Annotated in this window: 46 protein-coding genes (1 of these 46 running past the window's edge); 14 read left to right on the top strand and 32 right to left on the bottom strand. The window is 64.1% G+C overall.

Features of this window, described 5'->3' with window-relative positions:
* The first annotated feature begins 658 nt into the window (after positions 1-658).
* From rng to HV753_RS29975, 3 genes are all read left to right on the top strand, one after another.
* Positions 659-2,140, top strand: a complete 1,482-nt coding sequence (gene rng / locus HV753_RS29965) for a ribonuclease G (RefSeq protein ID WP_175178207.1) — start codon at positions 659-661, stop codon at positions 2,138-2,140.
* A 31-nt stretch (positions 2,141-2,171) separates the two neighbouring features.
* The gene (locus tag HV753_RS29970; protein ID WP_175178208.1) at positions 2,172-2,750 is read left to right on the top strand and encodes a hypothetical protein; all 579 of its coding nucleotides are present in this window, start codon (positions 2,172-2,174) and stop codon (positions 2,748-2,750) included.
* A 213-nt stretch (positions 2,751-2,963) separates the two neighbouring features.
* Complete coding sequence (locus HV753_RS29975; RefSeq protein ID WP_175178209.1) at positions 2,964-3,665, top strand: DUF3053 domain-containing protein; 702 nt, start codon at positions 2,964-2,966, stop codon at positions 3,663-3,665.
* On the opposite strand, the gene HV753_RS29980 is transcribed toward HV753_RS29975, so the two are convergent.
* On the bottom strand, positions 3,662-5,128 hold the full coding sequence (locus tag HV753_RS29980; RefSeq protein WP_175178282.1) for a sensor domain-containing diguanylate cyclase: 1,467 nt from the start codon (positions 5,126-5,128) through the stop codon (positions 3,662-3,664). The genes HV753_RS29975 and HV753_RS29980 overlap by 4 nt on opposite strands.
* Before the next feature lie 164 nt (positions 5,129-5,292).
* On the opposite strand from HV753_RS29980, the gene HV753_RS29985 reads away from it, so the two are divergent.
* On the top strand, positions 5,293-6,438 hold the full coding sequence (locus tag HV753_RS29985) for a GGDEF domain-containing protein (RefSeq protein ID WP_175178210.1): 1,146 nt from the start codon (positions 5,293-5,295) through the stop codon (positions 6,436-6,438).
* Positions 6,439-6,468: 30 nt separating this feature from the next.
* Here the strand turns inward: HV753_RS29985 and HV753_RS29990 are convergent, their stop codons facing one another.
* From HV753_RS29990 to msbA, 3 genes are all read right to left on the bottom strand, one after another.
* Entirely contained in the window at positions 6,469-6,699 is a 231-nt protein-coding gene (locus tag HV753_RS29990; protein WP_175178211.1) for a hypothetical protein, read from the bottom strand.
* A gap of 136 nt (positions 6,700-6,835) precedes the next feature.
* Entirely contained in the window at positions 6,836-8,641 is a 1,806-nt protein-coding gene (locus tag HV753_RS29995; RefSeq protein ID WP_175178212.1) for a monovalent cation:proton antiporter-2 (CPA2) family protein, read from the bottom strand.
* A gap of 138 nt (positions 8,642-8,779) precedes the next feature.
* The gene (msbA, locus tag HV753_RS30000; protein WP_175178213.1) at positions 8,780-10,555 is read right to left on the bottom strand and encodes a lipid A export permease/ATP-binding protein MsbA; all 1,776 of its coding nucleotides are present in this window, start codon (positions 10,553-10,555) and stop codon (positions 8,780-8,782) included.
* A gap of 107 nt (positions 10,556-10,662) precedes the next feature.
* Here msbA and HV753_RS30005 point away from each other — a divergent pair, with 107 nt between their 5' ends.
* Genes HV753_RS30005 through HV753_RS31275 form a run of 3 tightly spaced genes read left to right on the top strand, consistent with a single transcriptional unit; the run spans position 10,663 to position 12,696 of the window.
* The gene (locus HV753_RS30005) at positions 10,663-11,634 is read left to right on the top strand and encodes a glycosyltransferase family 9 protein (RefSeq protein ID WP_175178214.1); all 972 of its coding nucleotides are present in this window, start codon (positions 10,663-10,665) and stop codon (positions 11,632-11,634) included.
* 16 nt (positions 11,635-11,650) lie between these two features.
* On the top strand, positions 11,651-12,415 hold the full coding sequence (locus HV753_RS30010) for a YdcF family protein (RefSeq protein ID WP_175178215.1): 765 nt from the start codon (positions 11,651-11,653) through the stop codon (positions 12,413-12,415).
* A 2-nt stretch (positions 12,416-12,417) separates the two neighbouring features.
* Entirely contained in the window at positions 12,418-12,696 is a 279-nt protein-coding gene (locus HV753_RS31275) for a YkgJ family cysteine cluster protein (RefSeq protein WP_425485951.1), read from the top strand.
* A gap of 27 nt (positions 12,697-12,723) precedes the next feature.
* On the opposite strand, the gene HV753_RS30015 is transcribed toward HV753_RS31275, so the two are convergent.
* Genes HV753_RS30015 through dnaE form a run of 7 tightly spaced genes read right to left on the bottom strand, consistent with a single transcriptional unit; the run spans position 12,724 to position 21,888 of the window.
* Complete coding sequence (locus HV753_RS30015; protein WP_175178216.1) at positions 12,724-13,872, bottom strand: glycosyltransferase family 4 protein; 1,149 nt, start codon at positions 13,870-13,872, stop codon at positions 12,724-12,726.
* Entirely contained in the window at positions 13,847-14,572 is a 726-nt protein-coding gene (locus HV753_RS30020; protein WP_175178217.1) for a polysaccharide deacetylase family protein, read from the bottom strand. The genes HV753_RS30015 and HV753_RS30020 overlap by 26 nt, the downstream gene beginning before the upstream one ends.
* A 9-nt stretch (positions 14,573-14,581) precedes the next feature.
* A complete protein-coding gene (locus HV753_RS30025; protein ID WP_175178218.1) occupies positions 14,582-15,706 on the bottom strand; it encodes a glycosyltransferase family 4 protein in 1,125 nt (374 codons plus the stop codon).
* Positions 15,703-16,455 carry a glycosyltransferase family 2 protein gene (locus HV753_RS30030; protein WP_175178219.1) on the bottom strand — a complete coding sequence of 251 codons (753 nt, stop codon included), beginning with the start codon at positions 16,453-16,455 and terminating at the stop codon, positions 15,703-15,705. The genes HV753_RS30025 and HV753_RS30030 overlap by 4 nt, the downstream gene beginning before the upstream one ends.
* Positions 16,452-17,300, bottom strand: coding sequence for a polysaccharide deacetylase family protein (locus tag HV753_RS30035; RefSeq protein ID WP_175178220.1), 849 nt, complete (start codon positions 17,298-17,300; stop codon positions 16,452-16,454). Before HV753_RS30035 ends, HV753_RS30030 begins: the two co-directional genes overlap by 4 nt.
* Positions 17,297-18,397: a glycosyltransferase family 4 protein gene (locus HV753_RS30040; RefSeq protein WP_175178221.1), complete on the bottom strand. Its 1,101-nt coding sequence runs from the start codon at positions 18,395-18,397 to the stop codon at positions 17,297-17,299. Before HV753_RS30040 ends, HV753_RS30035 begins: the two co-directional genes overlap by 4 nt.
* On the bottom strand, positions 18,397-21,888 hold the full coding sequence (gene dnaE / locus HV753_RS30045; protein ID WP_175178222.1) for a DNA polymerase III subunit alpha: 3,492 nt from the start codon (positions 21,886-21,888) through the stop codon (positions 18,397-18,399). The genes HV753_RS30040 and dnaE overlap by 1 nt, the downstream gene beginning before the upstream one ends.
* A 128-nt stretch (positions 21,889-22,016) precedes the next feature.
* Here dnaE and lpxO point away from each other — a divergent pair, with 128 nt between their 5' ends.
* On the top strand, positions 22,017-22,916 hold the full coding sequence (gene lpxO, locus HV753_RS30050; protein ID WP_175178223.1) for a lipid A hydroxylase LpxO: 900 nt from the start codon (positions 22,017-22,019) through the stop codon (positions 22,914-22,916).
* Positions 22,917-22,985: 69 nt separating this feature from the next.
* Here the strand turns inward: lpxO and HV753_RS30055 are convergent, their stop codons facing one another.
* The 3 genes from HV753_RS30055 to hrpA all read right to left on the bottom strand — a co-directional run bounded on the left by HV753_RS30055 (position 22,986) and on the right by hrpA (position 30,921).
* The gene (locus HV753_RS30055) at positions 22,986-24,281 is read right to left on the bottom strand and encodes an ABC transporter ATP-binding protein (RefSeq protein ID WP_175178224.1); all 1,296 of its coding nucleotides are present in this window, start codon (positions 24,279-24,281) and stop codon (positions 22,986-22,988) included.
* Between the two features lie 8 nt (positions 24,282-24,289).
* Positions 24,290-26,023: an ABC transporter permease gene (locus tag HV753_RS30060; RefSeq protein WP_175178225.1), complete on the bottom strand. Its 1,734-nt coding sequence runs from the start codon at positions 26,021-26,023 to the stop codon at positions 24,290-24,292.
* Positions 26,024-26,949: 926 nt separating this feature from the next.
* The gene (gene hrpA / locus HV753_RS30065; protein ID WP_175178226.1) at positions 26,950-30,921 is read right to left on the bottom strand and encodes an ATP-dependent RNA helicase HrpA; all 3,972 of its coding nucleotides are present in this window, start codon (positions 30,919-30,921) and stop codon (positions 26,950-26,952) included.
* A gap of 217 nt (positions 30,922-31,138) precedes the next feature.
* On the opposite strand from hrpA, the gene argA reads away from it, so the two are divergent.
* The 3 genes from argA (at position 31,139) to HV753_RS30080 (ending at position 34,985) form a co-directional block, all read left to right on the top strand.
* Positions 31,139-32,497, top strand: coding sequence for an amino-acid N-acetyltransferase (argA, locus tag HV753_RS30070; protein ID WP_175178227.1), 1,359 nt, complete (start codon positions 31,139-31,141; stop codon positions 32,495-32,497).
* A gap of 103 nt (positions 32,498-32,600) precedes the next feature.
* Positions 32,601-32,873: an oxidative damage protection protein gene (locus tag HV753_RS30075; protein WP_175178228.1), complete on the top strand. Its 273-nt coding sequence runs from the start codon at positions 32,601-32,603 to the stop codon at positions 32,871-32,873.
* A 159-nt stretch (positions 32,874-33,032) separates the two neighbouring features.
* On the top strand, positions 33,033-34,985 hold the full coding sequence (locus HV753_RS30080) for a phosphocholine-specific phospholipase C (protein WP_175178229.1): 1,953 nt from the start codon (positions 33,033-33,035) through the stop codon (positions 34,983-34,985).
* A gap of 121 nt (positions 34,986-35,106) precedes the next feature.
* Here HV753_RS30080 and phoU read toward each other — a convergent pair whose 3' ends face one another.
* The 14 genes from phoU to HV753_RS30150 form a co-directional block, all read right to left on the bottom strand.
* The gene (gene phoU, locus HV753_RS30085; RefSeq protein ID WP_175178230.1) at positions 35,107-35,841 is read right to left on the bottom strand and encodes a phosphate signaling complex protein PhoU; all 735 of its coding nucleotides are present in this window, start codon (positions 35,839-35,841) and stop codon (positions 35,107-35,109) included.
* A gap of 185 nt (positions 35,842-36,026) precedes the next feature.
* Positions 36,027-36,707, bottom strand: coding sequence for a ribose-5-phosphate isomerase RpiA (gene rpiA / locus HV753_RS30090; protein ID WP_175178231.1), 681 nt, complete (start codon positions 36,705-36,707; stop codon positions 36,027-36,029).
* Positions 36,708-36,747: 40 nt separating this feature from the next.
* Positions 36,748-38,409, bottom strand: a complete 1,662-nt coding sequence (locus HV753_RS30095) for an isovaleryl-CoA dehydrogenase (RefSeq protein WP_175178232.1) — start codon at positions 38,407-38,409, stop codon at positions 36,748-36,750.
* Between the two features lie 22 nt (positions 38,410-38,431).
* On the bottom strand, positions 38,432-39,961 hold the full coding sequence (locus HV753_RS30100) for an amidase (RefSeq protein WP_175178233.1): 1,530 nt from the start codon (positions 39,959-39,961) through the stop codon (positions 38,432-38,434).
* A gap of 127 nt (positions 39,962-40,088) precedes the next feature.
* Positions 40,089-41,537 (bottom strand): DNA recombination protein RmuC, encoded by a 1,449-nt coding sequence (locus HV753_RS30105; RefSeq protein ID WP_425485952.1) that lies wholly within the window; start codon positions 41,535-41,537, stop codon positions 40,089-40,091.
* A gap of 26 nt (positions 41,538-41,563) precedes the next feature.
* Positions 41,564-42,301, bottom strand: coding sequence for a DNA-3-methyladenine glycosylase (locus HV753_RS30110; RefSeq protein ID WP_175178235.1), 738 nt, complete (start codon positions 42,299-42,301; stop codon positions 41,564-41,566).
* A gap of 16 nt (positions 42,302-42,317) precedes the next feature.
* Entirely contained in the window at positions 42,318-42,674 is a 357-nt protein-coding gene (locus HV753_RS30115; protein ID WP_175178236.1) for a Spx/MgsR family RNA polymerase-binding regulatory protein, read from the bottom strand.
* Entirely contained in the window at positions 42,671-43,480 is an 810-nt protein-coding gene (locus tag HV753_RS30120) for an ABC transporter permease subunit (RefSeq protein ID WP_175178237.1), read from the bottom strand. Before HV753_RS30120 ends, HV753_RS30115 begins: the two co-directional genes overlap by 4 nt.
* Positions 43,477-44,397: an ABC transporter permease subunit gene (locus HV753_RS30125; protein ID WP_175178238.1), complete on the bottom strand. Its 921-nt coding sequence runs from the start codon at positions 44,395-44,397 to the stop codon at positions 43,477-43,479. The genes HV753_RS30120 and HV753_RS30125 overlap by 4 nt, the downstream gene beginning before the upstream one ends.
* Complete coding sequence (locus HV753_RS30130) at positions 44,394-45,521, bottom strand: ABC transporter ATP-binding protein (RefSeq protein ID WP_175178239.1); 1,128 nt, start codon at positions 45,519-45,521, stop codon at positions 44,394-44,396. The genes HV753_RS30125 and HV753_RS30130 overlap by 4 nt, the downstream gene beginning before the upstream one ends.
* 6 nt (positions 45,522-45,527) lie before the next feature.
* Positions 45,528-46,631 carry a polyamine ABC transporter substrate-binding protein gene (locus HV753_RS30135; protein ID WP_175178240.1) on the bottom strand — a complete coding sequence of 368 codons (1,104 nt, stop codon included), beginning with the start codon at positions 46,629-46,631 and terminating at the stop codon, positions 45,528-45,530.
* A gap of 146 nt (positions 46,632-46,777) precedes the next feature.
* Entirely contained in the window at positions 46,778-47,512 is a 735-nt protein-coding gene (locus HV753_RS30140) for a 3-deoxy-D-manno-octulosonic acid kinase (protein ID WP_175178241.1), read from the bottom strand.
* Positions 47,502-47,924: a group II truncated hemoglobin gene (locus tag HV753_RS30145; protein WP_175178242.1), complete on the bottom strand. Its 423-nt coding sequence runs from the start codon at positions 47,922-47,924 to the stop codon at positions 47,502-47,504. The genes HV753_RS30140 and HV753_RS30145 overlap by 11 nt, the downstream gene beginning before the upstream one ends.
* Positions 47,924-50,455, bottom strand: coding sequence for an ABC transporter permease (locus HV753_RS30150; protein WP_175178243.1), 2,532 nt, complete (start codon positions 50,453-50,455; stop codon positions 47,924-47,926). Before HV753_RS30150 ends, HV753_RS30145 begins: the two co-directional genes overlap by 1 nt.
* Before the next feature lie 102 nt (positions 50,456-50,557).
* Between HV753_RS30150 and HV753_RS30155 the strand changes: the two genes are divergently transcribed.
* The 3 genes from HV753_RS30155 (at position 50,558) to HV753_RS30165 (ending at position 53,446) form a co-directional block, all read left to right on the top strand.
* Complete coding sequence (locus HV753_RS30155; protein WP_175178244.1) at positions 50,558-51,532, top strand: TRAP transporter substrate-binding protein; 975 nt, start codon at positions 50,558-50,560, stop codon at positions 51,530-51,532.
* Positions 51,533-51,632: 100 nt separating this feature from the next.
* Positions 51,633-52,133 carry a TRAP transporter small permease gene (locus tag HV753_RS30160; protein WP_175178245.1) on the top strand — a complete coding sequence of 167 codons (501 nt, stop codon included), beginning with the start codon at positions 51,633-51,635 and terminating at the stop codon, positions 52,131-52,133.
* A gap of 35 nt (positions 52,134-52,168) precedes the next feature.
* Positions 52,169-53,446, top strand: coding sequence for a TRAP transporter large permease (locus HV753_RS30165; protein ID WP_175178246.1), 1,278 nt, complete (start codon positions 52,169-52,171; stop codon positions 53,444-53,446).
* Between the two features lie 80 nt (positions 53,447-53,526).
* Here HV753_RS30165 and HV753_RS30170 read toward each other — a convergent pair whose 3' ends face one another.
* The 4 genes in view from HV753_RS30170 to HV753_RS30185 are tightly spaced (each overlapping or abutting the next) and all read right to left on the bottom strand, a layout consistent with a single transcriptional unit that may run on beyond the window.
* Complete coding sequence (locus HV753_RS30170; protein WP_175178247.1) at positions 53,527-54,513, bottom strand: ABC transporter ATP-binding protein; 987 nt, start codon at positions 54,511-54,513, stop codon at positions 53,527-53,529.
* Positions 54,503-55,543 carry an ABC transporter ATP-binding protein gene (locus HV753_RS30175; RefSeq protein ID WP_175178248.1) on the bottom strand — a complete coding sequence of 347 codons (1,041 nt, stop codon included), beginning with the start codon at positions 55,541-55,543 and terminating at the stop codon, positions 54,503-54,505. Before HV753_RS30175 ends, HV753_RS30170 begins: the two co-directional genes overlap by 11 nt.
* Positions 55,540-57,027, bottom strand: coding sequence for an amidohydrolase family protein (locus HV753_RS30180; RefSeq protein ID WP_175178249.1), 1,488 nt, complete (start codon positions 57,025-57,027; stop codon positions 55,540-55,542). The genes HV753_RS30175 and HV753_RS30180 overlap by 4 nt, the downstream gene beginning before the upstream one ends.
* On the bottom strand, positions 57,027-57,671 hold the 3' portion of the coding sequence (locus HV753_RS30185; RefSeq protein WP_175178250.1) for an amidohydrolase family protein. It continues 549 nt past the right edge of the window; the window shows 645 of its 1,194 coding nt (coding positions 550-1,194); its start codon lies off the right edge, out of view — the gene reads right to left on this strand; it ends in the stop codon at positions 57,027-57,029. The genes HV753_RS30180 and HV753_RS30185 overlap by 1 nt, the downstream gene beginning before the upstream one ends.

Here is a 57,671-nt window from a genome sequence, read left to right on the forward strand (position 1 = left end):
TTCGGCAACTGCCAAGCCTGAAACTATAACACAACTTTTGCAGATTATGCAACCGGCTTCTGCCTGATTTGCACCCTATCTTGCAACCCCGGCGCTTTCGCGCTGGCTCTGGAATCCAGAGGTTGGTTACCGCTCAGGTGGCTAGCAACTAGATCCGGGAAAACCCTTAATCGTCATCACCAGCCAAGCCCAAGACTATAGCACGATTTTTGCGGATTGTGCAACTGGCTTTTGCCTGATTTGCTGCAATCCTTGCAATAACCGCTTGGCGTTCATTCCTGAACCCTTTGCGGCAGACTGGCGGGGTTGCCCCGGGGTTACCCCCTGCCTAGCCTGTTGTGCTTGCTTGGCTTCGCGGTTCAAAAAACTGCTTGAACTGCGAAGGAGCGAGACTATAGCACAAGTTTTCGGCTTGTCATGCTGGAGCGGAAGAAAAACGCTTAGTGAAGCCAAGAGAGCGTGTCCGTCAGGGCAAGCCGCACGTTCCCTTCCCTGGCACCGCCACCGACGCCTCCTGTGCGCCCCCCTTGTTCTCTCTATATATAGAAGAGGCATTTGCGGCACCCTCTATATATATAGTTGCCATGCCGGCTTGCCTCCCCTTGGCGTACGTTTACTATTCGCCTGTGCGCCGCACCTAATTGGAGACGAACACGCTATGCCCCCAGCCATCGCCCTAAGCGAAGATATCCTGATCAATGTGACCCCATTTGAAACCCGCGTCGCGCTGGTGGAATTGGGGTCAGTGCAGGAGCTGCATGTGGAACGCAGTATCCAGCGGGGCCATGTCGGCAATATCTATCTGGGACGGGTGGTTCGTGTGCTGCCGGGCATGCAGAGCGCGTTTATCGATATCGGGTTGGAGCGCGCCGCGTTCATCCATATCGCCGATCTGCGCGAAAACCGTGGCGAACGCAGCCAGGGCCTGACTCCTACCCCCATCGAAAAACTGCTATTCGAGGGACAGACCATCATGGTTCAGGTGGTCAAGGATCCCCTGGGCACCAAAGGCGCTCGCCTGTCTACCCAGATCAGCATGGCCGGACGGATGCTGGTCTATCTGCCTCATGACCCGCACATCGGCATTTCCCAGAAGATCGACTCGGAATCCGAACGCATCCAGCTGCGCGAGCGTCTGCAAGCATTGATGCCGGCAGACGAAAAAGGCGGCTTCATCGTCCGCACTCAGGCAGAAGGCGCCAACGACGAAGAACTGACGGCGGACCTGGAGTATCTGCGCAAGCTTTGGGCCAGCGTCCAGGCGGCCGCCCGTACTCAGGCGTCGCCAGCCTTGCTGCACCAGGACTTGACGCTGGCTCAGCGCGTGCTGCGCGACATGGTGGGACCGGGCACCGGCACCATTCTGGTGGATTCACGTACCACCAGCGCAGCCATGCTGGAGTGGGCACGCATCTACACACCGTCAGTAGTGGACCGCATTCAGCATTACAGCGGCGAACGACCGCTGTTCGATACCGCCAACGTGGACGATGAAATTGCACGCGCGCTATCGCGCCGCGTGGACCTGAAGTCCGGTGGCTATCTGATCATCGATCAAACCGAGGCGCTGACGACGGTGGACGTCAATACCGGCGGCTTTGTGGGTGGGCGCAATTTCGACGACACGATCTTCAAGACCAATCTGGAAGCCGCGCAGGCCATCGCCCGCCAACTTCGGCTGCGCAATCTGGGCGGGATCGTCATCCTGGACTTCATTGACATGGAAGACCAGGAGCATCGCGATACCGTTTTGGCCGAGTTGAAGAAAGCCCTGTCACGGGACCGTACCCGCATGACGGTCAATGGCTTTACCCAGTTGGGCCTGGTGGAGATGACGCGCAAACGTACACGTGATTCGCTGGCGCATCAGCTATGCGAGCCCTGCCCCATGTGCGAATCGCGCGGCAATGTCCGCACGCCGCGCACGGTCTGCTATGAGATCCTGCGCGAGATCCTGCGCGAGGCACGCCAGTTCAATCCCAAGGAATTCCGCATTCTTGCTTCGCAAGACGTGGTTGATCTGTTCCTGGAAGAAGAAAGCCAGCACCTGGCGATGCTGGGTGACTTTGTAGGCAAGCGCGTGTCGCTGGAAGTGGAAAGCACCTACTCGCAGGAAAAGTACGACATCATCCTTGTCTAGCCAGGACGCCTGCACGGTACTTCCCTAGGAAATGGACCTGACGCTTACCCGGGTTTTACTGTTCGGCCTTAGCTTGGCAGGCGTACCGCTTCTGGTGTTCGCGGTGCGCCTGATCACTGGTGCGTTTGCCGAGAAGATTCTGGCCGAAGTGCCCTACACGAAAAAAGAGGCGTCATTTTCGATCGTGACGCCGGGTATCTACGCGATCTGGCAAAAAGCGCCGCTGTTCAATAAGACGCCCATCGGCGAATTTCGTCCAGAAGTACGATCCAGCCAATCAGACCAGCCCTTGACGCTGCGCCCCTCCTTGATGCGGCAGAGCGTCAATAACGGGCTTACCGGCAGGATGGAGCTCTTCAAGTTCTTCGCCCCCGCCGGAGACTACAGAATCGCTCTGGTAGAAGGCTCCAGCGTTTCCAAAATTGAACTCGCACTTTCCAAGCTTTTGCCGATCGGGAAGACGGCAGCCCCGGCAGACTATTTCCTACAGGTCACGAAGGCGCGTTCGCCGTTCGTTCTCTTGTCCGGAATTTTTCTTACGCTCATCGCCGCAGGCTGCATCCTTGGTGGCCTTGTTTTGGGGTTTTTGGCGCACCAATTCGTCGGATGAGCACGCTGGGCATCCCTGCCCGCGTGTCGCGCGATAACAGGTCCACAAACTCTTTTCAAGTCGATCTGTGTGGATTGTGTGACTTAAAGATTCGATTGAAATGAAGTTTGAAAGCGATGGCAGCCATCAGGGGTAGCCGATAAGCTGCGGGCGCTTTCGTAGGGTCAAGTCCTGCGAAAGCGCCCTTTTCTTTTGCTTTCGGAGATCAATGCAATGAAGTCCCTATTCCGTCCGTTCCTGGTGCTGGTCGCGGCATTGCCGCTGGTGCTGGCAGCCTGCGGCAACAAGGAACCCGAACAGCGGGCCGCTTTCACGCAGTTCCTGCAAACCCGCATCGTGGACAAGCCCGGCGTGCGCGTGCCCAAACTGACGGATGAAGAAAAGAAGTCCTTCGGCGACTACGCGGCACACTATGCAGTGATCACCGACTTCAATTCCGGCATGGACGCATCGGTCAAGCCGTTGTCCGCCATCATGCAGAAAGGCGCCATGCGCTCGCTGAACGATATCGTGACGCGGCGCGATGACCTGAAAACCGTGCAAACGTCGTTGAACGACATGGGCGTGGCATTGAAGGAACAGCAAGCCAAGGCCGACGCCGCACATGCGCAACTGAAGCAACCCGACGACCTGAAGGCCGTTTACGACAAGGCGTATGACAAAACAGTCAGCCTGCCGGCCGATACGTTCCGCGATGTGCTGCCGCAATTGAATGCCACGTTCGACAGCGGCTTGAAGATCGCCGATTACGTCGAGGCGCACAAGGCACAGATCGAAATATCGGGCGCAGTGGTCAAGGTGCAAGATCCCGCCGTGCAAGCCGAGCTGAACCAGCTGCTGCAAGACCTGAACACCCAGGCGAAGAATGTGCAGCAAGCACATACTCGCTTGCAGGCCGTGATGCTGGGCCGTTAAGCCGCGACCACTCGATTGCGGCCGGCTTTCTTAGCTTGATAGACCGCCGCGTCGGCGGCTTCGACAAGGCTTGACGCATCGCCGTCGGCCGCCGGATTCACGGTGGCGACGCCGATGCTGATGGTGACGATGCCGCCGTCGTTGTCCTGATGCGGAACATGCAGCTCGACCACGGCACGCCGGATGGTTTCGGCAATGCCCATCGCGCGCCTGCGACTCGTGTTCGGCAACAAGACCACGAATTCTTCACCGCCGTAGCGTGCCGCCAAGTCTCGGGGACGGCGGGCGTTCTTCTTGAGGATCAGGGCCAGCGCCTTCAAGAGCTCGTCGCCTTCCTGGTGTCCATAGCGATCGTTGTAGAGTTTGAACCGGTCGGCGTCCAAGAACAATAACGAAAGCGGCTGCTCATCGCGCCGGGCAGACTGCCATTCTCGAGCCAGTGCCTCATCGAACGTTCGCCGATTGGGCATGCCCGTCAGACCGTCGGTCTGCGCCTGGGTTTGCAACTGCGCCTCAAAGGCTTGCCTTAAGCGCATCTCGCGCCGGAACAATACGATCTGCGCCATCACCGACAGAAACAGCGCAAGCGTCACCGGAACGACCAGCGCCACGCGCCGCACCCAGGGTTCCAGCACCTCGTCCACGGCCAGCGCCACACCGATCACCAGCGGCGTACCTTTAATGCTCTGGAACGTATAGAGACGATTGACGCCATCCGGCGCCAGCATGCCCACGAACGTGCTTTCGCGGCGAATCAGGAACTGCTGGAAATCTTGCGGGACATCGATTTCCAGATCGAAATCGGATCGCGAATACGGGTTGCGGACCAACACGACGCCGTCATTGCGGAAAATCGTGATGGCGTCGCGCTCACCAATGGAAAGGCCCGCGAAGCGGTCCCGGAAGTACGCCAGGCGCAGGGAACCGACGACGACTCCCGCAAAACTGCCGTCCGGATGAGAAATCCGCCGGCTGATCGCAGTGCTTTCATCTCCTCCGCGCAGCCGGCTGTGGTACGGACGGCTGACGTACATGCCAACATCGTCCGCGTCGCGATGGACCTGAAAGAAATCCCGGTCGGCGAAATTGATCGGTGACGGCGGAACGGCAGCCGAGCCGTAGAGCACATTGCCATCCTTGTCGAGCACGCCGATGGCCCCAAGATATTCCGCGGAGGAGGATCTGTCGAACAGGAAGCGTTGCAGCGTTTCGCCGTCGACCTGATCAATGCCGGGTTCACGCAGGCGCTCGACCACGCCTTGCAGCGACAGATCGTAGACCCCCAGGGTGCGGCCGATATCCGCAGCCAGCACGCCGGTCAGGTTCCGGGCGGCGGTATATGCGGATGCCCAGGTCACGCGGCGATCCACCCACAGCAGCGCCACCGCGGCGGCGCAGATGCCGATGGCTACCAACCCGGCCAGCGCATATAAAACGCGATGCAAAAATCCACGGGACTTCACAATACGGCGCTCCTTCGCGACGGCGGTCGGCGTGTCGTGGCGACTGTCTTGGCGGTATTCGAACAAGATAATGCCGTTCCCTCGTGCCTGGCGCAAGATCACGCCTGCCATGCAGGGCATAACCTCGTGCATCCCCAACGCCGCCCAGCTACGATGTTGCATCTATGAATCTCAACGATCGCATCTACAGCCTGCCCCGCTGGCCGGTCACGCAATGGTTGGTCAATCCCGGAAGGGATGTGCCGGCCGACATTCGCGTGGCGCTGATTGGCGGGTTGTTCGGATCGCTGCCCATCTTCTTTGGCGGCATCATCAACACGTTGCTGGTGGCGGCCCTGATCACCTTCCGCCACCCCGAACCTTTGTTCCTGCTATGGCTGGGCCTGGAGTTGCTGGTCTGTCTGTCGCGGATCAAGGTGCTGGTAGCCGCTCGCCAAGCGGCGCTTGCCGGGCAAGCCACGCCCACGGACCTCTACGTGGTATTGGCCCTGCTGTGGGCGTCCAGCGTGGGATATGGCACCTTCATCAGCCTGACCAGCGGCGACTGGATCGCGGCCACGGTGGCCTGTCTGTCGGCCGCGTCGATGGTGGGCGGAATCTGCGTGCGAAATTTTGGCGCACCGCGAATGTCGGCAGTCATGGTGGCGCTAAGCGTCGGGCCTTGCGCGATGGCCGCCCTGTTTACCCAGGAACCCATTTTCTGGCTGGTCTTGGTGCAGGTACCGCTCTATATGACGTCGATGTCGATGGCGTCCTACCGGCTCAATGGCATGCTGGTGTCGACCATGTTGGCCGAACGCGAGAACGAACGGCATGCGCGCCAGGACTCCCTGACCGGCCTGCTGAACCGGCACGGCCTATTGCAGGCGCTGGATCAAGCCGTTGCCAACGCCCAGTCGGGGCGCATGGAGTTTGCCGTGCTGTATCTGGACCTGGACGGATTCAAGGCGGTCAATGACACCTATGGACACGCCACGGGTGACGCGCTGCTTAAGCAAGTGTCTGAACGCCTGCTGGCACTGATGCCCCAAGGCGCCGTTGCCGCGCGCATCGGCGGGGATGAATTCGTGCTGCTGGTGTGTCAAAGCGCCCAAGCCGAAGCCCAGGCGTTTGGCGACCAGATCGTGCAGTCGATATCGCAACCCTATGATCTGAAACAGGAAACACCGGTTTCCATAGGCGGCAGCGTCGGCATTGCGTTGATTCCCCACCACGGCGCCGACACGGCTGCCGTGCTGCACGCCGCGGATCGGGCGTTGTATCTGGCGAAATCCGCCGGCAAACGCCGAACGATGGTGGCGCAGGCCTGACCTCCGGGCGCCACGCGCCCGGAGCCGTCCTTACGACATCGCCGTGGCGGCAATGCGGAAGGGGAAGGCACGGACGCCCCGTGCCTTGTCCGTCTCGCGTTGCGCATTGATCGCCCAGGCGGGGCCAATCCCGCCGGTGAACGACATCAGCTGGCGCATGGCGCCGGCCGAGAATCCGCACTGCAAGGCCAAGGCCTGGCGCCGGGCAAGCTCAACACCCACAGCGTGCGGCGTCGTGAAACTACGATCCGATTGCAGCATGGCAGCCCCCTGGCAAATGCTCTTCATAAGTGAAGAGTCAGTGCTGATGAGACTACCGCAGTCTTTCGTGTTTGCGCTTGAAATGAAGCGTAAAGTATTGCAAAGATGAAGAAATATAGATAGAGAAATACTACTGTCATGCCAAAGGGTTAACGGCGGCTTCAGCCGCTTCGCGGTCGGGCTTGTCGTTCTTGCCATCCGCCGGGCCTGTCATGTTTCCGTACAAGAGCGAGCGGCCGGCAAACAGCCCTCCGGCGACTTCGAGGTCGAAACGCTCGGTGTCGCGCCTGCGTACGTCTTCCACGACCTGGGATGCCTCGTCCGCCGGGACACCGATGACGCGCAGCGCGGCTTCGCCGAACACCAATGCGGATTCCAGGGTTTCCCGCACCTGATAATCCACCCCTTCCTTGGCCAGCGCCAACGAATGGATCCGGTCGTAGGCGCGGACGACGACCCGAACCAGCGGGAATTCGGACTTGATCAGCTTGACCATGTGGTTCACGGACTGGGGATTGTCGATGCAGATCAGGATCGCGCACGCATGCTCCGCGCCGGCGGTACGCAGCATGTCAATACGGGTACCGTCGCCGTAGTAGACCTTCACCCCCCACTTGGCTGCGGCCCGGATCGCGTCGGTGTCGGTATCCAGGATGGACACCGTCAAGTCCCGGGCCAGCATCGCCTGCGTGACGATCTGGCCGAAGCGGCCGAATCCAACAATCAGGGCGCAGCCGTCCAGGTCCTTCGCGACGTCCACATCGTCCATGGACGGCACGGGCTTGGGCAACAGCCAGCGCAGCGCCAGCACGCATAGCGGCGTCAATGCCATCGAAATAATGACAACCGCCGTCAGGACGGCGCCGGTATGCGCGTCGAAGATACCGGCCGCGGCAGCCGCGCCATAGAGCACGAAGGCGAACTCGCCGCCTTGGGCCAGCAGCGCGGCGCGGGTCACGGCTTCCGCATGCGATGCACGCAACAGCCGCGCCACCAGGTACACGCCCACGGATTTGACCAGCATGAACACGAGCACGGCGGCCAGGATCAGCGGCCATTCCCGGGCCACGGCGGACAAGTCCAGCGACATGCCCACGCCCAGGAAGAACAAGCCCAGCAAAATGCCGCGGAACGGCTCGACCTCGGCCTCCAACTGGTGCCGAAACGTGGATTCCGACAGCAGCACACCGGCCAGGAAAGCGCCCATCGCCATCGACAGCCCGCCCAGCTCCATCAGCAGGGCCGCCCCCAGGACCACCAGCAAAGCGGCGGCGGTCATGACTTCACGCGCATGGGCTGCGGCCAGCAGGCGAAACAGGGGATTCAGAAGCCAGCGGCCCGCTGCCAGCAAGGCCAGGATGCATCCCACCGCGATGGCGGACTGCATCCAGGGATCGCCGTGCTCGGTGGCGCCGGCTGGCGCCAGCAAGGCAACCAGGGCCAACAAGGGCACGATGGCCAGGTCTTCCAGCAACAGGATGGAGACGATGCGTTGACCTTGTCCGCTGGTGCTTTCACCGCGTTCGCCCAGGATCTGCATCACGATGGCCGTGGACGACAACACAAAGCCCATGGCGGCCATGAAGGCGGCGGGGCCGGACAAGCCGGCCAGCAGGCCGACCACCGTCAAGAGCCCGCCGCACACCACGACCTGGGCCACCCCCAGGCCAAAGATCTCGCCGCGCAGCTTCCATAGGCGCGACGGCTGCATTTCCAGGCCGATGATGAACAGGAACATCACCACGCCCAGCTCCGCGACGTGCAGAATGGATTTCGGGTCAGAGAAGAAACCGATGCCGAAGGGGCCGATGGCCAGCCCTGCCGCCAAATAGCCCAGCACGGACCCCAGCCCCAGCCGTTTGAAGAGCGGAACGGCGATGACGGCCGCGCCCAGCAGGACGACGACGTTGACGAGTTGATTGCCTTCGATAGGCAGAGCCATGTGGCGCTCCTGGTTGCACGGCGGGCGGGCCTGCTCCATTTTCCGGCAATCCGGGGGATTGGCAATCCGGAACTACGGCAGGCCGGGCTAAAAAAAACCGCCGCATGACGCGGCGGCGGGGTGCGATGGCGTTCGCGATCAGTCGTCGCGGAACTGCATCTTGTACAGCGAGGCGTACAGGCCATTGGCGGCCAGCAGCTCGGCGTGAGGGCCTTGCTCGACGATCCTGCCGGCGTCCAGCACGATGATGCGATCGGCGTTCTGCACCGTGGACAAACGATGCGCGATGACGAGCGTGGTGCGGCCCTTCATCAGGCGTTCCAGCGAGGCCTGGACCTGGCGTTCGGATTCGTTGTCCAGCGCGGAGGTGGCTTCGTCCAGGATCAGGATGGGCGCATTCTTGATCAGCGCGCGGGCGATCGCCAGGCGCTGACGCTGGCCGCCCGACAGACGAGCGGCGTTTTCGCCCACCGGCGTGTTGATGCCTTGGGGCAGGCCCTCCACGAATTCCAGCAGGTTGGCGGCCGCCAGGGCGTCGCGCACCTTCTGTTCGCTGGACTTGCCCAACGCGCCATAGCCCACGTTGGCCGCAATGGAGTCGTCGAACAGCACCACGTCTTGACTGACCAGCGACAGGTGCGAACGCAGGCTGCGCAAGGTCAGGTCGTTGATCGGTATGTCGTCCACCAGGATCGACCCGCTGTCGGCCAGCACGAAGCGCGGCAACATGTTGACAAGCGTTGTCTTGCCGCTACCCGACCGGCCCACCAGGGCCACGGTCTGGCCGGGCTCCACGGTGAAGGAGATGTCGTTGACGGTGTCGCGGTCGGCGTCGGGAAAGCGGTGTTTGACGTGGCGGAATTCCACCTTGCCGCGCACGGGTTCCGCCAGTTCCTTCGTGCCCGTATCGTTTTCGGGCGTCTGGTCGATCAGCGTGAACACGCTTTCGGCCGACACCAGCATCTTCTGCATGCGGGCAGCGACGTTGGTCAGACGTTTGATCGGGTCGAAAATCTGGGCCAGCGCGGCCATGAAGGACGCGAAGCTGCCCACGGTGAGCGCGCCGCTGTTGGCCTGGCTGAGCGCGACGGCAATGACCGCGCCCACCGAGATCGAGATGCAGACCTGTGTCAGGGGCGTCAATGCGGCATCCGCCGTGGCGGTACGCATGGCAAAACGGCGCAGACGGCGGCTGACGAAATCAAAGCGGCCGCGTTCAACGTCATAGCCATCGAAAAGCTTGATGACGCGCTGACCGTCAATGCCTTCGCCAACCACGCGGGTCAGTTCGGCGTTCATGTTGACGGTGTCGCGGTTGATGCGGCGCAGGCGCTTGATGAAGAAGCGGGAGATCAGCACCGATACCGGCAGCATGATCAGGATGATCAGCGTCAGCACCCACGACATATAGAGCAGTACGCCGATCAGGGCCAGCACTACCAGGGTTTCACGTACCAGCACCGTGATGACCTCGGTGGCGTAGCCCGTGACATTGCCAGCATCGATCGTGAAGCGGTTGAGCAACCGGCCGGTGTCGCCGCGTTTGAAGTCGGAGTCGGGCAGGCCGAGCAGACGTTCAAACATGTCGCGGCGCATGCCCAGCAGCACATTATTGGCCACCCAGGCCAGCAGATAATCGCTGAAGAAGTTACAGATCCCGCGCAACAGGATCAGGCCCACGACCGCCAGCGGCAGCGCCCAGACATAATAGGGTTTGGCCCCTGAGAAGCCGCCATCCAGCAAGGGCTTCATAATGACGGCCAGAACGGGTTGCGTCGCCGCTGCTCCCGCCATCAGCAGGACAGCCAGCGCCAGGCCCTTCCAGTAGGAACCCACGCGGCTGTAAATCCGGCTCCAGAGTTCAGCCTTGACGGGATTGGAATCCGCGGGTGCGTTGCGTGCGGCAGAATTCAAAGGGAACACTCGCTTTTATACAATTATGCCCAGGATTGTACCGGCTACGCGCCGCCTCGCCGTGCCGTCCATCCCCATTTCAGCCCTAATTGCTCTTCGCCCCGCCCATGTCCGAAATCAGCTGCTTATACGTCCGCTTACCCAATTGGGTGGGTGATGTCTGCATGAGCCTACCCAGCCTGCGCACCCTGCAAGCCAGTGGCCTGCCCCTGGTGCTCTGCGCCCGCCCCTGGGCCCGCGACCTGCTTGATGGCGTCGTCAAGCAGGATTTCATCCCCATGCGCGGCAAGGTCGGACCAGACCGCGCCGCCGTCAGCGCCCACCGGCGCAACCTGGGCGCCCAGGGCCGTCGCGCCCGGGGACTGCTGCTGCCGGACTCGCTGTCCAGCGCGTTGGTCTTCCGGCTGGCGGGCTTGCCGTCGGCAGGCTACCGGGACGACGGCCGCAGCTTCCTGCTGCGCTGGCCCGTCACCAAGCCCGATGAGTCGCTGCACGCCGTTCAGTCCTGGCACCATCTGACCCGCGAGGCGCTGACTCGCTGGGGCCTGCCCGCTGGCCCTGCCCGGCCGGGTCCGACCTTGGACCTGCCGCTGACGCCCGCCCACCAAGAGGCCGCCGACCAGGCGCTGCAAGCCGCTGGGCTGGCTGCTCAGCGCTTTGTGCTGATCGCCCCCACCGCCACCGGCTTGCACAAGGGCAAAATCAAGGTCTGGCCAGGATTCGATACACTGACGCGCAGCTTGCAGGCGCGCGGGCATACCGTGGTAATGTGCCCCCCTCCAGCCGAAACCGACGAGGCTCGCCGCAACGCGCCGACGGCGCAATTGCTGCCTCCCTTGCCGTTGGGCGCCTTTGCCGCGCTGACGGCCCGGGCGGCGCTGGTGATTTGTAACGATTCCGGCGTTTCGCACGTCGCGGCGGCGGCCTCTGCCCGAGAGCTAGCGCTGTTTGGCGTGACCCGCCCGGAGCGAACGGGTCCGTGGTCGCCGCGTGCAGTATGCGTCGGGTCGGAGCAGGCGTGGCCGTCCGTCGATGCCGTTGACGAGCAGGCCACGGCGTTGTTGAGCGGGACGATGTAATCAGGATAGTTTTGACATGACCTTTTCCAGCTACCTCACGAATCTGATCATTCCGTACAACCTGTGCGTGACCTTTGTCATCATTGGTCTGGTGTTGTGCCTGTTCCGGCTGCGCAAGACCGGTGGCGCCGTCATCGCGGCAGGCCTGCTTTGGGCTCTGGCATGGTCGCTGCCAGCGACGTCTTTGTGGCTGGGCGGCTCGCTGGAGCGTCGCTATCCACACCTGCCCCCGGCGGATTCGCCCACGGCTGATGCCATCGTCGTGTTGGGCGGCAACACCGCGAATGGCCGGGTCAATTGGTTTCTGCCCTACGACAAAGATACGGCAGTGGTTCGCGTGGACACGGCGGCCCAGCTTTATCTGGCCGGCCGCGCGCCCAAGGTGGTGCTGTCGGGCGGCGCGCTGGAAGGCGACGTCAGCGAGGCCCGTGGCATGGCGCACGCCATCCGTCAGCAAGGGGTGCCCGAAAGCGCACTGATCCTGGAAAACGCCAGCCGCACCACCTACGAAAATGCCGCGCTGACGGAAGACCAGCTTAAATCGCGCGGGATCGGCAAGGTACTGCTGGTGACGTCCGCGCTGCACATGCCGCGCGCCATGGCCGCGTTTTCCAAACAAGGCGTGGAAGCCATCGCCGCCCCGGCGCCTCCCCAGATAGTGGCGCCCACGGACGGTTCACTGTCGTTGTGGACTCCCGACCAACGCACCTTCGATGCCAGCCGTTCCATCATCAAGGAATACGCCGGCCTGTTCGTGTATTGGTTGCGCGGATGGGTATGAGCATGACCGCCGCGCCTGCCCTGGACTGCCGGGCAGGATGCGGCGCCTGTTGCATCGCTCCGTCGATTACCCGGCCGATTCCGGGGATGCCGGATGGCAAGCCGGCGGGCGTGCCCTGTATCCAACTTTTGCCGGATATGCGCTGCGCCATCTTCGGCCAGCCCTCGCGGCCCGATTTCTGTGGCGGACTACAACCCCAGCACGACATGTGCGGCCCAGACCGCGAGCACGCGGTCCTGTGGCTGGGGGAGTTGGAGCGGGCGACGGCGCCTGGCCATTAATTGATGGCGGGGGGCACGACGCCCCCTTCAGTTCCGCGCTTCAAGGATTTTTTCGTACAACGTCTCGAACCTTGAGGCCACCGTTTCCCAACTTTGATCCCGGGCGATCGCCAGGCCGCGCTCGGTCAGCGCCGCCCGCAGTTCAGGCTCTGAACCCAGCCGTTCCAGTGCCTGCGCCAGTTGGGCTCCGTCGCGAGGATCTTGCAGGATAAGCGCATCCTTGCCGGCGGACAGGTATTGCGCAAAACCGCAATAAGCAGGCGAACTGACCACAACGGGCAGCCCGTGCGACATGGCTTCCAGCGGCGCCATGCCGTAGCTGTCGTTCAGCGTGGGATGCGCATAGATGTCGGCCGCACTGAAATACTGGGCCACCTCAGGCGTGGGATCGAGCAATGTGACACGGTGGGCAATGCCGCCGGCCGCACGAACCCTGTCGCGGGTGGCGTCGTCCGCTCCTACCACCAGCAGCTTGTAATGCGCTGGCAACTGCGCCAAGGCGTCAAGCAAGGCCGGCAACCCCTTGCGCAATGGATTCCGAGCGACGAGCAGGCAGCCGATGGTGCCCGCGTCCCAGCCCAGCCAGGCGCGGGTGGCATCGCGCTTGCCCGTGTCCTCGAGCGACGGCAGCTTGACGCCAGGCGCGATGATATCCACCGGCAACTGCTGGCCGTAACTACGGTGAAGCTGGTCCATGATCAGACCGGACACGGCCACGACGCGCCGCGCGGGCGTTCCGGTGACGCGCAATTTTTCCAGCAGCAGGTAGGTAGCCAGGCGTGGACTCAACCAGGCCGTCACACGATCGAACAGCGTGGCGCGCGCGACGCGGTTGTAGCGCACCGGCGTCACGTGCATGACCTGGATGTCGCCGGCCCAGCCGTTCATGTGTGAATGCACGACATCGAATTTTCCGCGCGTCAAGCGGTCGGCCCGCCACGCGAAGTACAGCACACGCATCCAGCTGGGCAGCCAGACAGGAAAGCGCACCGGCAGAAAATGGAACGGCAGGTCGCTGTCGAAGTCGCGCGCGACGATGGAGACGTCGTGGCGTTGGCCCAGAACGCGCATCAGTTCGACGCCGTAAGCCTCCGCGCCTCCGAAGCGATTGCCGAAGCGGTCCACCAGCAACGCTATGCGAAGCCGCCGCTCAGCGGCGCCGGCGGGTGTCTTCATACCGAGTCAGGCACTTCTGAAGGAAGCGGATGATATTGGTGGAACGCGCCACCGTCACCCTGGGCAGTCCAAACGGATCGTCAGACGCCGCAGCCAGGCCGCGCTGGGTCAGCGTGGCATTGTCATAACCGGCCTCGCGCGCCATCAGCCGGTGTTCCGGCCCGTGGTCGCCGTAGGGATAGCAGAAGGCCGTGACGGGAGCGCCCAGCGCCTGCTCCAGTTCGCTCTTGGATTCGACGATCTGGCGCCGTGCTTCGTCGGGCGACATCTCGGGCAGATGCACGTGGTCGAGCGTATGCGAGCCGACCTCGTTGCCGGCCTGCGCCCATTCGCGCATTTCCTGCACGGTCATGAGTGCCGAAAAGGGAATGCCTTTTTCGTGGTCCCACACGTTGCTGCCATCGAACTGGCGTGCCACGAAGTAGTTCGTGGCGGTGAAGCCCAGTTCGCTCAATACGGGCATCGCATTGTGATGCACGTTGCGGTAGCCGTCGTCAAACGTAAGACCGAATACCTTGCCCTGACGTTCGCCGCGCACATAGGGCATGACGTCGCGCATGGACAAGCCGCAGTAACCCAGCCGGCGCATCCAGCGCATCTGGCGGGCGAAGCTGTCGGGATGCACGGTCAGCCCACGGAACGGCGTGCCCTTGGGGTTGGGCTCGCCAATCTGGTGGTACATGAGAATGGGGATAGACATAGCGCCGCATTATAGGCTGCGGCGTCCATCCAGCGTACGCTGGTAGACATCCACTGTGGCGGCGGCGAAACGGTCCAGGTTGAAGTCGCGCAAGCTGGTTTCCCTGGCCTTGACGCCCATCGCGCTTACGACCTCGGGATGATCCAGCATGAACCTCAGCTTGGCCGTCATGGCAGGGACATCGCGCACCGGCACGATCCACCCATCAACGCCATCGGTCACGTTCTCGGGCAGGCCGCCCGCGTCGGTCACCAGCGCAGGCAAGCCCAGGCCCATGATCTCGCGGCAAGCGAAGGAAAGCGCTTCGCGGTACGACAACACGAATCCGGCGTGGCACGACGCCAACGAGGCGCGCACATCGTCAAGCAGCCCAGGGAACCGAACCTGATCGATCATGCCCAGTTCACGCACGCGCGCCAGCTTGGCTTCGGTGGGCGGATCGCCCGCGACCATCAGCAGCACGCGCGCCTTGTCGTCGGGCGGCAAGGCGGCAACCGCGGCCACCAGGTCCAACCAGCCTTTGTCGTAGTCAGTGCCGCCCGCGCTGCCCAACAGCAGCTTGCCCTGCCACGCCGGGCCGAAGATCAGGGCCCGCAGCTTATCCAGGCTATCGGGCGGCGGCGGGGCAAAGAAATTCGTATCGATGCCATGGCGGATGGTTGTGATCGGGCGCTTGCGGTACGGAGAATCCTGCATCAGGCCATGGACGTAGTCGCTGACGGCAATGCCGTGGTCAGTCGCCAACGCGACCCGCAGCTTGTGGCCGAAGCTTGAAAGCGGATGGTCATTGTGCTTGGTGAACACGATGCGCGGACGGCGCAACATGCCCAGCGTGGCCAGCATCACCTGCTTGTGATCGGCCGACCCATTCACGTGGATGATGTCGAAACGCCCGGTCTGGATCAGGCGGCGCAGCTGCGCGCGGTCCTTGAACCACGACGACGGGCGCGTCTTGTATTGCATGTCGACCACGGTCACGCCCGGAATGGCGCGGGCGTAGCGATGCAGCCGGCTGGTGCCCGGCGCCGCCACGGTAATCTCGTGGTCGCGCGCCAAGGCCTTTGCCAGGTTGATGATGTAGGTGACGTGCCCCCCGCCGTTGTTGGCATGGAAGTTCGTGTACAGGATCTTCACTTCTGTTTCTCGGCCAGGAACATCAGCTTGGAATAGCGGAAGAAACTGCCTGCCGCCGCGGTCACCGCCAACACCAGGCCGTGCTTGCCGTCCAGGAAGCCGCGCCGGATCAGATAGATGCGCACGAAGGTCCAGAAGCCATGGCCCAGCGCCCCGAAGATCGACGTGCGACGCCCCTTGGCATACATCATCGCCGCCGCATCCGATGAGTAGCGGTTGACCTTGGTGATCAGCGCGTCCAGATTGTCGTACGGATAATGATTGAAATAGCCCTGCAACTTCAACGGCTGGCCGTTGGCCGGCACCACGCGCTCATGCACGGCGGCGTCGGTGAAGCGTGCCGTGCCGCGCTTGAACAAGCGCAGCACGTAGTCGGGCCACCAGCCGCTATGGCGAATGTCCTTGCCGCAAAAATTCGACAGGCGGGCGATCTCGTAGGCATCGGCGCGCGGATTGTCCAGCACGTCCTGGATCTCCCGGGCCAACTCGGGCGTGACGCGCTCGTCGGCATCAATGGACAGCACCCAGTCACCGGTTGCCAGATCCAGCGCGCGGTTCTTCTGCGGGCCGAAGCCGGGCCAGTCAGGCGTGATTTCGACGCGCGCACCCAGCGCCTGCGCCAATTCAACAGTGCCATCGGTGCTGCCTGAATCCACCACGATGAATTCATCGGCAAAGGCCACCGATTTGAGGCAGTCGGCGATGTTCGCCGCTTCGTTTTTGGTGATGATGATGACAGATAGCTTCATCCGCGATTCCTAAGACGCTTTTTCCAGGCTTTCCAAGCGTGATAGCGAGGCCCCAAGAAAGGGTCGCGCGACAGCCAGATACGCCGGTTCAGCCAGCTTCCGCCCTGATTGCGCACCGCGAAACGATAGATGTGTTCGGGGTCCGCGCCGGGGGTGTTCTGTCCGAAAGGGTCGGTAGTGTACAAGTGCGCGAAGCCCGCCTGCCGTGCGGCGGCGACGTAATCGTCGTCGAAATAGCCTTGCGGCCAGCAGAGGTGGTCGCTGACCGATCCCAGGCGACGCAAGAAGGCGTCGCGAGAGTCATGCAGTTCCTGCGCGATATGGGCGCGCTTGGCGTCCGTGTCCACGCCACAGACCTTGTCCCAGCGCGTATGCGTATGCGTGTGCGAGTGGAATTCAAAGGTGCCCGCGGCCTGCATGGCTTCAATTTCGCTCCAGCGCAGCATCGCTTCGTCGGCGCGGCCTGCCGCCACCAGTTGCTTGCACGCATCGTGATCCGGGGTGGCAGGCAAAGGGCCGCCCTGCCCCGCGTGCGGCCGCACGGGACCGTCGCCGATCCACCCCGTGATGGTGAACAGCACGGCGCGCATGCCGTAGCGCGCCAGCACCGGATGCGCGTGCACCCAGTTGTTCAGGTAGCCGTCGTCGAAAGTAATCAGCACGGATCGCTCGGGCACCGCGCCACCCGCCAGGTAGGCGGCGAACTGCGCTGCCGACAGCGATTGGTAGCCCGCCCGCGCCAGGCGCGAGATCTGGGCATCGAACACATCAGGCGTCGCCGCGATCATGCCGCCCGCGGGGGTGACATGGTGGTACATCAGCACGGGGACGTTGGGCGCGTTCATCTCGCACGCTCCGCCAGCCACTTGTAATAGACAGCTTCGGTGGTTTCGGCCAGGCGGGCAGGCGAAAACACCGCCTCTTCCCAGACCATCTTGCGGCCTGCGTCACCCATGGTCCGACGCAGGTCCGGGTCGTCAATCAGGCGTTGCAATGCCTCGGTCAACGCTTTGGAATCCTTGGGCGGCACCAGGATGCCGGTTTCCCCATCCCGGAACATTTCGGACACGCCGCCCACATCCGTGCCAATCACCGGCAGGCCGCTGGCCTGCGCTTCGACGTAAACGGTGCCGGAAGCTTCCTGCTGCGTGGCCAAGGCGAATATGTCGAAACCCGCCAGAAGATTAGGCACGTCACGCCGCATGCCCATCAGATGGATGCGGTCTTGCAAGCCCAGCTTGGCCACGTAGGCCTGGGTTTGCTCAAAGACTGGCGAACCGCCCCCGACAAACACCAGGTGCAGTTTTGGCCGGCTGGCGATCAGCGGCACCATCGCGTCTATCAGGTCCTTGTGGCCCTTGGTAGCGCGCATCACGGCCACACAGCCCACGATGATGTCGTCGGCATCCAGGCCGAGTTCGTCGCGCAAGGTGGAGCGTTCGATCGGCGGCGGCAGCACGATGGGAGAATAGACGGTGGCGACCTTTTCGGCAGGCACGCCACGTTCGATCAGGTAATGGCGAACATGGTCACTGACTGCCGTGACCCGGTGCGGCAAGTAGGTGTAGGACCACATGGACCCCACCTTGTTGGACAGATGCCGGGTCCGCACGATCAGGGGCGTGCCAGCCAGCCTGCCGCTCAGGGCCGCAATGACGGTGTCACGGCGGCTATGCGTGTTGAGCACATCGAAGCGGCCTTCTTTCAGGATGCCTCGGACGGCGGCCACGCCCTTCAGGTAATTCACCGGCCCGTTCATCGGTAGTTTATGCACGACGAAGCCGGCATCCGTAAGCCGATCCACCAGCAAGGCCTGAGGCTGGCAAATGGCTTCAACATGGTGGCCGCGCGCACGCATGGCCGTCATTTCCTTGAAGATTCGCCCTTCCTGGCCGCCAAAGCTGGTTGCCGCTTCCGAATGCACAATACGCAGGTTTCGCATCAATAGGTGACCTCCACTCCGTCTGGTTTGGTCCAGGCGTTAAGGTTTTCGAGCAAGGTATCGGCCATGCGGACGCGCCACTCTTCGCCCAACCGTACCGTGCACAGGAAATTGTTCTTGGTGTAGACGATATCCACCGGCACCCCGGGGATGCCGTTTTCGGGCTCGGCCCTGAACGGGTTCAGCATCTGGCGCAGGCGAGCTGCGTCGGCCGATCCGTTGAGCCTGACCCGCAGGGATTTGGCGCGCGCTTCGCGCGCCAATTGCAGGTCGTACAACTGTTCCGCCACGATGCGCATGCCGCCAGAGTAGTCATCGTTGCTGACCTTGCCCTGGACGATGACCAATTGGTCTTCGCGCAAACGGTTGCGATGTTTCTCGTAGAGTTCGTTGAACACCGAGATTTCCACCTGCGCGGTGCCGTCATCCAGCACGGCGAACACCATCTTGCCGCGGCGGGTCATCATGACGCGCACGCTGGCCAGCACGCCGCACATCCATTGCAGGTCACGCTGCGGCTCCACGCGCGCCAACTGCATCGGCACGATGCGGCGCACTTCGTCACGCCACGCATCGAACAGGTGACCGCTGTAGTAATAGCCCAGCGCGGATTTTTCTTCCGTCAGCTTCTTGTGCAAATCCCAAGGCGCGACCTTGGCCAGTTCGCCTGCGACCACGTCGCTGCTGTCGTCGCCGAACAGCGAAGACTGGTTGGCGCTGCGGGCCGCTTGCTCGGCGGCTTCCATGGCCGTGGGCACGGACGCCAGCATGGCGGCGCGGTTCGGCTCGATGGTGTCGAACGCGCCGGCCTTGATCAAGGCTTCGATAGTGCGGCGGTTCACCGCCTGCTTGCCGACGCGGCGACAGAAGTCGAACAGGTTCTGGAACGGGCCGCCTTCCTTGCGCGCGCGCAGGATGTCTTCGACGGCGCCCTGCCCCGTGCCCTTGACCGCGCCCAGACCGTAACGCATGGTGCGCGGAGGCTTGCCCTTTTCGGTGTGCTTGTCAGCCACGGGCTCAAAGCGGTAGCCCGAGAAATTGACGTCCGGCGGCAACACTTCGACGCCGTTGTCCTGGGCGTCGCGGCAAAAGATCTGGACCTTGTCCGTGTCATCCATGTCGGACGACATGGTGGCGGCCAGGAATTCGGTCGGGTGGTAGGCCTTGAGCCAGGCCGTCTGATAAGAGATCAGCGCGTAGGCGGCCGAGTGCGACTTGTTGAAGCCGTAGCCCGCGAATTTCTCCATCAGGTCGAACAGCTTGACCGCCAAGTCGGGATCATGACCCTTTTCCTTGGCGCCCTGCTCGAAGAGCTCGCGATGCTTGGCCATTTCCTCGGGCTTTTTCTTGCCCATGGCACGACGCAGCAAGTCGGCGCCGCCCAGCGAATAGCCGCCGATGATCTGCGAGATCAGCATCACCTGTTCCTGGTAGACGATGACCCCGTAGGTGCTCTTCAGGGTGCTTTCCAGGTCGGAGTGGAAGTAGTCCACCGCGGCACGGCCGTGCTTGCGGTTGACGAAGTCGTCCACCATGCCCGATTCCAGCGGCCCCGGACGATACAGGGCCAGCATGGCGATGATGTCTTCGAAGGTGTTGGGCCGCAGTTTCTTCAGCAGTTCCTTCATGCCGCGCGATTCCAGCTGGAACACGGCGGTGGTGTTGGCGTCGCACAGGATCTTGTAGGCGGCCGGATCGTCGAGCTCCAGCGCCATGACGTCAAAGTCGCGCTTGCCCTCATTGAACTGGCGCACGTAGCGCACCGCCCAGTCCAGGATGGTCAGGTTGCGCAGGCCCAGAAAGTCGAACTTCACCAGGCCGGCGGCTTCGACGTCATCCTTGTCGAACTGCGAGACCGCGCTGTTCTCCTGACCCGGCTGGCAATACAGCGGGCAGAAGTCGGTAAGCTTGCCCGGCGCGATGAGCACGCCGCCGGCGTGCATGCCGATGTTGCGGGTCAAGCCTTCCAGCGGCTTGGCCAAATCGACCAGCGCGCGCACTTCCTCTTCTTGTTCGTAGCGGTCCTTGAAGGCGGGTTCGTCCTTCAGGGTGCGTTCCAGCGTCCAGGGATCCATCGGATTGAACGGGATCAGCTTGGACAGGCCGTCGCAGAACATATAGGGCATGTCCAGCACGCGGCCGGCGTCGCGGACCACGGCCTTGGCGCCCAGCGTGCCGAAGGTGGCGATCTGGCTGACGGCGGCACGGCCGTATTTTTCCTTGACGTAATCGATGACCCGTTCGCGGTTGTCCTGGCAGAAATCGATGTCGAAGTCGGGCATGGAGACCCGTTCGGGATTCAGGAAGCGCTCGAACAGCAAGTCATAGCGGATGGGATCCAGGTCGGTGATGCCCAGCGCGTAGGCCACCAGCGACCCCGCGCCCGACCCGCGCCCCGGCCCCACTGGGACGCCGTTGTTCTTGCCCCAGTTGATGAAGTCCTGCACGATCAGGAAGTAACCCGGAAAGCCCATCTGGATGATGGTCTTGCACTCCCAGCGCAGGCGTTCGTAGTATTGCTCGCGCTTGGACTCGCGTTCCGCTTCGTTGGGGAACAGGAACTCCATGCGCTTTTCCAGGCCCTCTTCCGACAACTGAACCAGGTAGTCGTCCAGTGTCACGCCTTCGGGCGTGGGGAAGTTGGGCAGGCGCGGCTTACCCAGCACCAGGCTCAAGTTGCAGCGCTTGGCGATTTCGACCGTGTTGGCCAGCGCCGAGGGCACATCGGCGAAGCGCCGGGCCATTTCCTCGGAGCTGAGCAGATATTGTTCCTTGGTAAACCGGCGCACACGGCGCGGGTTTGCCAGAATTTCGCCTTCGGCGATGCAGACACGGGCCTCGTGGGCCTGGAATTCGTATTCGTCCAGGAACTGCACCGGGTGCGTCGCCACCACCGGCAGGCCCGCTTCGGCCGCCAGCCGCATGGCCGCTTGCGTATAGGCTTCGTCGCCGTCCATGCCGGCACGCTGCAATTCGATGAAATAGCTGTCCGGAAACAGGTGCGCCCATTGACGCGCCAGCGCCAGCGCCGACACCGCGTTGCCAGCGTCCAACGCCTGGCCCACGTCGCCCATGCGTCCCCCGGACAGGGCGATCAGACCCTGCTGCCCTTGCAGCCATTCACGGCGGATTTCAGCCCGGCCCTTGCCCTGGTTCGTCAGGAAGGCTTTGGACAGCAATTCGCACAGATTCAGGTAGCCCTGATGGTTGCGCACCAGCAACAGTAGCCGGAAGGGCTTGGCCGGATCATCGTCGTTCGTCAGCCAGACATCGCAGCCGGCGATGGGTTTCACCCCCGCGCCTCGCGCGCCCTTATAGAATTTGATCAGGCCGAACAGGTTCGACAGATCGGTCAGCGCCACGGCTGGCTGGCCCAGCTTGGCGACGCGCTTGATGAGGTCGGAGATGCGCACGATGCCATCCACCACCGAAAACTCGGAATGGACGCGCAGATGCACAAAGGGGGGCGGAGTTGTTACGGCTTCGGACATAGCGGGAATTGTACCTAGTGATCCCGGTCCAAGCTGATGCGTCTGAGATTCCGCAAAGGGCGCATTGCGTACCTTGTGTAACAATACGAGGTAGACATGATCCACCTGTCGCAGGACAACGAATACGTATGAAATGGCTAATACCCGGGATCTGGCTGGCAGCCATCCTGTTTGCGCACTTCCGAGGCCGAGTCAAACTGCCGCTGGGCCGGCAAATGCTGGACCACTCGGTGCTGCTGGCACCCATCAATGCCTTCATGGTGCTGGCGTCTCGCGTGCCGTCCACCCCCTACCTGACGACGAGCGAAATCGCCGAACTCAAGGTGCTGGACGACAATTGGGAGACCATCCGCGAAGAAGCCGTGCAAATGGCCGAACTGCGCCGCATCAAGGCGGCCGACAGCCATAACGACATCGGCTTCAATTCCTTCTTCAAGTACGGCTGGAAGCGCTTCTACCTGAAGTGGTATGACGCCCGCCACCCGTCGGCCGAAGAGCTGTGCCCCAAGACCGTCGCCATCCTGAAGACCCTGCCCAAGGTCAAGGCCGCGATGTTCGCCGAACTGCCTCCGGGCGGCCAGTTGAACCCGCACCGCGATCCGTTCGCGGGTTCGCTGCGCTATCACCTGGGCCTGGTGACGCCAAACGACAACCGCTGCCACATCATCGTCGACGGCGAGTCCTATAGCTGGCGCGATGGTGAAAGCGTCGTGTTCGACGAAACCTATGTGCACGAAGCCTACAACCACACCGACCAGAACCGGATCATCCTGTTCTGCGACGTGGAGCGTCCGCTGAAATGGGGCTGGGCCGAAGCGTTCAACCGCTGGTTCGGCCGCAAGGTCATGTCGGCCGCCAGCTCGCCCAACGACGGCGGCGACCAGACTGGCGCCATCAACAAGCTGACCCACGCCCACTGGGTCATCGACCAGAAGCGCAAGGCCTTCAAGGCCTGGAACCGCACCGCGTACAAGGCCACCAAGTTTGGCCTGATTGCGCTGGTCATCATCGGCTTCATCGCGCTGTAACGCGCCAGGCACGCCCGGGCCACGCCAGCCCGGGCCTCGCCAGGCCGGGCCTCGTCGCCCTCCCCTGGATCAGACCGTTTCGCGCACCGGCAGCGTCAGCAGCCCGGTGTGATAGTCGTAACCGTAGATCTCGCCGTACCGGCCCCACTCCACCGCAATCTTCAGCACCCGTTCCGCTTCGTCGGGCTTGAGGAATTCCTCAAGTGAATCCAGGAAGTTCTTTTCGGGCAAGGCGCCCGTGGGTTCCTGTTCCAGGCTATGGCGGATATGGGCGGCCAGGGGCACGTGGGCCAGCAACTGACGCCCGAAGATGGCCTGCTTCTGCCCTTGCTCCGCCTGCACGTAGCGCTGGCCCAGCGGCGTCAGGAAGATGTCGCCGCGGTCAATCTGGGCCAGGCCGAACAGGCCCAGCGCTTCGCAGGCCGGCAGCAGATCGTCATCCGAGATCTCGGCTTCTTCGGCCAGCTTGGGCAGGTCGGCGCGGCCATTGAAGGGCGCTTCGGCCAACACGTCCAGCACGCCTTCCATGCGTTCGACCTCCGTCTGCGGAAACCGGTAGCCCAGCCCTTGCTGGCGCGGCGTGGGCACGCCATGGGCCGGACGCATGGTCATCAACGCATAGACCTCGTCGATCAGCGCGCGCACCTGAGGGGAATCGGCGTCGCGCGGGCGCGGCAGCCCGATCAACACCTGGCTGCGAACCCGGCCCGGGTCGCTATCGAACACGATGATGCGGTCGGCCATCATCACCGCTTCCTCGATGTTGTGCGACACGATCAGGATGCCCTTGGTGGAGATTCGGCTTTCGTCCCAGAGCTCCAGCATGTCGTCGCGCAGGGTTTCGCCAGTCAGCACGTCCAGCGCCGAGAACGCCTCGTCCATCAGCAGCACGTCGGGGTTCATGACCAGCGCACGGGCAATGCCGACCCGCTGGCGCATCCCGCCAGACAGTTCGCGCGGCAAGGCGCCGCCAAACCCGCCCAGGCCGATCAGGTCCAGCACGGAGTCGGCCCGCTTGGCGCGCTCGGCCGCCGGCACGCCCTGGGCTTCCAGCCCCAGCTCGACGTTCTGCTGCGCGGTCAGCCACGGAAACAGGGCGAACGACTGAAACACCATCGCAATGCCCGCCGCCGGACCATACACGGGCTGGCCCCGGTACGTGACCGAACCCTGGTCGGCATTGACCAGGCCGGCCATGATGCGCAGCAAGGTGGATTTGCCCGAGCCGGACTTGCCCAGCAAGGCAACGATTTCGCCTTCCTTCAGCGTGAAATCCACATGTTCCAGCACATGCCGCGCGGTGCCGTCGGCAGCACGGAACGATTTGCCGACGTCGTGCAGTTCGATCAAGACGTTGGGGTTCATGACAACTCCTAGCGGCCGCGGTCTTCGGCCAGCAGATACAGCTTGCGCCAGAAAAATCGATTCAACAGCATGACGAATACGCACATCACGCCGATGCCCAGCGCAATGCGATGGAAATCGCCCTGCTCGGTCATTTGCTTGATGTAGCTGCCCAGGCCGTCAGCCACCAAAGACGTTTTGCCCCAGGATACGTATTCGGCCACGATGCTGGCGTTCCAGGAACCGCCGCTGGCGGTGATAGCGCCGGTAATGAAACTGGGAAAGACGGCGGGCAGATACACCCGGCGCCAACGCAGCCAGCCCTTCAACCCCAGGTTGTCGGCCGCCAGCCGCAGTTCATTCGGAATGGTGGAGGCGCCCGCCACCACGTTGAACAGGATGTACCACTGGGTGCCGAAGATGATCAGCGGGCTGAGCCAGATGTTGGGGTTCAGTTGCCAGGCCACCATGACGTAGACCACGGCGGGAAACAGCAAGTTGACCGGGAACGCCGCCAGGAACTGCGCCACTGCCTGTACTCGCTGAGAATATCGGGGACGCAACCCTATCCATACTGCGACGGGCACCCAGACCACCGACGCCAGCCCGATCAGCAACATCACCCGGACCAGCGTGATGCCGCCCAGGCCCAGCACGTGCAGCACTTCGCTCCAGCCCACATCTTGATGCACGAACATCACCAGCTTGTACGTCGCCAGCAAGGCCGCCGCCGCCAGCAAGGCATCCCATACCCGGGTCCAGCGCGGATCGGGCATCTTGGCGCGCGCCCGGATGGAGGTGCCGTCATACGGCACGCTGAACCAGCCCAGCGCACGCCGCATGCACGCCCAGAATGCGTGGGACACGGCCTGCATCCAGCGGCTGCGACGGGTCCAGTCCAGCAGCCAGGATTGCTGGGCGGCATCGCCTTGCGATTCCTCGAACCGGAACTTGTCCGCCCAAGCCAGTAGCGGCCGGAAGAAGAGCTGGTCGTACAGCAGGATGCCCGCCATCATGGCCCCAATGGCCCAGGCGATGGCGCGGCCGTCCTCGGCCTGGATCGCCACGGCGATGTAGGAGCCGATCCCGGGCAGCTTGATGTCCTGTCCCGCCACCGAAATGGCTTCCGCGGCCACCAGGAAGAACCAGCCGCCCGACATGGACATCATCATGTTCCAGAGCAGCCCCGGCGTGGCGTACGGCAATTCCAGCCGCCAGAAGCGCTGCCAGCCCGACAGCCGGAAGATCCGCGCGGCTTCATTCAGTTCGGCAGGCACCGTGCGCATGGATTGGTACAGGCTGAACGCCATGTTCCAGGCCTGCGAGGTGAAGATCGCGAAGATCGCGGCGCATTCGACGCCCAGCAGGTTGCCGGGGAACAGCGCGATGAACGGTGCGATGGCGATGGCCTGGAAGCCCAGGATCGGGACGGACTGAAGGATGTCCAGCATCGGGATCATCGCTTTTTCGGCCGTCCGGTACTTGGCGGCGATGGCGGCGAACACGAAGCTGAACAACAAGGAGAATCCCAGCGCCGTGAACATCCGGAGGATGGTGCGCAGGAGGTAATACGGCAGGTAGGCCGGATCCAGCGATATCGGCAGTTCCTCGCCCAACGCGAACGGCCGGCTCATCTGCGAGGCGCCGTAGGCCATCAAGGCCAGGATGCCCAGCACCAGCGGCAATAGCGCCCAATCCCAGCGGTTAGGGGTGGAACGGGAGCCCGTTTTCGAACGGGTCCGGGGGCTGAATAACTCGAACATGGCGGAGATGTTCCAGGGCGCAAAGGGAGAGGCCAGCGCATTGGAGCATAACGAGATGACGGCGGTCTGAATGCGGGTTTTTGCCGGTTTTTTTGAATTCGGGTTTTGTGGATTCGGGTTTTGGGTGCTTTGGGAGGTGGGCGCTTGAGATGGGTTTAAGAAGAGGGTTCTTGAGGCGCCCGGCGTGGCGGGGGCCTGGGGCGCGCGGGGCAACGATTGCGGTCCGGAGCGTTCGCTCCGGACTGCCCCTGCGTCATCCTCGTTGTTGCCTACGGCAACTGCCTTCGGATTCCCTTGGGCTTATCGACGCCCCGCGCCCCCCAGGCCCCCGCCCCACCAGGCTCGGTCAGGTGCAATCTCACGTCAGCGGGGGAGGTTCGAGTTCTTAGGATTCTTGCCACGGGCGGTGGAGGTAAGGAATATCTTGCGGGGCCCGCCCCCGGCCGGCCGCGCGGGCGGCCTTTGGGGGCTTACGCAGCGTCTTGCGTTGTGGCGCTGCCGGGCTTCTGACGGGTTGCGCGCAGCGACCACCGCCACGAAATCTAAAGACACGTATGCCGATTACGGCCGCCCGCGCGGCCGCAATCGGCGGGCAGCGCAAGACGCGTCAATGAACCGGGATCTAACGGCGCACCAAGCCAAGACGGCGGCAGCTGGTCGGCGGGGCGGCCTGACTGCGCGCAACCTTGATGCGCCCGAGGGAATCTGAAGGAGTCGCCGAAGGCGAGGACGAAGATGACGACGGGTACGTCCGGAGCGAAGGCTCCGGACCGCAATCGTGGGCGCGCGCAGTCAGGCCGCCCCGCCGAGCGGCGACCTACGAAGCAAAACGCACGAAGCACGAAGCACCAGTCTCGATTCACGAAGTACGAATCGCAAAGCGCAACACACGAACCACGAAGCGCCAAACCGACACTCTCAACGCTTCACCGCTTCAACGACTCCCAACTCTTCATCAACCGCTTGACCGACACCGGCATCGGCGTCCGAAGTTCCTGCGCGAACAACGCCACGCGAAGTTCCTCCAGCAACCACCGGAACTCGTCCAGCCGAGGATCCGGCGCCCCCTTCAATGCCGCCCTCGCCCGCTGATACTGCGTCACCAGCGGCGCCATTTCCGCCACCAGCTTCGCGTCGCGCCCCGGGTCCGCCCGCAACTTGTCGATGCGGGCCACGGCCGCCTTCAGGTATCGCGGATAGTGCGAAAGTTGCGAATAAGGCGTGTCGCGGATGAACATCTTCGGCATCAGCGCGCCGATCTGCTGCTGAAGGTCGGCATACGCCGCCGCATGCGGCTTCGCTTGCGGCAGCTTGCGTTGCAGCGCCGCGTATTCCGTCAGCACCGCGCCGGCCAGCCTGGCCACCTCTTGCGCCAGCAAGCCCAGGCGGCCCTTGCCTTCCGTGCGGCGCGCATCGAATTGCTGTTCGTTCACGGGCCAGGGCTCGGCCAGGCAAGCCTGCCCCAGCGCGCAGTCGATGATCTGGTCGCGCAGTTCTTCCTGCGTGCCCAGCGTCATGTAAAGCATGCTGATCTTCGTCAGGTCCGCCAGGTTCTTTTCCAGGAACTTGACCTGTTCGCGCAGGCCCAGCCGGAACAGTTTCAACAGGCCCGCACGGTGGTGCTTGCGCGCCTCGTCCGGGTCGTCGAACACATCCAGGTCGCAATGCGCGCCGCGATCCACCAGGGCCGGATAGCCAATGACGGACTGGCCGCGCCGCTTGATTTCCATGATTTCCGGCAAGGGGCCGAAAGACCAGGTGGTCAGGTTCTCGTGCGCCAACGCCTGGGCCACCTGCGTATCGCTGGCTGCCAGTTGCTGGAACGTCGCCTGGGCCTGCTTGCCGAATTCTGCCCGCAGCTGCGCCAGATTGCGTCCGGCGGCCAACATGCGGCCGTGCTCGTCGACCACGCGGAAATTCATGAACAGGTGGGCAGGCAGTGTCTCAAGCTTGAAATCGCCCACGGCCGGGCGCACCTGCACCTGGTCCCACATGTCGGCAATGATGGCGTCCACCAACCCTTGCTGCGGATCGGCCTGCCGTTCAAACCAGCGGTCATAGAAGCCCGCGGCATAGTCGGGCAGCGGCACGCAATGGCGGCGCAGCTTTTGCGGCAGCGACTTCAGCAGCAGATGCACCTTTTCCTTCAGCATGCCGGGCACCAGCCATTCGCAGCGATCCGGGTCGATCTGATTCAGTGCGAACAGCGGCACCGACAGCGTCACGCCGTCGCGCGGGGAACCGGGTTCAAAATGGTAGTCCAGCGCCATGGACACGCCCTGCCATTCCACCTTTTTGGGGAAGACATCGGTCGTGACGCCGGCGGCCTCGTGCCGCATCAATTCATCGCGGGTCAGCATCAGCTTGGCGGCTGCGGCTTTGTCCAGGCTGGACACCCACTTTTCCAGCGACGCCGTCTGCGACATATCGGCGGGCAACTGGCGGTCGTAGAAGGCGAAGATCAGTTCGTCGTCCACCAGGATGTCCGGGCGGCGCGTCTGATGCTCCAACTTTTCGATGCCGGCGATCAGCTTGCGGTTGTGCGCCACGAAGGGCAGCCGCGTATCGATCTCGCCGGGCACCAGGGCCTGCCGGATGAACAGTTCACGCGCGTGGGTGGGGTTGACGCGGCCATAGTGGATGCGTCGACCCGTGTAGATGGTCAGCCCATACAGCGTGGCACGCTCGTTGGCCACGACCTGACCGGCCTTCTTTTCCCAACGCGGATCCGACCAATTCTTGCGGATCAGATGGGCGCCCACCTTTTCCAGCCAGACGGGATCAATCCGCGCCACGCAGCGCGCGTACAGGCGCGTGGTCTCGACCAGTTCGGCCGCCATGATCCAGCGGCCCGCCTTCTTCACCAGCCGCGAACCCGGATGGATGTGGAAGCGGATCTCGCGGGCGCCCTGGTAGTGGCCGCCCTCGTCGCTCTTGAAGCCGATATTGCCCAGCAGGCCCGACAACAGCGCCAGGTGCAGCTGTTCGTAGGTCGCTTCCGCCTGATTCACGCGCCAGCCCTGCTCGCCCACCAACGCCGCCAGTTGCGTATGAACATCGTGCCATTCGCGAAGCCGGATCGGCGACAGGAAGTTCTGCCGCAACAGGTTCACCAGTTTGCGCTGGGACGCCTTGTGCTGCACCTGTTCGCCATACCAGCGCCACAGTTTCAGGAAGGAAATGAACTCCGACTTGTCATCGGCGAACTTGGCATGCGCGGCCTCGGCGGCCTCGCGTTCCTGCATGGGGCGGTCGCGCGCATCCTGGACCGACAAGGCCGACGCGATGATCAGCATTTCGGCCAGGCATTGGTGCTCGCGGGCAGCCAGGATCATGCGGCCGATGCGCGGATCCACGGGCAGCTTGGCCAGTTCGTGGCCCGTCTCGGTCAGCACGAAGGAGGCACCCGTCCGCGTGGCCTCGGCCTCATCATCCGAAGAGGACGCCAGTTCAATCGCACCCAGCTCTTGCAGCAGGTGGTAGCCGTCGGCCACCGCGCGTCCAGGCGGGGCCTCGACGAACGGGAACTGCTCGATATCGTCCAGCTTCAGCGACTTCATCCGCAGGATGACGGAGGCCAGCGACGATCGCAGCACTTCGGGGTCGGTAAAGGCGGCCCGGTTATTGAAGTCCAGCTCGTCGTAGAGACGGATGCAGATGCCCGGCCCCACCCGGCCGCAACGGCCGGCGCGCTGGTTGGCCGACGCGCGGCTGATCGGTTCGATCCGCAGCTGTTCGACCTTGTTGCGCCAGGAATAGCGCTTGATGCGCGCCAAGCCGCTGTCGACCACAAAGCGGATGCCCGGCACCGTCAGCGAGGTTTCCGCCACGTTGGTGGCCAGCACGATGCGCCGTGCGTTGGTGCGCGGATGGAAGATCTGTTCCTGCTCGGCCTGCGACAGACGGGCATACAGCGGCAGCACCTCGGTGCCTGCGGGATGGCGCTTGCGCAAGGCCTCGGCGGATTCGCGGATTTCGCGCTCGCCCGGCAGGAATACCAGCACGTCGCCTGGGCCATGGCGGGCGCATTCGTCCACCGCGTCCACGATGGCGTCGATCAGATCGCGCTCTTCGTCGCCCGACATGCGCTCGCGTTCGCGGCCGGGCTTGGCGGCCGGCGCAGAGGCGTCTTCGGCCAGTTCCTCGCGTACCGGGCGGTAGCGGACTTCAACCGGGTACAGGCGGCCCGAGACTTCGATCACGGGCGCCGGCTTGTCTTCGGACGCGGCAAAGTGGCGGGCGAAGCGCTCGGCGTCGATGGTGGCCGACGTGATGATCAGCTTCAGGTCCGGGCGGCGCGGCAGCAGCTGCTTCAGATAGCCCAGCAGGAAATCAATGTTCAGGCTGCGCTCATGCGCCTCATCGATGATGATCGTGTCATAGCGGCGCAACAGCGGATCGCGTTGCGATTCGGCCAGCAAGATGCCGTCCGTCATCAGCTTGATGGACGCATTGGGGCCGGTGCGGTCGTTGAACCGCACCTGATAACCCACCACTTCGCCCATCGGCGTATTCAGTTCTTCGGCGATGCGCTTGGCGACCGAGGTCGCGGCCAGGCGGCGCGGCTGGGTATGGCCGATCATCTTCTGACGGCCGCGTCCCAGTTCCAGGCAGATCTTGGGCAACTGGGTGGTCTTGCCCGAACCGGTTTCCCCGCTGACGATCACGACCTGGTGGCCGGCGATCGCGCGTGCGATCTCCTGCCGCCGCGCGCTGACGGGCAGGTCTTCAGGGTAGGTCACGGCAGGGATCGGGCGCTCGGGGCGCTCGGGGCGCTCGGGGCGCTCGGCGCGCGGGGGACGAGGCGGCCTGCGGGCGGTCTCGGCCGCGCCGGGAACGGCTGCGGGAGCCCCCGGGGAAGCCGTCTTGGGCGCCCTCGGGCGGGAGGATTCAGGCATGTACGATAGTCCGGTTAGCCGGGCATTATAAATTTCTATGGACTCCCTGCCTGGCGATCGGCCGGCCCCCGTTGAAATCTGGCACTAAATAAGCGCTGATTTTCCGTCTGCGCCCGCCCCCAGCGGCCATATAATTTCGCCACGCCGTCATGGGACGGCGCTATGGCGCGGCAAGGCGCCGCGTTTTTACCGACTCTCAGGAATCCCTCCGCCCATCATGCCCGACCTGGAACCAGACACCGTCTCCGCCCTCGAAGCCCCAGAATTCGCACCCGCCCAGTTCGTCCGATGGTTTCGAGACGTGGCGCCCTATGTGCATGCATTCCGAGGCAAGACATTCGTGGTGGCGTTCGGCGGCGAACTGGTGCAGGCCGGTGCGCTGAATACGTTGGTGCAGGATCTGTCCTTGCTGTCATCCCTGGGCATCCGGCTGGTGCTGGTGCACGGGTCGCGCCCGCAGGTCAATGAACAGCTGCGCCTGAAGGGTTTCACGCAGCAGTTCGACCGTGGCCTGGCTCCCACCGACGCCGCGGCGCTGGAATGCGCCAAGGAAGCCGCCGGCGAAATTCGCCTGGACATCGAAGCCGCGTTCAGCCAGGGGCTGCCCAACACGCCGATGTCGCATGCGCACATCCGCGTGATTTCCGGCAATTTCGTCACGGCACGCCCCACCGGCGTGCTGGACGGCGTGGACTACAAGCACACCGGCCAGGTGCGCAAGATCGATATCGACGCATTGAAATTCGCCATCGAGAAAGGCTCGTCGGTGGTGCTGTTGTCGCCGCTGGGATTTTCCCCGACGGGCGACGCATTCAACCTGGCCATGGAAGACCTGGCCACCAGCGTCGCCGTGGCGCTGCGCGCCGAAAAGCTGATCTTCCTGTCCAGCTCGCAGGGCGTATTGAATGATGACGGCACGCTGGACACCGAACTGGCCCGCGTGGATGCCGACGCCTTGCTGGCCGGTGGTGAACTGGACGAGGAAACCCACGCCTTCCTGCAATATGCGTCGCTGGCGGTCAAGCGCGGGGTGGCACGCGCCCACCTGCTGCCCTTCGCGCTGGATGGCAGCGTGCTGCTGGAAATCTTCACCCACGACGGCGTGGGCACCATGGTGGTGGAAGACACGCTGGACGACCTGCGCCCCGCCACCATCGACGACGTGGGCGCCATCCTGAGCCTGATCGAACCGCTGGAGGCGGACGGCACGCTGGTACCGCGCCCGCGCAGCGTGGTCGAGCGCGACGTCGAGAACTTCACCGTGCTGGAGCACGACGGGGTGATCTATGGCTGCGCCGCCCTGCATACGTTCGCTGACGAACAGATGGCCGAAATGGCCTGCCTGATCGTGCATCCCGAATGGCAGGGTTCCGGCGAAGGCGAAATCCTGCTGCGCCACATGGAATCCCGCGCCCGCGCCTCTGGGGCCAAGCGACTGTTCGTGCTGACCACCCGGACGTCCCACTGGTTCATGAAGCGCGGTTTCGTGCAAGGCGGCATCGCCGACCTGCCCCGCGAAAAGCAGCACAACTACAACCGTTCACGCAACAGCATGGTCTTCATCAAGAAGCTGTGAGCACCGGCGGCGGCCCCTGACCGCAGGGATCGAAGGGGCTTGGCGCCCTCTGGACGCCAAGCCCGCTAAAATACGCCGTTATCTATCTTTTCGGCAGCGAACCATGTCCCGTATCGTCAACTGTGTGAAATTGAAGCGTGAAGCCGAAGGGCTGGAGTTTCCTCCCTATCCTGGTGAGCTCGGCACGAAGATCTGGCAGAGCATTTCCAAGGAAGCTTGGGAAGAATGGAAGGCCATCCAGACCCGTCTCGTCAATGAGAACCGCCTGAATCTGGCCGACGCCCGCGCACGCAAGTACCTGAAAGAACAGATGGAGCGCTTCCTGTTTGAAGACGGCACCGTCGAAGCCAACGGCTACGTTCCGCCCTCCGCCTGATCCTGCTTGGCCGCCCGCGCCATGCGGCGTCCGGCGGTTCGCTTCAAAGCCCCTCGCGTGTGAGGGGCTTTGTATTTTCGAGCGCCAGCGGCACGTCGCCAAGACGCCACTCTGCGCTGCGCTTAAGATTCGAACATCGTTGGCCGTATTAATGCTGTCATGAAACAAGAATCGCGCTTGCCTCTTCCCGCCGACCCGCCGCCTTCCATCGCGCGCGCGCTGGCGATTGCCCCAGACCGCAGAAGCGGGACGCTTGCCGATGTGCGCCATGTGGTCATCCTGATGCAGGAGAACCGGTCTTTCGACCACTATTTCGGCACGCTGCCCGGCGTGCGCGGTTTCGCGGACCCGCATCCCGTACCCACGACGGCCGGCAACGTGTTGACGCAGGCAGATGGCGAGTCGCACTGCCGGCCCTACGCGCTGCAAGCGGAATACGCCAGCGGCACGCCGGTGGGCTATATCACCCCGCACACCTGGGATGATGCGCAACGCGCCTGGAACGACGGCCGCATGGACCAATGGTTATCCGCCAAGAGCCGCCTGGGATTGGGGGCCTATTCGGGTGCCGACGTGCCCTTCCAGACGGCCCTGGCCAATGCCTTTACCTTGTGCGACGCCTATCACTGTTCGCTGCATGCCGGCACCAATCCCAACCGGCTGTTCCTGTGGACCGGCACCAATGATCCCTTGGGCCAGGCGGGTGGCCCCGCGCTGGTCAACACCCACGACCGCCTGGGCCCGTCCGGCGAAGGCTACACCTGGACCACCTACCCCGAACGCCTGCAAGAGGCCGGCGTGGACTGGCGCGTCTATCAGGACATGGCGGACAACTTCCACGACAATCCGCTGGCTGGCTTCCAGCAATACCGCCGCCAGCACGCCAGCGACGCGGCGACCGCCCCCTTGCGTGACCGCGGCCTGTCCACCCACACCCTGGACGATTTGGCCCGCGACGTGGCCGACGGACGGCTGCCCCAGGTGTCCTGGATCATCGCGCCCACCGCCGACTCCGAACACCCCGAGGTCTCGTCGCCTCGTCAGGGTGGCGCGTACACCGAGCGCGTGCTGGACATCCTGACCCGCAACCCCGAGACCTGGAGCCGCTGCGTGTTCCTGGTCACCTACGATGAAAACGACTGCTTCTTTGATCACGTGCCGCCACCCGCGCCACCGGCCCGCCATGCCGACGGCCGCTCGGGCGGACTGTCCACGGTAGAGCTGGACGGCGAATACCACGACGCTCGGCACGGCCCCAGCGCCGCCTCGAACGAGGATCCCGCCAGCCTGCATGGCCGTGGATTCGGCCTGGGCCCGCGCGTGCCCATGTTGGTGGTGTCGCCCTGGAGCCGCGGCGGATGGGTCAATTCGCAGGTGTTCGATCACACCTCGGTGATCCGCTTCCTGGAGGCCCGCTTCGGCGTGGCCGAACCCAATATCAGCCCATGGCGCCGCGCCGTGGCCGGAGACCTGACGTCGGCATTCGACTTCGCCGGCGACCGCGTTTCGCATCACGCCGACAGCAACCGCCACGCCTGCCCGCTACCCTATGCGCTGGAAGCGGTGGGCCGCATGGCGGCCGACGGCGAACACTACCGCCTGACCTTGCGCAACCCGGGCAGCGCGGCAGCCGTGCTGCATGTGTACAACCGCCTGGATCTGGCACACGCGCCTCGGCGCTACACCGTGGGCCAAGGCGCGCGCCTGGACGACGGCTGGCAAGTGGGGGATCACGGTGCCTATGACCTGTGGCTACTGGGCCCTGACGGCTTTCACCGGCAATTCCGCGGCGACGCACGAGACGCTGGCAGGCTTGAGGCACAACTGGTTCCCGTGACATCGGGCCTGCGCCTGCGGCTGATCAATCACAGCGATACGCCTCAGCCCATCAAGGTGGAGTCCCACATGGGCGACGGCTGGCACGCCATGGCACATGTGCAGGCCGGCGGCGCGTTGGAACTCAAGCACGTTGGCTGCGAAGGCTGGTACGACCTGGAAGTCAGCGCCCCCGCCCTGCCCGTCTTCGGACGCCGGTTGGCCGGACGCATCGACGCCGGCAAACCCGGCGTGCCGGACCCGCGTTTGTGCCAGGGCGTCACGCTGCCGCTGTAAGCGCCACTGGCGGCAGGCGCCGAGCGACGAGCGACGGACAAAGAAAAACCCCCAGGGCAGATGCTGCGCTGGGGGTTTTTGCTGCGGCGACATAAGCGCCCGGTTATTTCTGGTCCGGCTATTACTGGCCCGGTTGCTGCTCGTCTTCCTGGTCTTCCTCACCGCGCGCCAGGCGCTCGGTGTTCTTCACGCCGGTATGGCGCACGTCGGCGCCCTTGACCATGTAGATCACGCGCTCGGACATGTTCTTGGCGTGGTCGCCAATGCGTTCCAGCGCGCGCGCGATGAAGATCATGTCGATGGCGCGCGAAATGGTGCGCGGGTCTTCGATCATGTAGGTGATCAAGTGGCGCAGGGCGCCCTTCCATTCCTTGTCCACTTCCTTGTCGCTGCGCACGACGGCGGCGGCCTGGATCGGGTCAAGGCGGGCGAAAGCGTCCAGCGCCTGATGCAGCATGGTGCGCACATTGGCGGCCATGTGACGCAGTTCGATCACCGGGATGTGGCGCATTTCGGCTTCGTGGATGCGACGGGCGACGGTGGCGACCTTCTCGGCCTCATCGCCGGAACGCTCCATGTCGGTCAGCATCTTGGACACGGCCATCAGCATGCGCAGGTCGATGGCGGTGGGCTGATGCCGGGCCAGGATGCGGCTGATGCTCTCGTCGATCTCGACTTCGTGGCGGTTGACTTCCTTTTCCCGCTCGCGGACCTTCTCCACCAGCGTCAAGTCGCCCGTGGCCAGCGCGTCGATCGCTTCCTGGATCATGGCTTCCACCAAGCCGCCCATTTGCAAGAACTGCGAACGGACGCTTTCCAGATCGGCGTCGAACTGCTTGTTTGTATGCTCCGTCATCCGGGCTCCCTGCGTGGTTGATCTCATTGCATTGCCCCGAAATAAGAGAGTTACGAGTTGGGCCTGCACAACCGGCAAGGTTATGACCCAAGTGTGACAAGATTATGAATCGACGCCCCGTCCCCCGGCAAGGCGGGCAAACGGGGCCATACGCAGACGTTGCGGACGCCGGTCAGGGGCGCGCTTTACGCCGCGCGGTCCAGGCGGCGGATGCCGTCCTGCGTGGCCAACAATGCCACATCGGCGCCTGCCAATGCAAACAGGCCGCAAGTCACGACGCCCGGCAGATTGTTCACCAGGGCTTCAAACGCTTTGCCGTCGGCGATGACCAGGCCCGACACGTCCAAGATGATATTGCCATTGTCCGTGACGAAACCTTCGCGCAGGCGCGGCTGGCCGCCCAGGGCCGTCAGGGCGCGCGCCACCGACTCGCGCGCCATCGGAATGACTTCCAGCGGCAGCGGGAACTTGCCCAGGGTCTGGACCAGCTTGGATTCGTCAGCAATGCAGATGAAGCGCTCGGCCACCGAGGCCACGATCTTCTCGCGAGTCAACGCGCCGCCGCCGCCCTTGATCATGTGCAGATTGGCGTCGATTTCGTCGGCGCCGTCCACGTAGATCGGCATCGTCGACACGTCGTTCAGGTCCAGCACTTTCAGGCCGTGGCCAGCCAGACGGGCCGCGCTTCGCTCCGAGCTGGCGACCGTACCGCCGATGCGGCCCTTGAAACGCGCCAAGCCGTCGATGAACAGATCGGCCGTGGAGCCCGTGCCCACGCCGATGATGGCATCCGGGCCGGCGACCTGTTCAACGAATTCCAGGGCGGCGTCGGCGGCTTGTTGCTTGAGTTCTTGCTGGGAGAGCATGGCGGTGAGAAATGCGGAAAGGTTGGTCAAGCCGGGAAATTTAGCATGCGGCGGCAGGCCAGGCCCGTGACAGGATCGCCTGGGTGTCGGTGCCGGCGGCCAGTTCACCAAAAATGCCGCCGTCGGCCTGCAAGCGGCTGCCGACGAAAGCCCGTGCAACGGATTCGGGCGCATGCTGGATCAGCAAGGCGGCCTGCCACAACCGCGTCAGCCCGCAGGCAATGCGGCGAGCCTGGAATTCGGCCTGCGCGCCATCGGCCAGCAGGGCCCGCCAACGCCCCACGGCCTCGTCGAACATGCGGTGCTGGCCGGACGCCAGCGCGAATTCCTGCTCTAGTGCGGGCAAGGCCTCGGGTTCACGCTGCAACGCGCGCAGCACGTCCAGCGCCATGACGTTGCCGGAACCTTCCCAAATGGAATTGACGGGGGTTTCCCGGTAAATCCGGGGCATCGGCCCTTCTTCCACGTAACCATTGCCCCCCCAGACCTCCATGCATTCGGCCACCGCGTTGACCGCGCGCTTGCAGATCCACAGTTTCGCTGCGGGCGTTCCTACCCGCACCAGGGCGCGGGCTTGACTGTCGGCGCGCGAATCGACCGCCCGCGCCAGCCGCAGCGCCAGCATCATGGCCGCTTCGCTTTCCAGGGCCAGGTCGGCCAACACATTGCGCATCAGCGCCTGCTCGATCAATGGCTTGCCGAACGCCAGGCGATGCTGCGCGTGATGCACGGACTGCACCAGCGCCTGCCGGAGCAGCGCCGCGCTACCCAGCACGCAGTCCAGCCGTGTCGTGGCCGCCATTTCCAGCAACACAGCCAGGCCCCGTCCGGGTTCGCCGACCATGACACCCCAAGCCCCTTCAAATTCAACTTCGGCACTGGCGTTGCTGCGGTTGCCCAGTTTGTCTTTCAGACGGCGCACGCGGATGGCGTTGCGCGGACCATCCGGAATCCAGCGTGGCACGAAGAAGCAACTCAGCCCTTCGTCCGTTTGCGCCAGCACCAGGTGCGCGTCCGCCTGCGGCACCGAGAAAAACCATTTGTGGCCCACCAGTTCGTAGGCGTTGCCCCGGCCCGGCACGCCCAATGGCACGGCCCGGGTACTGACGGCGCGCAGATCGGATCCCCCCTGTTTTTCCGTCAACCCCATGCCGATCAACGCACTGCGCTTGGCGGACAACGGCGCATCCATTGCGTCGAATTCGCGGGAATACAGGGCGGGGAGCCATTGCCCGGCAAAGTCGATGGCGCCTGCCGGCTCACGCTGCAACAGCGGCACGGCGGCAAAGGTCATGGTGGTGGGACACAGCGTGCCCGCTTCAACCTGCCCCTGCATCAAGTAGGCCGCCGCGCGCGCCACCTGCGCGCCCGGCACGGGTTGCGCCCAAGCGCGGCTGTGCAAGCCGCGAGCCAGGATGCCGCTCATCAGCAGGTTCCAGGCCGGATGAAATTCCACATGATCGATACGGTGGCCACCCCGGTCATAGGCGATCAGCCTGGGGGGGCACCGGTTGGCTTCGGCGCCTGCGGACAGCGTTTGCGCGCGCCCCAGCCAGGCGCCATGCGCGGCCAGATCGCCTGCCCAATTTTCCGCCCCCTCGCGCCGCACCGCCTCGCGCAAGGCGGGGTCTGTGTCGTACAGGGAATAGTCCTCCAGGGGCGGAACCTGATTCTGTACGGTGTGGGTCGCGAACGATGACATGGCTGCTCCGGGAAGAACTCCGCTATCTGGCCATGGGCGCCACCAGCGCCCAGGGCCGCAACGCTTCGACCTGCGCCGCCAGTTCCAGCAGCAGGGCTTCACTGCCCAGCGGACCCATGATCTGGATGCCGATCGGCAGTCCGTCCGACGACACGGCAAAGGGAATGGAGATCGCGGGCATGCCGGTCAGGTTGGCCAGCGGTGCGAAGGGCGAATAGCCGATGACGCCCTTCTTACCCAGACGGTAGGCCAGGTAATCCGCGTTGTCCATGGCGTAGCGGCCGATGGGCGCCGGCAGTTGCGCCAGGACGGGGCTCAGGAACAAGTCGTAGCCCTGCGCGCCATCCCGGTGCAGGAAGCGGCCAACACGGCGGGTGATCTCGTGGCAGGCATCCACGCAAGCCACATACTGCGCGCCGGAGATGGCTCGGGCATATTCGCGCGCCCCCAGCGTGGTGGGCTGCAATTCGTCGGCGGCCAGCCGGCGGCCGCGCGCGGCCACGAAGCTGTCAATCGCATTAGCCGCGGCGCTGGCGATCAGCGGCAGCATCGGCGACAGGACTTCTTCAGAACCCACCGGTGGCGGGGCCATCACCAGTTCATGGCCCAGGCCAGCGAAGAGACGCGCGGCCTCGTCCACGGCTTCGGCCACTTCCGGGTGAATTGCCGCCCCCTCGTAGGTGGTGTTGATGAATGCGATGCGACGGCGCGGGGCCGCATGCGGATCGGCGGCAACCCGCGCCACCACGGCACGATAGGACTCGGGCGGTACCGCCGGTGCGGCATAGGGCGCCCCCACGTCGGCGCCCGCGCTGATATCCAGCGACGCGGCGCAATCCCGCACCGACAGGGTCATCATGTGTTCGGTGGCCAAACCGCCCCACCCTTCGCCCTTGAGCGGACCCAACGGCATCAGGCCGCGTGACGGCTTCAGGCCCAACACCCCGCAGCACGAGGCCGGAATGCGGATCGACCCGCCACCATCGCTGCCGTGCGCGATCCGCACCATGCCGCTGGCCAGCGCGGCCCCCGCGCCGCCACTGGACCCGCCCGCGCTATGCCCCGATTTCCAGGGATTCTGTGTGGCGGGGCCGTAGGCCGGGGATTCCGTCGTGGGGCTCAGGCCAAGCTCGGCGCTGGTGGTGCGGCCAAAAGGGATCAGGCCCGCGCGGCGGTAGCGCTTGACGATCTCGGCGTCGACATTCCATTCAACGTGGCCATACAGCACCGACCCCATGGCGCTGGGCAGGCCCAGCGCCGCCGTGCCCAGATCCTTCAGCAAGGTGGGCACACCCAGGAACGGCCGGCTGTTCAATTGCGCCAGACGTTGTTCAGGCGTCAGCGCGGCCAGTTCATCATCCAGTGCCTGGGCCAGACGCAGCCCGGCCTCGGGCTGCATGCCGCAAGCGGCATTGATGGAGGGATTGCGCGCCGCTACCCGGTCCACCGCCTGCTGCATCGCAGCAAGCGCGGTCGTAACCCCTTGGGCGATATCGGCGCCCAGCGCCGTCGCGTCGAGGGAAGAGGAATCATGGCGTTCAGCGGTGCTCATGCTTACGATGCTCCAGGGTTCGACGGCAAAGTGCCGCACATGCCAGGATATCGACAGTCCGCGTAGGCAACAAGCTCGCCGGGCAAGGGAAGCACCTTGGAGAAAGTGCTCCGCCCGCCCAAACGGATCAGACCGCGCCGGCGGAAGACGCCCCCCGAGGGCCGGCATTGACGTCTACGTTGACGTCCGCATCGCTGTCTTCGTCGCTGTCCGCCTCGTTGTCCGTCTCCGCACCCAATAACCTTTGGGCTTCAGCTTCTGGCAACGCTTCCACATTTTTCAGATTCTTCAGCATCGCGCGGGTGCGCACTTCGGTCTGGCCGATCTTGTTGCTGGCGGTGTCCAGCGTCTTCTTGACCGCGGCCAGCGCGTCACCGAATTTGCCGAACTCCGTCTTGACCGCACGCAGCACCTGCCACACTTCAGACGATCGCTGCTCGATCGCCAGGGTGCGGAATCCCATTTGCAGGCTGTTCAGCAGCGCAGCCAGATTGCTGGGCCCGGCCACATTGATGCGCAGGTCATGCAGCTTATCCAGCAGGCCGGGCCGCCGCAGCACTTCGGCATACAGGCTTTCGGTGGGCAAGAACATGATGGCGAAGTCGGTCGTATGGGGCGGCGCGACGTACTTGCTGGCAATCAGCCTGGCCTGTAGCTCGACCGCCCGGCCCAGCGCGGCGCCGGCCGTCTTCACGCCTTCCACGTCCGCGGCCTCTTGGGCATCCATCAGCCGCTCGTATTCTTCCTTGGGGAACTTCGCGTCGATCGGCAGCCAGACCGGCTCCAGGCCATCACCGCGTCCCGGCAGGCGGATGGCGAATTCCACGACGGCATCGCTGCCCGGCACCGGTTTGATATTGCTGGCGTACTGATCGGGCGTCATGTTGTCTTCGATCAGCCGCGCCAGCTGCACTTCACCCCAGGTGCCGCGTGACTTCACGTTGGTCAGCACGCGCTTCAGGTCGCCCACCCCTGCGGCCAGGGCCTGCATTTCGCCCAGGCCTTTATGTACCGCTTCAAGCCGGTCAGACACCAGCTTGAAGGACTCGCCCAGGCGCTGCTCCAGCGTCGCGTGGAGCTTTTCATCCACGGTGCGGCGCATCTCGTCCAGCTTGGCGCTGTTGTCCGTCTGCAACGATTGCAAACGCTGGTCCACGGTGGCGCGCACCTCCATCAGGCGGCGTTCGTTGATCTGGATGAGCCCCTGCAATTGCTCGCCGAAACCGGCGGCGAAACGGGCCAGGGATTCGGCGGATTCCGTGCGTGCGGCCTGGGCATCGCGCGCCAGTCCGCTGCGAAGATCACCCTGGGACTGAGCCAGCTCCTGCCGCAACGTCCGCGTGGACTCCGCGAATTCGCTGCGCAGGCCGCGCTGGCCGTCCGTGATGTCCGAGCGCAAGGCGCGTTCGGTTCGCTCTTGCCCCTCCAGCAGCGCGTCCAGCCGGGAATCCCTTGCGGGAGGCCGTAGCCAGGCCAGCACGGACACCAGACAGGCAAGAACTGCGCCGCCAGCGGCGACCCAAAGCAGGATTTCGTTCAAAAGAGGTCTCTCCAAAGCCGGAATTGTAGGATGCATCATCGCACCCAGGCCGCCATTGGCGTCTAGGGCGTGACGGGCCGCGAAGCCTCGGGCAGCACGATGCCCTGACGATCAACCCAGGTGTAGTCATGCCCGGCGCGTTGCCCGCGCCGCAGCGGATTGCGCGTGCAGACCGAGGCATAGGCGGGATCGACAAAGCGGTAATGCAAATGTTCGTCCCGTCCCAGCGGAATGCCCAGCCGTGTCGTGCGGATCAAGGCCTGGGGCGAATCGCCTACGTCCTCGACGTACAGCGCATCCGGATCAAATCGGCGCGCGTCCCATTCCGGCACTTTCAACCCCAGCGAGCGGCACAGCAGCGTTTGCCCGGCACACAAGCGCGACGGCGGGCGCGGATGCCCCTGCGCGTCGGGATTCAACTGCTGCATGCGGGCCAGCGCCTCGGGGCCGGATTGCGCGTCCGTCCAGGGATGGCCGGATTTGATCAGCACCGCATTGCCAGGGCCGGCCGCGCTGAAATTCAGCGAATCGCCGCCCCGCGCGTAGTACATGTAGATGACGCCGCCATCCATGAACAAGGCGCGGCGCTTGTGCGTGTAGCCCAGCGAGGCATGGCTGCCTTTTTCTTCGAGGTAGTAGGCTTCGGTCTCGATGATGCGCATCGACAGCCACAGTCCCTCCACGCGATGGCGGATGACCTTGCCCAGCAGATCACGCGCCAGCTCGGAAGCGTCGCGGTCAAAAAAGGCATCGGGCAACGCCCTGTTGACGCTGCGCGATGCCGGGATGGAAGACGCCATCGCAGCGGGCGCCGTGTCAGGCGAAGCGTTCGCCGTAGCGCTTTTCGCTGAAGCCAACCGTGACCTCGTCATCCGGCGTCACCGTGACGGGCCGGCGCACCAGCGCGGGGTATTCCGCGATCAACTGGCTCCATTGGGCATCGGTGTGTGCGGTCTTGCGGTCTTCGGGCAGATTGCGCCACGTCATCGACGTGCGGTTGACCAGCTTTTCCCAGCCGCCAACTTTGTCCGACCACGCTTTCAGCGTCTTGGCCGGTACCGGATGATCGCGGTAATCCACGAATGCGTGCTCGACGCCATGGTCAGACAACCAGTCGCGCGCCTTGATGCAGGTGCTGCACTTGGTCAGGCCATACAGAGTGGTTTGCTTCATTTGGGTTCGGACTCCTTGCGCCATTGCAGGCGATTGGCCAGGATCACGCACGTGCCCACGGCCAGGATGAACAACGTGGCAAGCGCGTTGATCTCGGGTTTCAGACCCAGCCGCACGCGCGAGAACACTTCCATCGGCAGCGTGCTGGAACTGGGACCGGACAGGAACGACGCCAGCACGACGTCATCCAGCGACAGCGTGAACGACAGCAACCAGGCCGATGCCAGCGCCGGCGCGATCAGCGGCAGCGTGATCTTGAAGAACACGGTGATGGGGGTTGCGCCCAGGTCCAGCGCCGCCTCCTCCAATGACCGGTCCAGGTCGCGGATACGGGTCTGGATAACGACGGCCACGAACGCCATGCACAGCGTCACGTGCCCCACCCAGATTGTGAAGACGCCGTTTTCGGCGGGCCAGCCCAGGCTGCCGCGCAGTTCCACGAACATCAGCAACAGCGAAATACCCAGCACGACTTCGGGAATGACAAGCGGCGCGCTCAACATGCCCACGTATAGCGAGAAGCCACGGAAGCGCCCCATGCGCCCCAGCACATAGCCCGCCCACGTACCGATGATGACGGCCGCCGTCGCCGTCATCGCCGCGATGCGGAACGACAACCAGGCCGACCGCAACAGCGCATCGTCATTGAACAGCGCGTGATACCAGCGGAACGAAAAACCCGCCCAGGACGTGACCGTGGGCGACTCGTTGAACGAAAACACCATCAGGCTGACGATGGGCACATACAAGAAGAAATAACCCAGCCCCAGCACCACGGCGCGCAACGTCTTGTTGGGGCCTTTCATGCGCGGCCTCCGTTCGTCTGTTCCTGCTGCTTGACCTGGTTGTACTGAAAGTAGACCAGCGGCACGAGCAACAGCAACACCATCACGCAGGTCACCGCAGATGCCATCGGCCAATCGGCGTTATTGAAGAATTCGTTCCACATCACGCGGCCCATCATCAGCGTATTGGCGCCACCCAGCATTTCCGGAATCACGTATTCGCCCACCGCCGGAATGAATACCAGCATGGCGCCGGCGATCACGCCCTGGCGCGACAGCGGTACGGTGATCTGCCAGAACGCCTGCCAGGGCTTGGCGCCCAGGTCATACGCGGCTTCCAGCAGACGCAAGTCCATCTTCACCAACGTCGCGTACAGCGGCAGGATGAAGAACGGCAGATAGGCGTAGACCATGCCGATATAGACCGCCACATCAGTGCGGTAGATCTCCAGCGGACTGGAAATCAAACCCAGGCTTTGCAGCAGATTATTCAACAGACCGTCGTTGCGCAAAATGCCGACCCAGGCGTACACGCGCAACAGCAACGACGTCCAGAACGGCAGGATCACGCCCAACAGCAACAGATTACGCACACGAGGCGACGACCGGGCGATGTAGTAGGCAATCGGATACCCGATCAGCACGCAGATCAGCGTGGTGATGCCCGCGATCTTCACGGAACTCAGGTAGGTCTTGAAATACAGGCTGTCGGTGAACAGCAGGATATAGCCGCGCAAGTGCAGGCTGAACTGCACCGCCTCGTCCTTGAATTCCGCCAGCGCCGTGTAGGGTGGAATGCCGAATGTCACTTCGGCGAAGCTGATCTTCAGCACCAACAGGAACGGCAGCAGCAGGAACAGCACCAGCCAGGCGAACGGCGGCAGCACCGCCAGCGTCCGGCCCGACGGCAACCAGTCGCGGGGCGAAAACCGGATCATGACGCCAGCACCGTCGCGCTGTCGGCACCCCAGCTGACGAAGATCTCTTCGTCGATGCCCGGGGCGTCCATCTGGGCCAGCAACAGGCTGGGCACGCTGGCCTCGACCGTCTTGCCGGAATCCAGGCGGATCTGATAAAGGGCATAGCTGCCCATCCAGGCCATGTGGCTGACCATGCCGTGGGCCCAGTTGTATTCGCCTTCGGGCTGTTCACGCGACACCACCAGGCGTTCTGGCCGGATCGAGACGTGCACTTCCATGCCCAGCGGCTCGCTCACGCCGTGGTTCACGAACAGCGGGCGGGTCAGTTCAGCGCATTCGATCGCCACATGGTCAGGTTCATCGACGACGATGGTGCCCGTGAACATATTGGTCGACCCGATGAAGCTGGCGACAAAGCGTGAATTCGGGAACGCATAGACGTCCTGCGGCGTGCCGCACTGGACGATCTGCCCTTCGGTCATGACGGCCAGGCGATGCGCCATGGTCATGGCCTCTTCCTGATCGTGGGTGACCATGATGCAGGTCACGCCGACCTGCTCCAGGATCTTCACGAGTTCGATCTGCGTTTTCTGGCGGATCTGCTTGTCCAGCGCCGACATGGGCTCGTCCAGCAGCAGCAGCTTGGGCCGCTTGACCAGACTGCGCGCCAGGGCCACGCGCTGCTGCTGGCCGCCCGACAACTGGTTGGGCTTGCGACGCGAATAACCGGCCATCTGGACCAGGTCCAGGGCTTCGAAGACGCGGTCATGGATTTCGGCGCGGTCCACGCCTTCCTGCTTCAGGCCGAACGCCACGTTGGCCTCGACCGTCATGTGCGGGAACAGCGCGTAGGACTGGAACATCATGTTCACGGGACGCCGGTACGGCGGCACGCCGGTGATGTCTTCGCCGTCCAGCAGAATCTGCCCGGACGTCGTTTCCTCGAAACCCGCCAGCATGCGCAACAAGGTGGACTTGCCGCTGCCGGAGCTTCCCAGCAGCGCGAAGATCTCGTTGCGCTTGACCGACAGGTTGACGGAACGCACGGCGACCACATCGCCAAAAATCTTGACCACATCGGAGACCCGGACGAACTCGTCCGGGTCGACCGTATGCGGCGCCGAGTAACGGCTATCGCTCATGATGACTTATCTTCCAGACTTCAGCTCGGACCACATCCGATTTTGCAGGCGTTGCACGTTCAAGGGCAGCGCCTTGATCACGTACAGGGTCTTGGAGACCTCGGCCGGCGGGTAGATCATGGGGTTTTCGGCCACGTCCTTCACCACATACTGCCGCGCTTCCTTGTTGGCGTTGGGGTAGAACATGGTGTTGGTGATGGCCGCATGCACCTTGGGCGTTTCAATGTAGTTGATGAACGCCAGGGCCTCTTCGGGGTGCGGGGCATCCTTGGGGATGACCATCAGGTCGAACCACGCCGGCGCACCGCCCTTCGGGATGAAGTAGTTCACTTCATAGGACTTCTTGGCTTCCTGCGCGCGCTTGCGGGCGATCATGACGTCACCCGAAAAGCCGTAGACCATGCACAAGTCACCCACGGCCAATTCGTCGATGTAGCCCGACGAGCTGAACTGGCGGATGTACGGCCGGATCTGCTTGAGCACATCCAGCGCGGCCTTGTAGTCGTCCGGATTGGTGCTGTTGGGATCCTTGCCCAGATACTTCAGCACGGCCGGGAACACTTGCGCCGCTTCGTCCAGCATCGAGATGCCGCACTCTTTCAGCTTGGCGGCGTTCTCGGGCTTGAAGATCATGTCCCAGTTGGCCAGGTCCACGGTGTCGCCCATGATCTGCTTGACCTTGGTGACGTTGTAGCCCAGCCCGTTGGTGCCGTAGCCCCAGGGGATCGCGTACTCGTTGCCCGGATCGACGGTCGCCACCAGCGCCATCACTTCCGGGTCCAGGTACTTCCAGTTCGGGATCTTGGACTTGTCCAGTTTCTGGAACAGGCCGGCCTCGATCTGGCGCGAGGCGTAATGGGTGGACGGGACAACGACGTCGTAACCCGACTTGCCTGCCAACAGTTTGGCTTGCAGCGTGTCGTTGCTGTCGTAGACGTCATAGCGGACCTTGATGCCGGTTTCCTTTTCGAAACCGGGGATCGTGTCCGGGGCCGTGTATTCGGCCCAGTTGTAGACGTTGACGACCTTATTCTGCGCGACCGCCGACGATGCCGATGCCGCGACCAACACCGCGCCGAGCGCCCAGCGCATTCCCGCCCTTAGTTCCATTACGAGCCCCCTTTGCTGTGTATGCCGTGTATGACAGGACTACCAAAAGGCGAAATGATAAAGCTTTTTAGCGATGGTCTGCCCAACTTTGGCCGCTAGTTGAGGCAATGGGGGCCTGATGGAGATAAATGAACCCACACCCTGGGTCAGGGCTGGACGCCGATCCCCCAGGCGGTCCAATAGCTGTCGCGCAGCTTCATCCAGAAACGGTCGCCCTCTTCCCCGGCCACCTTGACGAGCGACCGGCGCAAGCGGTCCAGATTGCCCTGGCGCTGCCGCTCGGACAACACGCCCTGGGTGCCCCGATCGAAATCGATCAGCCAGACTTTGGCATCCGCCCCGATCAGGATATTGAAGGCATTCAGGTCAGCGTGCCAGACGCCGGCGCGGTGCATGCGGACGATGGCCTCTGCCACCGCGCCCCACACCGGCTCAGCCAGCGCATGGGCCAGGGGCTGAACGCCCGGAATCCGTTCGACCACGATGGCCGCGCGATAGATGGGGCCCTGGCGCCAATAGGCGGCGGCCAGCGGCGCCGGCACGGCCAGGCCCTGGGCGCGCATGGCGGCCAGCAGCCGGAATTCACGGAAACTGCGGGTGCGGTCTTCGCCTGTCCAAAGATAGGCGTCGCGGCTGACGCGGGCGATCATGCCGCCACGGCGGTAACGGCGCAGCACCCCCTGCCAGCCCTGGCCCTGCACGAACCAGGCCGCCTGGCGTCCGCCTGCGTCCACCAGGCGGGCACGGTCGCCGTAATGCGCGGGATTGAAAACCTCGGGGCCGGAATCGGCCAGGCGCGAAGCGTCGCTGAGCATGGCGCCGGCAAGCGGCCCCGGCCAGGACTGCCGCTGGGCGCCTTCCCGCGCGCGTTCAGCCTTCACGGTTGCGCATCCAATCGGCCACGCCGTAGAACGACTCCAGCAAGCGCTCCACCAGCGCCGGGGCGATGCCCTGGTCTTCCATGGCTCGCCCGATGCAGGTGACCCATTGGTCGCGCTCGATCTCGCCGATCGAGAACGGCAGATGGCGTGCCCGCAAGCGGGGATGCCCGAAGCGTTCAATATAGTGGTCAGGACCACCGAAGTAGCCGCACAGGAACCAGAACAGCTTGTTGCGCGCGTCATCCAGGCTGGGCCCGTGCGCCGCGCGCAGCGCCTTGAGATCAGGCTCGATGTCCATCAAGTCATAGAAGCGGTCGACCAGCGCACGCACGCCGGGCTCACCGCCAAGAAGGTCAAACACGCTACGGGAATTTTCCACGGGTTCAGTAATGGTTTGGACGTGGGTCGTCATCAGGTTTCTCGAAGGGTGACCAGGGGCGGCGTGCGCAACACGCCACGCAGGGCCAGGGCACCGCCCGCCCAGGCGCCCAGCGCGCCGGCGCCAATGCCCGCCAGCCACGGCCAGAGGCTGAGGGTAATCGTGAAGTCGAACACCTGGGTTGATAAAACCCAAGCGATCGCGGTGGCGCCAGCGGCTGCCAGCAGGCCGGCCAGGCCGCCCACGGCCCACAGCTCGATGCGTTGCGAGCGCGCCAACTGGCGGCGCGTGGCGCCTAGCGCCCGCAACACGGCGGCTTCGCGCATGCGTTCGTCGCGAGTGGCCGTCAGCGCCGCGGACAACACCAGCACGCCGGCCGCCAGGGTGAACAGGAACAGCAACTGAACCGCCTTGCCCACCTCATTCAGCACCGACTGCAATTGTTGCAGGATGGCGCCCACGTCGAACACGGTCAGGTTCGGGAATTCGCGCACCAGCGCGGGCAGCACCGCCGCCTTTTCAGGCGGCAGGTAGAAGGAAGTGATCCAGCTTTGGGGCATGTCGGCTAGCGCCGCGGGGGTCAGAATGGCGAAAAAATTGACGCGCATCGTATCCCAATCGACGCGCCGGGTGCTGGAGACGGCCGCCTCGACCTGCTGGCCGGCCACGTCGAACGTCATCTTGTCGCCCAGTTTCAGGCCCAGCGTCTTGGCCAGGCCCGACTCCAGCGACACCTCGGACGCTCCCGGGGCCAGCCAACGGCCCTGCTCGATCTTGTTGGACGAGGGCAATTCGTCGCCATAGGACAGATTGAATTCGCGGTCCACCAATCGCTTGGCGCGCGGCTCTTCGTAATCGTCCGGCCCGACGGGCTTGCCATTGATGGCGATCAGGCGCCCACGGGCCATCGGCGACAACGTGATGCCGCCCAGGCCCTCGCGGGTCAGCGCGTCGGTCACTGCCTGACGCTGGTCCGGCTGCACATTGATCAGAAAGCGGTTGGGCGCGTCCGGCGGCATGGTGCGCTGCCAACCCTGGATCAGGTCGGTGCGCGTCATGGTCAGCAACAGCAACGCCATCAGGCCCACGGCCAGCGCGCAGACCTGCGTGATCGTGGCGGCACGCCTGCGCACCACCCCGGCCAGCGCGAAACGCAGCGCAGGCAGCCCCGCGGCCAGTCCACGGATGCGCGCCAGGCCCAGGATGCACAACCACGCCACCAGCGCGAACACGGCGAAAGCGCCCAAAAAGCCCCCCGCCACCACACCGCCCAGCTTGGCGTCACCCGCGAACCACCAGATCAGCAGGGCAAAACCCGTGGCGCCCAGCACATAGCCGAATGCGCTGCGGGCGCTAAGCGTGTCGGCGTCGCGCCGCAGCACCCGGGCTGGCGGCACGTGGCGCAACTGCGCCAGCGCGGGCAAGGCGAACCCCAGCAGCAACAACAACCCGGTCAGCACCCCCTGCAAGGCAGGGATGGCGGACGGGGCCGGCAATTGGGTGTCGATCAACGACCCCAGCAGCATCACCAGCACCTGATGCACCGCATAGCCCAACAGGCAACCCGCGGCGGACGAGAACAAGCCGACCAGGGTGAATTCCAGCGTCAGCATCCTGGACACCTGGGACTGCACGGCGCCCAGGCAACGCATGACGGCGATGCCGTCGCGGTGCCGGGTCATGTAGCGTCCGGCGGCCAGCGCCACGGCCACCGCAGAAATCAGCACCGCCAAGAGCGCGACCAGCGACAGGAAACGCTGTGCCCGGTCCAGCGTGCGGCGGACTTCGGGCCGACCGGACTCCAGGGTGGCGACCTTTTGTCCCCGTTTCAAGTTCTGGTTGAGCCAGGCCGAATAGCCGGCCACGGCATCCGCTGGACCCGCGATCAGCATGGCATACCCGATGCGGCTGCCCGGTGCGATCAGCCCGGTCGCCGGCAAATCGCTGGCGCGCAGCAGCACGCGCGGCGCCACATTGACGAACTGCATGCCACGGTCGGGCTCGTAGGTGATCACGCGGTCGATGCGCAGGTGGGCATCGCCCACGTTCAGGGTGTCGCCCACTTTCAGACTCAGCAGCGACAAAAGTTGCGCGTCCACCCAAACGGCGCCCTCTGGCGGGACGTCGCTGGTAGGCGCATCCGGCGCAAACGGCGCTTCGGCCACGCGCAAGGCCCCACGCAGCGGGTAGCCAGGCTCCACGGCCTTCAGCGCCGCCAGTTGGGCGCCGTCGCCGGCCCCGACCATGGACGGAAATTGCCAGGTGCTCGACAGCGTCAGGCCGCGTTCCCGCGCCTGATCCAGGAAGGCGGCGGGCACGGGTTCGTCGGCATCCAGCACCAGATCGGCGCCCAGCATCTGCCCAGCATCGCGCTCCAGCGCCCGGCTGACCCGGTCGGCCAGGAAGCCGACGCTCGTGACCGCGGCCACCGCCACGACCAGCGCCAACACCAGCAAGCGCAGCTCGCCCGCCCGGGCGTCGCGCATCATCATCCTGGCGCCCAGGCGCAAGGTGGACCAGAAACCGGGGCGCTTGGCCTGTGACATATCAGGGAAATCCATCATTCATCTATGTTAACTAAGCTCCGATTCGGTACTGAATCCCGATATCATCCCGGGGCGGGAGGCTCAGCCGCCCATAAAGATACCCAAAATTCGGAGAAGACAATGCGTAAATCCTGGCTTGCGGCCACGATTCTGGCCGCCTGCGCGGCTGCCACCTCCCTGCCAGCGGCAGCCCAGACCACCCTGAAGATGGCCTACGCGCTGTCGGCCTCGTCGCACTACGGTGCCGGCGCCGAAGCCATGGCCAAGTCCCTTGAGGCATCGACCAACGGCAAGTACAAAGTACAGCAATTCGCCAACAGCGCCTTGGGCGGCGAACGCGAAGTGATCGAAGGCTTGCAGATCGGCACCATTGACCTGGCCATCGTTTCGACAGGTGCCACCCTCAATTTTGTTCCCGAGACTGGGGTTTTCGATATCCCTTTCCTGTTGCGCGACCTGCAACACGCCCGCGCCGTGCTGGACAGCAAGATCGGCCAGGACATGCTGGCCAAGTTTCCCAGCCGCGGCATCATCGCCCTGGCCTGGGGTGAACAGGGCTTCCGCCACCTGACCAACAACGTGCGCCCGGTCAAGACGCCGGCCGACGCCAAGGGTCTGAAGATCCGCACCACGGAAAACCCGATCCACATCACCGCCTTCCGTCAGATCGGCATCCTGCCCACGCCGATGGCGTGGCCGGAAGTGGCCACCGCCCTGCAACAGGGCACCATCGACGGCCAGGAAAACCCGCTGTCGGTGATCACGTCGGCCAAGCTGTCGCAAATGCAGAAGTACCTGTCGCTGACCGGCCACGTGTACGGCCCTGCCCTGGTGCTGATGTCGGCCAACGTCTATGACGGCCTGTCGGCCGCCGAAAAGGCCAATTTCGACAAAGCCGGCAAGGACTCCGCCCTGGCCATGCGCGCCTATGTGGACAACATCGAAAAAACGGGTGTCGAGCAGTTGAAGAAGGAAGGCATGCAGGTGTCCGAGGTGGATCGCGCTGCGTTCGCCGCGGCCGTCGAACCGGCCTACCCTGAGTACTACAAGAAGTTCGACAAGAAGCTGATCGACGCGATCCGCGACACGAAGTAGGCAAAGGGCGCCCCACGGGCGCCTTTTCCCTGGGCGGCGGGATGCCCTCCCGCCGCTTGCCTGACGCCCCTCCTTACGCCCATTGCACCTGGGATTCATCATGCGTTTGCTCTGCGCTTTCGATCGCGGCCTGTTCAAACTGGTCTCGATCCTTGCCCAACTCCTGCTGGTGGCCGCCGCGGCCGCCGCCTTCTACCAGGTCATTGCCCGCTTCGTGCTGCATTCGCCCGCCGACTGGAGCGAGGTGCTGACCCGCGCCCTCCTGATCTGGACCGTGCTGCTGGGCGTGGCCCTGGCCTTCCGCCACGGCGCCATGATCAGCGTCGAACTGCTGCGCAACCTGCTGGGCGGAACGAAACGCCGTGTGCTGGAAGGCATCATCGGCCTGATCTGCGCCAGTTTCCTGGGCTTCCTGGCCTGGATCGGCGGCAACATGACTTACCGGGTGCGCTTCCAGACGGTGCCCAGTCTGGATATTTCGATCTCCTGGATCTACCTGGCGATCCCCGTGGGCGCGACGCTGGCCGCCATCGCCGTGCTGGCCCGTTGGTGCGCCGGTGAAGAAGAAGACGTGCCCGTGCGCAACGACGCGCAAGGCTAAGCCGCCCCTATAGAACTCTTGCAGCAGATATCGCCATGTCCCAAATAATGATTGTCTCGATGCTGATCTTCTTCGGGCTGTCCGTGCCGGTCGCCGTGTCGATCGGACTGGCCAGCCTGGCGGGCGTCGGCACCGCCGGCCTGCCCTGGGTGGTCGTTGCCCAGCAGTTGTTCGCCGCGCTGGACAAATACCCGCTGGTCGCCATCCCCTTCTTCATCCTCGCTGGCAACCTGATGGAAGCCGGCGGCATTTCCGAACGCATGGTGGAATTCGCCAAGAGCGTGGTCGGCGGCATCCAGGGCGGCCTGGCCTGCACCTGCGTGCTGACGTGCATGATCTTCGCGGCCGTGGCCGGCTCCAGCGTGGCCACCACCTTCGCCGTCGGCGCAATCCTGATCCCGGCAATGATCCGGCACGGCTATCCCGCCCCATTCGCTGCCTCGCTACAGGCCAGCGCGGCCGAGCTAGGGGTGATCATTCCGCCGTCGATCCCAATGATCCTGTATGCCGTGTCCACCGACACGTCCACCGGCGAACTCTTCATCGCTGGTGTGATGCCTGGCATCCTGATCGGCGTTGCGCTGATGTTCTACGTGTGGTTCTACGCCAAGCGCAACAACCTGGGCAAGCGCGACGGCGAAGGCCGCCTGCCGCTGTGGCCGGCGTTCAAGAACGCCTGGCTGGCGCTGATGATGCCAGTCATCATCCTGGGCGGCATCTACGGCGGGGTCTTCACGCCGACCGAAGCGTCCGTGGTGGCGGTGATGTACGCGGTGGTGGTGGGCAAATTCATCTACCGTCGCCTGAGCTTCAAGCAACTGTCCGTGACGCTGCACAAGTCAGTCGTGTCCACGGCGGTGATCATGTTCGTGATCGCGAATGCGGGCGTGTTCAGTTTCCTGCTGAACCGTGCCGGCATTCCGGATGCGCTGGGCGTATGGCTGTCTCAGATCTTCGACACCAAATTCACGTTCCTGATGGGCGTGAACGCCGCGCTGTTCCTGATCGGCATGTTCATTGAAACGTCTGCATCGATCGTGGTGCTCGCGCCGTTGCTGCTGCCCGTAGCCTTGAAGTTCGGCGTGGAACCCGTTCACTTCGGGATCATCATGGTGGTGAACCTGGCGCTGGGGATGATCACGCCGCCGTTCGGGGTGAATCTGTTCGCCGCTTGCGCCGTGGCAAAGCTGCCTTTGGAAAGGCTGATCAAGCCGCTGGTGCCCTTTGTCGGCGTCGTGATCGTCTGCCTGATCGTAATCACGTACTGGCCGGCCCTGTCCCTGGGATTGCGGGATCTGGTGTACGCCAAGTAAGCCCGCATGGTGCGTTCCGGATCAGGAACGCACCCCATTCACGCGCGGAAATGGCGGCCGCCCCCTTTGCGGGCTGGGCCTCACGCCGCGCGTGACATCGTCGTCCATTCCATTGCATGACACCGGACTTGGCGGCCGCCGATGTTGACCACGGCAGGCGGCTCCTGCCGGCATTGCTGCCTGGCATGGCCGCAGCGGGGATGGAACGTACATCCCGATGGCGGCTGGATCGGATTGGGGACTTCTCCGCCCATCGGCGCGCGATCACGCTGCGGATTCTCCAGATCGGGAATCGTGTCCAGCAGCATCCGCGTATAAGGGTGCTGCGGCGAATCGAACAACTGGTCGGCGGGCGCCTGTTCGACGATTCTGCCCAGGTACATCACCGCCACGCTGTCCGAGACATGGCGCACAACCGACAGGTTGTGGCTGATGAACACATAGGTCAGGCCGAATTCCTTTTGCAGGTCACCCATCAGGTTCAGGATCTGCGCCTGGACGGATACGTCCAGCGCGGACGTGGGTTCGTCGCAGACCAGGAACTCCGCTTCCGTCGCCAGGGCGCGCGCGATCGAGATGCGTTGGCGTTGACCGCCCGAGAATTCGTGCGGGAAGCGGCCGGCGTCGCTGGCGGACAGGCCCACCAACTCCAGCAGTTCGTCTACCCGGCGGCGCGTGTCGGCCGGGGTGGCGCGCAAGCCCAGGGTGATGATGGGCTCCGCCACGATATTGCCCACGCGCCAGCGCGGGTTCAGGCTGGCGTAGGGATCCTGGAAAATCATCTGCGGGTGCAGTTGGCCGCCTGCGCGGTTACGGCCGTATTCCAGTTTGCCGCGCGTGGGAGCCACCAGGCCCACCAGCAGTTTGGCCAGCGTGGACTTGCCGCAACCGGATTCGCCCACGATGCTGAGCGTGGTGCCCCGAGGCACCGCCAGGGACACGCCATCCACCGCCTTCAACGTCTGTTCGGGTTGCCGCGACAGCGTGCGCTCCAACCAGGGGGGCGACACGTCAAACCAGCAGGCCAGGTCCTCGGCCCGCAATAGCAGATCATCGTTACGCGGCATGCGCGACTCCTCCTTGATGCAGCCAGCAAGCGCTGACGGTGGCGCCTGCTGGCGTGGCGGCCAGCGGCGGGCGCATCTGCGCGCAGCGCGGCCCGGCCATCGCGCAGCGCGGGTGAAACGCGCAACCGTCGGGCATCGCGTGCAGGCGCGGCATGGCGCCGTCGATCTGATTCAACCGGGCCGCGCGCTGGCGCAAACCCGGGATGGCGTTCATCAGGCCCTGGGTATAGGGATGGCCGGGACGGCGCAGCACATCCAGCACCGGCCCGATCTCGACGATGCGGCCCGCGTACATGACCGCCACGCGGTCGGCGGTCTCGGCGATCACGCCCATGTCGTGCGTGACCAGCAGCACCGATGTCCCTTGTTCCCGGCACAGCCGGCGCAACAGCGCGGTGATCTGCGCCTGCACGGACACGTCCAGCGCCGTCGTGGGTTCGTCGGCGATGATCAAGCCGGGGCGGGCCGCCAGCGCCAATGCGATCACCACGCGCTGACGCATGCCCCCCGAGAACTGGTGCGGGTAGTGGTCAATGCGCCGCTCAGCCGCCGGGATGCCCACGGCCAACAGCAACTCCAGCGCGCGGGCGCGGGCGGCGGCGGCCGGAACCTTGTCGTGGTGGCGAATGGTCTCGACCAGTTGGTCACCGACCGTGAACAAGGGATGCAGACTGGTCAGCGGATCTTGGAAGATCGCGCCGATCTCCTTGCCGCGTAGACGCTGGCGAGCCTTGGGCGGCAGATTGTCAATGCGCTTGCCCGCCAGATGGATCTCGCCGCCGCCCAAGCGGCCGGGTGGCTCCAGCAGGCCGATCACCGCCATGCCGGTCAACGACTTGCCGGCGCCTGACTCGCCCACCATGCCCAGGATCTCGCCGGGCTGGATATCAAAACTGATGTCGCGCGTGGCCACCAGGACGCCATGGCGCGTCGGAAATTCCACGGACAGGCCGCGCACGGACAAAGTGGGAATGCCGGACGACGCGGCGTTGGCCGCCAGCGTGGCGGTGTGGGGTGCGGTTGCCATCATGACGGACTCCTTGCGGGACGCGGATAGCTGGAAGAAAAAATCTGATCGACGGGGGGATGGCCCCAGGTGCGGTCGGGATAGCGCGCGACCAGGCCGTCAAACTGCGACTGCGCTTGTGTTTGCGCCAGACGCGCGTCGAAGCCCGGGATCTGGCCATCCACCATGACAAAACGGCCGTCGATGATGACCTGCGACACATCGCGTCCGCTGCCGCTGATCATCAAGGTCTGGATGGGATCGATCATCTGGCCGTTGCGGTCGTGCGAAAAATCGAACACGACGATGTCCGCCTTGGCCCCCACCGCCAGGCGGCCCAGGTCCGGCCGGCCCAAGGCATCGGCGCCGCCCACCGTGGCGGCGTCGTAATAGTCTTCCGACCGCACGGCCTCGGTGGAGCCTTCCGCCACCCGGCACAGCATCATCCCCACCTGCATGTTCAGCACCATGTCGGGCGGCCAGGTGTCGGTGCCCATGCCGATATTGATGCCCATCTTGCGATAGCGCGCGAATGAGGCGAGCGTGGCTCCGTGGCGTGCCGATACCAGCGGACAATGGACGATGCTGGCACCCGCGTCGCGGATGATTTCCAGGTCGCGCCCCGGGCGGTCGATGTGGCGAGAGCCCGACACGTAGGTGCCATGCGGCAGCAAGGCGCGTTCAGACAGGAAGTCCAGGCTTTGCAGCCACTCCGGCGGACTCATGCCGTGCTGCTCCAGCACCAGGTCATATTCCAGGCGCGACTGGCAGCAATGCAGCCGGATGGGCAGATTGCGTTCCCGGGAAGCGGCGGCCGAGGCCCGCAGCAGATCGGGCGTGCAGGTCTCGATGCGGTCGGGCGACAGCATGGCCCGCACGCGGCCGTCGTGCCGGCCGTCGATCTCGTCGCAGAACATCAGGGCATCTTCCAAGCCCGCCGAGCCACGCGCCTCGTCGTAGTGACAGCGGATCTTGCCTGCCGCATCCACGTAGGTATGGCCGCTGCGATACGCTGGCCCCAGGTACACCCGCAGCCCCAATCCGCCGGCCGCATCCGCCGCCGACAGGAATTCGTCGCGCGTTTCGCCCCACACTCGATAGAACAACGATGCAATCGGCAACGCGGTGGTGATGCCGTTGCGTATCAGTTGCGCGAAGGCGTAACGCTTCTGGAAAGCCAGTTCGGCGGGGGTGTACATCTCGTACGGCCCCTGCTTCATGTAGGTGTCCGGCCAGATGCGGCCCTTGCGCCAGGCGGGAGAGTTGTCGAAGCCCAGGATGGTCGTATCCAGATCGGACAGCGCGTCCAGGTCGATGAAACCCGGGCCGATCACCGCGCGGCCGTAGTCATGGCGGCGCGCGACCTGCCCTGGATAGCAATGGCCGACATAGACGATGCGGTCGCCCTCGAAGACGACTTCACCGTTCTCGTACAGGCAGTGGCGCCCGTTCTCGTGGCCGACCACCCACCGGGCGGTCAGCAGGATCGGCCCCTCGGCGGCGCGCATCAAGGGGCCTCCGCCAGCGCCCGGCCATCGCGGGCCACGACGCGGCCGCGCTTGACGACCAGCTTGCGTACCGGACGCGCCACAATCGCTTCCGCCACCGTCTCGGCGTCCACCAGCACGAAGTCGGCATGGCAGCCCGGCGCAAGACCGTAGTCCGCCAGTTGCATGACGCGCGCATTGCCGTAGGTGGCGACATCCAGCGCCATCGCCAGTTCATCGTCGCGCCGGAAGTTGTTGCGCAAGCCCACCAGCATCGTGCGTTCCAGCATGTCGGGCTTGCCGTACGGCCCCCAGGTATCACGCATGCCGTCATTGCCGGTACAGACCGTGACGCCCGCCTGCCGCAAGCGCGCCACATTGGGCACCGGGCGCGAGGCCGAGCCGGTGGTCATGATGTGCACGCCGGCCTCCAGCAGCCCTTCGGTCAACGCCTGCACGGCCTGCGTGTCGGGCATGCCCAGGCAGAACGAATGCGACAGCGTGACCTTGCCCTGCATGCCCAGCGCCAGTACGCGGTCGATGGTCATCTGCATCGAGAACGCGCCCAGTTCGCCGGCTTCATGCAGATGGATGTCGATCGGCTTGCCGTGTTTGTCTGCCAGGCCGAAGATGGCGTCCAGATGGCCCTTGGGATCGCGGTCCAT

The organism is Achromobacter pestifer, from assembly GCF_902859625.1.
In the GTDB taxonomy this organism is placed as follows: Bacteria; Pseudomonadota; Gammaproteobacteria; order Burkholderiales; family Burkholderiaceae_B; genus Achromobacter; species Achromobacter pestifer.

Coding starts and splice junctions, on each gene's coding strand:
- rng (WP_175178207.1), top strand. CDS start 659: ATGCCCCCAGCCATCGCCCTAAGCGAAGATATCCTGATCAATGTGACC.
- HV753_RS29970 (WP_175178208.1), top strand. CDS start 2,172: ATGGACCTGACGCTTACCCGGGTTTTACTGTTCGGCCTTAGCTTGGCA.
- HV753_RS29975 (WP_175178209.1), top strand. CDS start 2,964: ATGAAGTCCCTATTCCGTCCGTTCCTGGTGCTGGTCGCGGCATTGCCG.
- HV753_RS29985 (WP_175178210.1), top strand. CDS start 5,293: ATGAATCTCAACGATCGCATCTACAGCCTGCCCCGCTGGCCGGTCACG.
- HV753_RS29990 (WP_175178211.1), bottom strand. CDS start 6,699: ATGCTGCAATCGGATCGTAGTTTCACGACGCCGCACGCTGTGGGTGTT.
- HV753_RS29995 (WP_175178212.1), bottom strand. CDS start 8,641: ATGGCTCTGCCTATCGAAGGCAATCAACTCGTCAACGTCGTCGTCCTG.
- HV753_RS30005 (WP_175178214.1), top strand. CDS start 10,663: ATGTCCGAAATCAGCTGCTTATACGTCCGCTTACCCAATTGGGTGGGT.
- HV753_RS30010 (WP_175178215.1), top strand. CDS start 11,651: ATGACCTTTTCCAGCTACCTCACGAATCTGATCATTCCGTACAACCTG.
- HV753_RS31275 (WP_425485951.1), top strand. CDS start 12,418: ATGACCGCCGCGCCTGCCCTGGACTGCCGGGCAGGATGCGGCGCCTGT.
- HV753_RS30015 (WP_175178216.1), bottom strand. CDS start 13,872: ATGAAGACACCCGCCGGCGCCGCTGAGCGGCGGCTTCGCATAGCGTTG.
- HV753_RS30020 (WP_175178217.1), bottom strand. CDS start 14,572: ATGTCTATCCCCATTCTCATGTACCACCAGATTGGCGAGCCCAACCCC.
- HV753_RS30030 (WP_175178219.1), bottom strand. CDS start 16,455: ATGAAGCTATCTGTCATCATCATCACCAAAAACGAAGCGGCGAACATC.
- HV753_RS30035 (WP_175178220.1), bottom strand. CDS start 17,300: ATGAACGCGCCCAACGTCCCCGTGCTGATGTACCACCATGTCACCCCC.
- HV753_RS30040 (WP_175178221.1), bottom strand. CDS start 18,397: ATGCGAAACCTGCGTATTGTGCATTCGGAAGCGGCAACCAGCTTTGGC.
- dnaE (WP_175178222.1), bottom strand. CDS start 21,888: ATGTCCGAAGCCGTAACAACTCCGCCCCCCTTTGTGCATCTGCGCGTC.
- lpxO (WP_175178223.1), top strand. CDS start 22,017: ATGAAATGGCTAATACCCGGGATCTGGCTGGCAGCCATCCTGTTTGCG.
- HV753_RS30055 (WP_175178224.1), bottom strand. CDS start 24,281: ATGAACCCCAACGTCTTGATCGAACTGCACGACGTCGGCAAATCGTTC.
- HV753_RS30060 (WP_175178225.1), bottom strand. CDS start 26,023: ATGTTCGAGTTATTCAGCCCCCGGACCCGTTCGAAAACGGGCTCCCGT.
- hrpA (WP_175178226.1), bottom strand. CDS start 30,921: ATGCCTGAATCCTCCCGCCCGAGGGCGCCCAAGACGGCTTCCCCGGGG.
- argA (WP_175178227.1), top strand. CDS start 31,139: ATGCCCGACCTGGAACCAGACACCGTCTCCGCCCTCGAAGCCCCAGAA.
- HV753_RS30075 (WP_175178228.1), top strand. CDS start 32,601: ATGTCCCGTATCGTCAACTGTGTGAAATTGAAGCGTGAAGCCGAAGGG.
- HV753_RS30080 (WP_175178229.1), top strand. CDS start 33,033: ATGAAACAAGAATCGCGCTTGCCTCTTCCCGCCGACCCGCCGCCTTCC.
- phoU (WP_175178230.1), bottom strand. CDS start 35,841: ATGACGGAGCATACAAACAAGCAGTTCGACGCCGATCTGGAAAGCGTC.
- rpiA (WP_175178231.1), bottom strand. CDS start 36,707: ATGCTCTCCCAGCAAGAACTCAAGCAACAAGCCGCCGACGCCGCCCTG.
- HV753_RS30095 (WP_175178232.1), bottom strand. CDS start 38,409: ATGTCATCGTTCGCGACCCACACCGTACAGAATCAGGTTCCGCCCCTG.
- HV753_RS30100 (WP_175178233.1), bottom strand. CDS start 39,961: ATGAGCACCGCTGAACGCCATGATTCCTCTTCCCTCGACGCGACGGCG.
- HV753_RS30105 (WP_425485952.1), bottom strand. CDS start 41,537: ATGCATCCTACAATTCCGGCTTTGGAGAGACCTCTTTTGAACGAAATC.
- HV753_RS30110 (WP_175178235.1), bottom strand. CDS start 42,301: ATGGCGTCTTCCATCCCGGCATCGCGCAGCGTCAACAGGGCGTTGCCC.
- HV753_RS30115 (WP_175178236.1), bottom strand. CDS start 42,674: ATGAAGCAAACCACTCTGTATGGCCTGACCAAGTGCAGCACCTGCATC.
- HV753_RS30120 (WP_175178237.1), bottom strand. CDS start 43,480: ATGAAAGGCCCCAACAAGACGTTGCGCGCCGTGGTGCTGGGGCTGGGT.
- HV753_RS30125 (WP_175178238.1), bottom strand. CDS start 44,397: ATGATCCGGTTTTCGCCCCGCGACTGGTTGCCGTCGGGCCGGACGCTG.
- HV753_RS30130 (WP_175178239.1), bottom strand. CDS start 45,521: ATGAGCGATAGCCGTTACTCGGCGCCGCATACGGTCGACCCGGACGAG.
- HV753_RS30135 (WP_175178240.1), bottom strand. CDS start 46,631: ATGGAACTAAGGGCGGGAATGCGCTGGGCGCTCGGCGCGGTGTTGGTC.
- HV753_RS30145 (WP_175178242.1), bottom strand. CDS start 47,924: ATGACGACCCACGTCCAAACCATTACTGAACCCGTGGAAAATTCCCGT.
- HV753_RS30150 (WP_175178243.1), bottom strand. CDS start 50,455: ATGATGGATTTCCCTGATATGTCACAGGCCAAGCGCCCCGGTTTCTGG.
- HV753_RS30155 (WP_175178244.1), top strand. CDS start 50,558: ATGCGTAAATCCTGGCTTGCGGCCACGATTCTGGCCGCCTGCGCGGCT.
- HV753_RS30160 (WP_175178245.1), top strand. CDS start 51,633: ATGCGTTTGCTCTGCGCTTTCGATCGCGGCCTGTTCAAACTGGTCTCG.
- HV753_RS30165 (WP_175178246.1), top strand. CDS start 52,169: ATGTCCCAAATAATGATTGTCTCGATGCTGATCTTCTTCGGGCTGTCC.
- HV753_RS30170 (WP_175178247.1), bottom strand. CDS start 54,513: ATGCCGCGTAACGATGATCTGCTATTGCGGGCCGAGGACCTGGCCTGC.
- HV753_RS30175 (WP_175178248.1), bottom strand. CDS start 55,543: ATGATGGCAACCGCACCCCACACCGCCACGCTGGCGGCCAACGCCGCG.
- HV753_RS30180 (WP_175178249.1), bottom strand. CDS start 57,027: ATGCGCGCCGCCGAGGGGCCGATCCTGCTGACCGCCCGGTGGGTGGTC.